The sequence below is a fragment of the Glaciecola sp. HTCC2999 genome (genome assembly GCF_000155775.1).
Classification (GTDB): domain Bacteria; phylum Pseudomonadota; class Gammaproteobacteria; order Enterobacterales; family Alteromonadaceae; genus Opacimonas.
Window position 1 is genome coordinate 450,437 of record NZ_DS989811.1, and the last position, 57,671, is coordinate 508,107.

At 40.4% G+C, this 57,671-nt stretch carries 47 protein-coding genes and 3 pseudogenes (1 of these 50 cut by a window edge); 29 read left to right on the forward strand and 21 right to left on the reverse strand.

Going from position 1 to position 57,671, the window contains the following annotated elements; translation table 11 throughout:
* A pseudogene (locus G2999_RS12000) lies at window positions 1-2,376 on the reverse strand (PAS-domain containing protein); the annotation flags it as partial.
* 439 nt (window positions 2,377-2,815) lie between these two features.
* On the opposite strand from G2999_RS12000, the gene G2999_RS06035 reads away from it, so the two are divergent.
* The 5 genes from G2999_RS06035 (at window position 2,816) to G2999_RS06055 (ending at window position 8,005) form a co-directional block, all read left to right on the forward strand.
* Complete coding sequence (locus tag G2999_RS06035; protein WP_010179770.1) at window positions 2,816-3,061, forward strand: DUF4212 domain-containing protein; 246 nt, start codon at window positions 2,816-2,818, stop codon at window positions 3,059-3,061.
* Between the two features lie 5 nt (window positions 3,062-3,066).
* Window positions 3,067-4,806, forward strand: coding sequence for a sodium:solute symporter family protein (locus G2999_RS06040; protein ID WP_010179772.1), 1,740 nt, complete (start codon window positions 3,067-3,069; stop codon window positions 4,804-4,806).
* A 131-nt stretch (window positions 4,807-4,937) separates the two neighbouring features.
* On the forward strand, window positions 4,938-5,405 hold the full coding sequence (locus G2999_RS06045) for a hypothetical protein (protein ID WP_010179774.1): 468 nt from the start codon (window positions 4,938-4,940) through the stop codon (window positions 5,403-5,405).
* Between the two features lie 57 nt (window positions 5,406-5,462).
* Window positions 5,463-7,295 (forward strand): DUF294 nucleotidyltransferase-like domain-containing protein, encoded by a 1,833-nt coding sequence (locus G2999_RS06050; protein WP_010179777.1) that lies wholly within the window; start codon window positions 5,463-5,465, stop codon window positions 7,293-7,295.
* Between the two features lie 41 nt (window positions 7,296-7,336).
* Window positions 7,337-8,005, forward strand: coding sequence for a 3'-5' exonuclease (locus tag G2999_RS06055; RefSeq protein ID WP_034955493.1), 669 nt, complete (start codon window positions 7,337-7,339; stop codon window positions 8,003-8,005).
* Here the strand turns inward: G2999_RS06055 and G2999_RS06060 are convergent.
* Both G2999_RS06060 and G2999_RS06065 read right to left on the reverse strand, forming a co-directional pair.
* Complete coding sequence (locus tag G2999_RS06060; RefSeq protein WP_010179780.1) at window positions 7,997-9,964, reverse strand: tetratricopeptide repeat-containing sulfotransferase family protein; 1,968 nt, start codon at window positions 9,962-9,964, stop codon at window positions 7,997-7,999. The two genes, G2999_RS06055 and G2999_RS06060, sit on opposite strands and share 9 nt — an antisense overlap.
* A gap of 140 nt (window positions 9,965-10,104) precedes the next feature.
* Window positions 10,105-12,585, reverse strand: a complete 2,481-nt coding sequence (locus G2999_RS06065; RefSeq protein WP_010179781.1) for a TonB-dependent receptor — start codon at window positions 12,583-12,585, stop codon at window positions 10,105-10,107.
* 274 nt (window positions 12,586-12,859) lie between these two features.
* Here G2999_RS06065 and G2999_RS06070 point away from each other — a divergent pair, with 274 nt between their 5' ends.
* A complete protein-coding gene (locus G2999_RS06070) occupies window positions 12,860-14,830 on the forward strand; it encodes a BCCT family transporter (RefSeq protein WP_010179782.1) in 1,971 nt (656 codons plus the stop codon).
* Between the two features lie 14 nt (window positions 14,831-14,844).
* Window positions 14,845-15,330 (forward strand): MarR family winged helix-turn-helix transcriptional regulator, encoded by a 486-nt coding sequence (locus tag G2999_RS06075; protein WP_010179783.1) that lies wholly within the window; start codon window positions 14,845-14,847, stop codon window positions 15,328-15,330.
* Window positions 15,331-15,361: 31 nt separating this feature from the next.
* On the opposite strand, the gene G2999_RS06080 is transcribed toward G2999_RS06075, so the two are convergent.
* The 3 genes from G2999_RS06080 to udk are packed head-to-tail and all read right to left on the reverse strand — an operon-like array spanning window position 15,362 to window position 18,145.
* Entirely contained in the window at window positions 15,362-16,216 is an 855-nt protein-coding gene (locus G2999_RS06080) for a 2OG-Fe(II) oxygenase family protein (protein WP_010179784.1), read from the reverse strand.
* Between the two features lie 15 nt (window positions 16,217-16,231).
* Complete coding sequence (locus G2999_RS06085) at window positions 16,232-17,440, reverse strand: NupC/NupG family nucleoside CNT transporter (protein WP_010179785.1); 1,209 nt, start codon at window positions 17,438-17,440, stop codon at window positions 16,232-16,234.
* Between the two features lie 15 nt (window positions 17,441-17,455).
* Complete coding sequence (gene udk / locus G2999_RS06090) at window positions 17,456-18,145, reverse strand: uridine kinase (protein WP_010179786.1); 690 nt, start codon at window positions 18,143-18,145, stop codon at window positions 17,456-17,458.
* A gap of 280 nt (window positions 18,146-18,425) precedes the next feature.
* On the opposite strand from udk, the pseudogene G2999_RS12005 reads away from it, so the two are divergent.
* Window positions 18,426-21,566, forward strand: a pseudogene (locus tag G2999_RS12005) (TonB-dependent receptor domain-containing protein).
* A gap of 111 nt (window positions 21,567-21,677) precedes the next feature.
* Here G2999_RS12005 and argR read toward each other — a convergent pair.
* Entirely contained in the window at window positions 21,678-22,142 is a 465-nt protein-coding gene (gene argR, locus G2999_RS06100; RefSeq protein WP_010179787.1) for a transcriptional regulator ArgR, read from the reverse strand.
* 172 nt (window positions 22,143-22,314) lie between these two features.
* On the opposite strand from argR, the gene mdh reads away from it, so the two are divergent.
* On the forward strand, window positions 22,315-23,253 hold the full coding sequence (gene mdh, locus G2999_RS06105) for a malate dehydrogenase (RefSeq protein ID WP_010179788.1): 939 nt from the start codon (window positions 22,315-22,317) through the stop codon (window positions 23,251-23,253).
* Window positions 23,254-23,348: 95 nt separating this feature from the next.
* Here the strand turns inward: mdh and ppc are convergent, their stop codons facing one another.
* The gene (gene ppc / locus G2999_RS06110) at window positions 23,349-25,985 is read right to left on the reverse strand and encodes a phosphoenolpyruvate carboxylase (RefSeq protein WP_010179791.1); all 2,637 of its coding nucleotides are present in this window, start codon (window positions 25,983-25,985) and stop codon (window positions 23,349-23,351) included.
* 182 nt (window positions 25,986-26,167) lie between these two features.
* On the opposite strand from ppc, the gene G2999_RS06115 reads away from it, so the two are divergent.
* The 14 genes from G2999_RS06115 to G2999_RS06185 all read left to right on the forward strand — a co-directional run bounded on the left by G2999_RS06115 (window position 26,168) and on the right by G2999_RS06185 (window position 41,109).
* Window positions 26,168-26,785: an FKBP-type peptidyl-prolyl cis-trans isomerase gene (locus tag G2999_RS06115; protein ID WP_010179792.1), complete on the forward strand. Its 618-nt coding sequence runs from the start codon at window positions 26,168-26,170 to the stop codon at window positions 26,783-26,785.
* A 300-nt stretch (window positions 26,786-27,085) separates the two neighbouring features.
* The gene (fabV, locus tag G2999_RS06120) at window positions 27,086-28,273 is read left to right on the forward strand and encodes an enoyl-ACP reductase FabV (RefSeq protein ID WP_010179794.1); all 1,188 of its coding nucleotides are present in this window, start codon (window positions 27,086-27,088) and stop codon (window positions 28,271-28,273) included.
* Window positions 28,274-28,827: 554 nt separating this feature from the next.
* Window positions 28,828-30,171, forward strand: coding sequence for a Na(+)-translocating NADH-quinone reductase subunit A (locus G2999_RS06130; protein ID WP_010179798.1), 1,344 nt, complete (start codon window positions 28,828-28,830; stop codon window positions 30,169-30,171).
* A gap of 3 nt (window positions 30,172-30,174) precedes the next feature.
* Window positions 30,175-31,383, forward strand: a complete 1,209-nt coding sequence (locus G2999_RS06135) for an NADH:ubiquinone reductase (Na(+)-transporting) subunit B (RefSeq protein ID WP_010179800.1) — start codon at window positions 30,175-30,177, stop codon at window positions 31,381-31,383.
* A complete protein-coding gene (locus G2999_RS06140; protein ID WP_010179802.1) occupies window positions 31,373-32,143 on the forward strand; it encodes a Na(+)-translocating NADH-quinone reductase subunit C in 771 nt (256 codons plus the stop codon). The genes G2999_RS06135 and G2999_RS06140 overlap by 11 nt, the downstream gene beginning before the upstream one ends.
* A gap of 9 nt (window positions 32,144-32,152) precedes the next feature.
* Window positions 32,153-32,785 carry an NADH:ubiquinone reductase (Na(+)-transporting) subunit D gene (locus G2999_RS06145; RefSeq protein WP_010179804.1) on the forward strand — a complete coding sequence of 211 codons (633 nt, stop codon included), beginning with the start codon at window positions 32,153-32,155 and terminating at the stop codon, window positions 32,783-32,785.
* 2 nt (window positions 32,786-32,787) lie between these two features.
* Entirely contained in the window at window positions 32,788-33,396 is a 609-nt protein-coding gene (nqrE, locus tag G2999_RS06150; protein WP_010179805.1) for an NADH:ubiquinone reductase (Na(+)-transporting) subunit E, read from the forward strand.
* 19 nt (window positions 33,397-33,415) lie between these two features.
* Window positions 33,416-34,648, forward strand: a complete 1,233-nt coding sequence (gene nqrF, locus G2999_RS06155) for an NADH:ubiquinone reductase (Na(+)-transporting) subunit F (RefSeq protein WP_010179807.1) — start codon at window positions 33,416-33,418, stop codon at window positions 34,646-34,648.
* A gap of 172 nt (window positions 34,649-34,820) precedes the next feature.
* On the forward strand, window positions 34,821-35,834 hold the full coding sequence (locus G2999_RS06160) for an FAD:protein FMN transferase (RefSeq protein ID WP_010179808.1): 1,014 nt from the start codon (window positions 34,821-34,823) through the stop codon (window positions 35,832-35,834).
* Between the two features lie 7 nt (window positions 35,835-35,841).
* Window positions 35,842-36,075: a (Na+)-NQR maturation NqrM gene (nqrM, locus tag G2999_RS06165; RefSeq protein ID WP_010179809.1), complete on the forward strand. Its 234-nt coding sequence runs from the start codon at window positions 35,842-35,844 to the stop codon at window positions 36,073-36,075.
* A gap of 69 nt (window positions 36,076-36,144) precedes the next feature.
* The gene (gene dinB / locus G2999_RS06170) at window positions 36,145-37,230 is read left to right on the forward strand and encodes a DNA polymerase IV (protein WP_010179810.1); all 1,086 of its coding nucleotides are present in this window, start codon (window positions 36,145-36,147) and stop codon (window positions 37,228-37,230) included.
* 40 nt (window positions 37,231-37,270) lie between these two features.
* Complete coding sequence (locus tag G2999_RS06175) at window positions 37,271-38,242, forward strand: aldo/keto reductase family oxidoreductase (RefSeq protein ID WP_010179811.1); 972 nt, start codon at window positions 37,271-37,273, stop codon at window positions 38,240-38,242.
* Between the two features lie 234 nt (window positions 38,243-38,476).
* Window positions 38,477-40,081: a phosphoenolpyruvate carboxykinase (ATP) gene (gene pckA / locus G2999_RS06180; RefSeq protein WP_010179812.1), complete on the forward strand. Its 1,605-nt coding sequence runs from the start codon at window positions 38,477-38,479 to the stop codon at window positions 40,079-40,081.
* 125 nt (window positions 40,082-40,206) lie between these two features.
* Complete coding sequence (locus tag G2999_RS06185; protein ID WP_010179813.1) at window positions 40,207-41,109, forward strand: MBL fold metallo-hydrolase; 903 nt, start codon at window positions 40,207-40,209, stop codon at window positions 41,107-41,109.
* A 3-nt stretch (window positions 41,110-41,112) separates the two neighbouring features.
* On the opposite strand, the gene G2999_RS06190 is transcribed toward G2999_RS06185, so the two are convergent.
* On the reverse strand, window positions 41,113-42,111 hold the full coding sequence (locus tag G2999_RS06190; protein ID WP_010179814.1) for a serine/threonine dehydratase: 999 nt from the start codon (window positions 42,109-42,111) through the stop codon (window positions 41,113-41,115).
* 115 nt (window positions 42,112-42,226) lie between these two features.
* Window positions 42,227-44,440 carry a S9 family peptidase gene (locus G2999_RS06195; protein ID WP_029257421.1) on the reverse strand — a complete coding sequence of 738 codons (2,214 nt, stop codon included), beginning with the start codon at window positions 44,438-44,440 and terminating at the stop codon, window positions 42,227-42,229.
* A gap of 82 nt (window positions 44,441-44,522) precedes the next feature.
* Here G2999_RS06195 and G2999_RS06200 point away from each other — a divergent pair, with 82 nt between their 5' ends.
* Genes G2999_RS06200 through G2999_RS06215 form a run of 4 tightly spaced genes read left to right on the forward strand, consistent with a single transcriptional unit; the run spans window position 44,523 to window position 46,861 of the window.
* Window positions 44,523-45,155 carry an NAD(P)H-binding protein gene (locus G2999_RS06200; RefSeq protein ID WP_010179816.1) on the forward strand — a complete coding sequence of 211 codons (633 nt, stop codon included), beginning with the start codon at window positions 44,523-44,525 and terminating at the stop codon, window positions 45,153-45,155.
* Window positions 45,156-45,162: 7 nt separating this feature from the next.
* Window positions 45,163-45,906 carry a tRNA1(Val) (adenine(37)-N6)-methyltransferase gene (locus G2999_RS06205; RefSeq protein WP_010179817.1) on the forward strand — a complete coding sequence of 248 codons (744 nt, stop codon included), beginning with the start codon at window positions 45,163-45,165 and terminating at the stop codon, window positions 45,904-45,906.
* The gene (locus tag G2999_RS06210; protein ID WP_010179818.1) at window positions 45,906-46,289 is read left to right on the forward strand and encodes a hypothetical protein; all 384 of its coding nucleotides are present in this window, start codon (window positions 45,906-45,908) and stop codon (window positions 46,287-46,289) included. Before G2999_RS06205 ends, G2999_RS06210 begins: the two co-directional genes overlap by 1 nt.
* A 56-nt stretch (window positions 46,290-46,345) precedes the next feature.
* Window positions 46,346-46,861 carry a YgjV family protein gene (locus tag G2999_RS06215; protein WP_010179819.1) on the forward strand — a complete coding sequence of 172 codons (516 nt, stop codon included), beginning with the start codon at window positions 46,346-46,348 and terminating at the stop codon, window positions 46,859-46,861.
* Window positions 46,862-46,886: 25 nt separating this feature from the next.
* Here G2999_RS06215 and G2999_RS06220 read toward each other — a convergent pair whose 3' ends face one another.
* The 4 genes and pseudogenes from G2999_RS06220 to G2999_RS06235 form a co-directional block, all read right to left on the reverse strand.
* Window positions 46,887-47,288: a biopolymer transporter ExbD gene (locus G2999_RS06220; RefSeq protein WP_010179820.1), complete on the reverse strand. Its 402-nt coding sequence runs from the start codon at window positions 47,286-47,288 to the stop codon at window positions 46,887-46,889.
* Between the two features lie 127 nt (window positions 47,289-47,415).
* On the reverse strand, window positions 47,416-48,210 hold the full coding sequence (locus G2999_RS06225) for a CLCA_X family protein (protein ID WP_156780222.1): 795 nt from the start codon (window positions 48,208-48,210) through the stop codon (window positions 47,416-47,418).
* 14 nt (window positions 48,211-48,224) lie between these two features.
* Window positions 48,225-48,702, reverse strand: a pseudogene (locus G2999_RS12010) (flavodoxin).
* A gap of 134 nt (window positions 48,703-48,836) precedes the next feature.
* Window positions 48,837-50,762 carry an alkaline phosphatase family protein gene (locus tag G2999_RS06235; protein ID WP_156780223.1) on the reverse strand — a complete coding sequence of 642 codons (1,926 nt, stop codon included), beginning with the start codon at window positions 50,760-50,762 and terminating at the stop codon, window positions 48,837-48,839.
* Between the two features lie 81 nt (window positions 50,763-50,843).
* On the opposite strand from G2999_RS06235, the gene G2999_RS12015 reads away from it, so the two are divergent.
* The gene (locus G2999_RS12015; RefSeq protein ID WP_010179827.1) at window positions 50,844-52,010 is read left to right on the forward strand and encodes a hypothetical protein; all 1,167 of its coding nucleotides are present in this window, start codon (window positions 50,844-50,846) and stop codon (window positions 52,008-52,010) included.
* Here the strand turns inward: G2999_RS12015 and murA are convergent.
* From murA to mlaF, 7 genes are read right to left on the reverse strand one after another with little or no spacing between them, the layout of a single operon-like run.
* Entirely contained in the window at window positions 51,975-53,237 is a 1,263-nt protein-coding gene (gene murA / locus G2999_RS06245; protein ID WP_010179829.1) for a UDP-N-acetylglucosamine 1-carboxyvinyltransferase, read from the reverse strand. The two genes, G2999_RS12015 and murA, sit on opposite strands and share 36 nt — an antisense overlap.
* Before the next feature lie 12 nt (window positions 53,238-53,249).
* Entirely contained in the window at window positions 53,250-53,507 is a 258-nt protein-coding gene (locus G2999_RS06250) for a BolA family protein (protein ID WP_010179831.1), read from the reverse strand.
* A gap of 42 nt (window positions 53,508-53,549) precedes the next feature.
* Window positions 53,550-53,852, reverse strand: coding sequence for a lipid asymmetry maintenance protein MlaB (locus tag G2999_RS06255; RefSeq protein ID WP_010179832.1), 303 nt, complete (start codon window positions 53,850-53,852; stop codon window positions 53,550-53,552).
* 3 nt (window positions 53,853-53,855) lie between these two features.
* On the reverse strand, window positions 53,856-54,530 hold the full coding sequence (locus G2999_RS06260) for a phospholipid-binding protein MlaC (RefSeq protein ID WP_010179834.1): 675 nt from the start codon (window positions 54,528-54,530) through the stop codon (window positions 53,856-53,858).
* 18 nt (window positions 54,531-54,548) lie between these two features.
* Window positions 54,549-55,016, reverse strand: coding sequence for an outer membrane lipid asymmetry maintenance protein MlaD (gene mlaD / locus G2999_RS06265; protein ID WP_010179836.1), 468 nt, complete (start codon window positions 55,014-55,016; stop codon window positions 54,549-54,551).
* 8 nt (window positions 55,017-55,024) lie between these two features.
* Window positions 55,025-55,801, reverse strand: coding sequence for a lipid asymmetry maintenance ABC transporter permease subunit MlaE (gene mlaE / locus G2999_RS06270; protein WP_010179838.1), 777 nt, complete (start codon window positions 55,799-55,801; stop codon window positions 55,025-55,027).
* Window positions 55,798-56,601, reverse strand: a complete 804-nt coding sequence (gene mlaF / locus G2999_RS06275) for a phospholipid ABC transporter ATP-binding protein MlaF (protein WP_010179840.1) — start codon at window positions 56,599-56,601, stop codon at window positions 55,798-55,800. The genes mlaE and mlaF overlap by 4 nt, the downstream gene beginning before the upstream one ends.
* A gap of 355 nt (window positions 56,602-56,956) precedes the next feature.
* On the opposite strand from mlaF, the gene G2999_RS06280 reads away from it, so the two are divergent.
* On the forward strand, window positions 56,957-57,671 hold the 5' portion of the coding sequence (locus tag G2999_RS06280; RefSeq protein WP_010179842.1) for a calcium/sodium antiporter. Its footprint extends 242 nt past the window's final position; only the first 715 of its 957 coding nucleotides appear in the window; it begins with the start codon at window positions 56,957-56,959; the stop codon falls past the right edge of the window.

Consider the following 57,671-nt stretch of genomic DNA (forward strand, 5'->3'; position numbering starts at 1 on the left):
TGGCTAGTGCTAGAAACGTGTCTTACTAGCGTTCGCTTCTTCTGCTGCACGTCGAGCTCGAATCAATTCTTTTTCTGCGTCATTACGACGTTCAATCTCCAAGCGTAAATCTGCATTGATCGAGTGAACTTCCTCAGTACGCTTTTTCATACGGTATTCTAGGTCAATATTTGACTCTTCTAATGCCTTTTGAATTTCTACATGATTAGTAATGTCATTAAAACTGGTCACAAAGCCACCGCCAGGGAGGGGATTCCCTGTCATTTCTACTACATGGCCATCACTGCGTTGGCGTGTAAAGCGATGAGGGGTTGCATTTTTAAGATGCTCTAAGCGTCGTTGGATCATGTCTTCAATATCACCCATACCCAGTTCACCACGTTTAGCATTAAAGCGCATCAACTTTTCAATGGGTGTACCTACAATCAAATAGTCATCTGGGTAGTTAAATAACTCGACGTATTTTTTATTCCACGCGACTAAATTTAAGTGTTTATCTATGACACTGATCCCCTGATCCATACTTTCTAAAGAAGTAAGTAGGGCGGTCATATTAAATTGCATAGCTTGAGTGGTATCGTCAAAGAAGTTAATAACCTCCGTAAAATCAAGTTTTTTACCTTCTAATACGCTATTGATAAGTGCTTGAGAACTAGATGAACCGATAACACCACCTAATGCTTTTTCACAAAACGAAATAAACTCATCGTCAGGTACTTGATGTTGAAGTAATGAAATATTGTGAAGTTGCTCGAACTCAGAAACGAGTTGATTGCATCGACTTGGTCCCATAAAAGTCGACAATAAGGTGACTAAATCAGAGGAGTGCACATTAATAATGGTACGTTTCGTATTATCTTGATTTAATTGTGCCGGACGTACAAACGCTTCGGCTTGAATTTTGTCAATGAGCCTTGCTGGTGCGATTTTTGAAAAAACAATATAGGCTATTGCATTAGCAAATAAGCTAACTAAGGCGCCTTGACTCAAAATTTCTGATTGAGAATAGACACTCATATCTTCATTAAGTAAAGGAATAATGAGCCATAATGTCCAACTCACCAGTCCCATTAATAGTCCCGCATAAACACCGTGAGCATGGCCTTTTTTCCAATATAAACCACCTACAATTGCCGGTAATAATTGAACGACTAATGAAAAGGCAATTAATCCAATAGAGCTTAATGAACGTGAACCGGTAAGTTGTTGTTGGTATACATAGGACAATAATAAAACCAAGGCAATAATTAAGCGGCGTACTAAACGAATAGTCCGGCCATAGTCTTCTTTGTGACCGGCTTGATTCGGGTTATCGAGTAATTTTGGTAACACAACATCATTGGCAAGCATGGTCGATAATGTCAAAGTCGCTACAATAATCATGGCAGTAGCTGCAGATAAAGCACCGACAAACACGATGATTTTAATTAGTAGCATATCTGAAAAGATAGCTAATTGAAGCACATAACTATCCGAAGCTATGTTTTGTTCGGCAAACAATACTTTACCAGACATGGCAATAACAGGAATCACTAATGCGGTTAATGCCAAGTATAGAGGAAAGACCCAGCGTGCAGTCTTGATGTGTTCAATATTCAAATTATCGATGATCGCCACATGGAACTGTCGAGGTAAGCAAATCACTGCTGCACCGGCAATTAGGGTTTGTGCCCAAAAACTATAAGAAGTAAATACAGCCAATGCGTCTGCGGAGCGATATTCATGTAAGAAAGCATCTGTCGATAACCCCCTCCATGCGGAATAACCTATATAAGCAATTAAAATCAGCGCAAATAATTTGATGATAGATTCGAATGATATGGCGAGCATGAGACCTCGTCGATACTCAGTTACATCCGTTTGTTTTGTCCCGAAATAAATAGCAAAAATAGCGATAAAGACAGTTGCGATGACGACAATAAGCTGTTGGTCTTGTTGTTGTGACATGATCGCAAAAGCAGAACCTATCGCTTTTAGTTGGAGAGCGATATAAGGAATAGTGGCCATTAGCGCAATAAAGGTTACTAATAAAGCGACGGCTTGACGTTTACCATATCTGGATGCAATAAAATCCGCTACGGTATTGATGCGTTGTTTTTTACTTACCAGTGTTAACTTGGTAATAAAACTATAACCAAATATATAAACAAACATCGGACCAAGTAATATGGGTAAATACATCCAATATTCACGAGTAGATTGACCCACCGCACCTAAAAAGGTCCATGCTGTACAATAAATAGCCAGCGCAAGAGAGTAAACATATGCGTTAGATGTTATTTTACGTGCCAAAGGAGTATTACGATCTCCCCATTTGGCAATCCAAAACAAACTTGCTAGATAAAGCAACGCTAACAACAGCCAACCAAAAACCATAACAACCCTTTATTTCTCTTATTTAACTCTTTCAATTTAGCATGAGGCTAGTAAAGAAACTTACCGATAATACCAACGTCGAATGATGAAACGAAAGCCTCATAATTGGTCAATAATGTGTCTAGTACATCCATGCTATCCATCTCGAAAAGATCAGAAGTGTCGAAATCAAAGGCAACTTCCTACTAAAAAGGCTGTTAATTTTAGCATAAATTATAGAACTTTATGTTAATAGCTTGAGTCGAGACTAAAGTTTTATATCAAAAAATTAACATTTATATAAACTTTTTGATCGGGGATGGATAAGTTTAGCTATTTTCAATGATATTCAAGTGAATGACATTAGGAAATAGTTAGTCAAGTTATTTCATCGTACTTTTATTAAACATCGTAATCCAAGTAGTCATAAACGACACGTGGATTATTTTAGGAGACGCTTGTGGAGAATAACAACACATACTGGCAAGAAAACCTCCGTCTGATATTAATCTGCTTAGTCATTTGGTTTATAGTATCATTTGGGTTTGGCATTTTATTAGTAGACGAGCTAAACACAATCCGCCTTGGCGGTTATAAACTCGGATTCTGGTTTGCACAACAGGGTTCTATATATGCATTTTTAGGCTTGATTTTCTGGTACTCCAAGAAAATGAATGACCTTGATAAAAAATATGACGTGGAGTAAGAATAATGGATGAGTTAAAGCTTTATACTTATATTGCCGTGTTTGGTACGTTTGGTCTTTATTTTGCGATAGCAATATGGGCTCGTGCTGGATCAACAAGTGAGTTTTATGCAGCTGGTGGTGGGATTACTCCACTGCAAAATGGTATGGCAATTGGTGCTGACTGGATGTCTGCTGCATCGTTCATTTCGATGGCTGGTTTAATTGCCTTCTTAGGTTATGGTGGTTCAGTATTCCTTATGGGATGGACCGGTGGTTATGTATTACTTGCTATGTGTTTAGCGCCTTATATGCGTAAACATGGTAAGTTTACTGTCCCTGAATTCGTTGGTGATCGTTTCTATTCGAAAACTGCTAGAATTGTGACTATTGTTTGTCTTATTATTGCTTCGGTAACATATATCATTGGACAAATGAAAGGTGTAGGTGTTGCATTCTCTCGTTTCTTAGAAGTTGAATATGATACAGGCTTGTACATTGGTATGGGTGTTGTTTTCTTCTATGCTGTATTAGGCGGTATGAAAGGTATTACATATACACAGATTGCCCAATATATAGTGTTGATTACTGCATATACCATTCCAGGTATATTTATCTCATTCCAGTTAACAGGTAACCCAATTCCACAATTAGGTCTTGGTTCAACCTTAGCCGATGGCAGCGGAGTGTATCTGTTAGACAAACTCGACTTAGTAGTGACTGATTTAGGTTTTAAAGAATATACCACCGCTAAAATGGGTGGCACGTTAAATATGTTCGCATATACCTTGTCACTAATGATTGGTACTGCAGGTCTACCACACGTAATCATGCGCTTCTTTACTGTACCATCAGTTAAAGCTGCACGTGCTTCAGCTGGTTATGCACTTATATTTATCGCTTTATTATATACTGTTGCTCCAGCGGTAGGTGCAATGGCTCGCTATAACTTAATGAATACCATTGAGCCAAGCGCAGGTCAAAACTTAGAGTATGAACAACGTCCACAGTGGTTCAAAGATTGGGAAAAAACTGGTCTTTTAGAGTTCTCTGATAAAAATGGCGATGGCAAAATCCAATACTCTGCTGATGCAACTAAAAATGAAATGGTTAAAGTAGACCGTGACATTATGGTTCTTGCTAACCCTTCTATTGCGAATCTTCCTAACTGGGTAATTGCATTAGTAGCAGCAGGTGGTTTAGCCGCGGCTCTATCAACAGCAGCTGGCTTATTATTGGCTATATCTTCTTCAATATCTCACGATTTACTTAAAGGGATATTAACACCAGATATGACCGAGAAAACCGAATTGTTAACAGGACGTGTAGTCATGTCTGTGTCGATTCTATTTGCAGGTTATCTAGGACTCAATCCTCCAGGGTTTGCCGCAGGTACAGTAGCATTAGCATTTGGCTTAGCAGCTTCGTCAATATTCCCAGCCTTAATGATGGGTATATTCTCTCGTTCAATGAACGATAAAGGTGCGATAGCCGGTATGTGTGCTGGTCTAGGTGTGACAATGCTTTATGTATTCCAGCATAAAGGCATCATGTTTATCCCTGGTACTAGTTTCTTAGGCGATATGCAAGCAGATTGGTTCTTTGGTATATCACCTAACGCCTTTGGTGCTGTTGGTGCCATAGTCAACTTTGCAGTTGCTTTCATTGTACTTAAAATGACGCAACCTGCTCCTCAAGAAATTAGAGATTTAGTTGACAACTTCCGTTCACCACACGGTGAAGTGGCGGCGGCGCAAGATCACTAAACATAATTGATCGTTGATCAAAAGACCTCCAACAGCTGGAGGTCTTTTTTTTATTTTTGAGAAAGTGGTAGTTTTATAATACAGTCTTACATCAATTTTTAATGTTGTAATAATTTTAGTAGGTTTACCGTATGATTTTTAAGTTTCTAAACAAACTCAATCGGCACACAAAGATAGCCATATTTGTTGCCCCAATTTTAGTGATTTTAGGTTTTGCTGCTTCTGATTTATGGCTGGAAAATAAAGCCTCTGAAGCCCGTTTTTTTCAAATGACACCAGATTCAGGTGTGTGTGATATTATGGCTAGTAAGTGCGTGTTAGTATCAGGTGAATTTAAAATAAGTGTTTATCAAGAAAATGGCTTAACGACCATTAATTCAACTTTTCCTTTAGATACCGCGACCTTGTTTTTAGTTGATGAGAATGACATTCCGAGTGTGTTTCAGATGGGTATGAAGGACAGCCCTTACTATTGGTATCAAAGTACACCACTAGAGTCCTTAGCAAAATCGCCTGGTAGCCGTCAAAAAGTGCGTTTAATAGCTACGGTTAAGGGTGGGCAATATATATCTGAATTTTATTCCGTAACAGGTAGCTAACCGAGCAAAACTGTGTGTGCCATAAGAGCATAGTTTTTTGTTATAAGGACATAATCTATGAGCGAGATCCCTCACCAAGTCACTGACTTTATCTCTAAATCAGCACCCTTTGATGTATTAGATGAAGATACACTCAGCAGTATTGCCGGTAAAACCAAAGTCATTTATCTTACACCTGATAACCAAAACTCGTTGTTAAAAGAATATCAAACTTCGTTGTTTTTGATTCAAACAGGGCAATTCACTATTACTGACGAGAACGGCAACGAGCGATTTTTAAGTGAAGGAGATTACTTTGGTTTTATCGCATTGATGGAACCTGGCAAAGGTCAAATAGAAGTCGAAATTGATAGTCCAGGGGTCGTGTATTGTATTCCTAAAACGATGTTCGATGTGGCACTTGACAATCGTCGGGTGAAACGATTTTTTACCGCTGCTAAAGATGATGTGTTGCTGAATCAGGCCGTAGAGGGTTCAAATTCCATGTGGCTGTATAAACCGTTGCATGAACAGCTAGATAAAGCCCCTATCCAAATAGAGCAGCATGTAAGTATTCAAGAGGCTGCTCAAATGATGTCTCAGCATGGGGTGAGTTCATTAATTGTGACCGAAGACGAGCATCTCATTGGTATCGTGACAGACCGAGATCTTCGTAATCGAGTGGTAGCCCAAGGCATGGATATTCAATTAGCGGTCAGTGAAATTATGACTCAACGACCTGCTTATATCCTGCATAATCAAAATATGTTTGCAGCGATTGCGTTGATGAGTGAAAAGAACATTCACCATTTACCGGTACTGCATGCGAATGATCGAACTCCAGTGGGGATGGTGACTTCTTCCGATGTCATTCGTAAACAGCGCAGCAATGTGTTATTTATGATTGGAGAGCTATCTAAAGCGACAAATTTATACGAATTAACACGCACGGCATGGCAGATGCCGCAATACTTTGCTGCGAATGCTAAACGTGCTGGAGATTTTGATATTGCCGGTAAGGTACTCTCTCAAGCCACTGATATTATGACTCGCCAACTGATCGCCTTTTATATTGAACAACATGGACAGCCGCCACTAGGGTATTGCTGGGTAGTATATGGCTCCCAAGCACGAGAAGATCAAACTATGGGCTCCGACCAAGATAATGCTCTGTTATTAGCGGCGACCCCAGATGCATCACAGGCGCAATATTTTGAATCAATGGCTGAATATGTGTGTAAGGGACTCGGTAAATGTGGGATAAAATTATGTGACGGTAATATTATGGCATCTAACCCTGCACTGCGTTTAAGTGTCGATGCCGCAGTCCTACAAGCTAAAAAGTGGATTGCACAACCCACACCAGAAGCAATTTTAGAGTTTAATATCTTTTTGGATGCACGTGCGGTAGAAGGGGACAGAGCGTTATTTAAAAATTTACAACAACGCCGTAAGCCCTTGTTCAAAAATGATTTTTTCTTGGCTGCACTGGCGCGTGCGGCAAATAGTGATGCTGTGCCATTATCGGTGTTTAATAAATTTGTGTGTAGCAAACATAATGGCAAAAAAGACGGCATTAACCTTAAAGTGAATGCGATAGCATTAATTAATAACTTAGCACGTTTGTATTCGTTATCAGCAGGTATCACTGTACCAAATACTGTTGAACGTTTAAATATTTTGGGACAAATTGGGATTATTTCGACAGAAGATGCAACAAATTTACGAGATATTTGGCTATTCTTAAATCGCTTGCGCTGGCGTCATCAGTTACGCAATAACGTCACTGATAATATTATTAGTGTGTCAGAGCTATCGTCGTTAGAACAGCACCAACTCAAAGCCTCGTTTAAAGCTATCCATCGGGCTCAACAGGCTGTGGTAATGAAGTTATCCGGTGGTATTGCATAATGGCGTTTTGGTCTCATCTACGAGATAAGATTACATCCTTAATGACTGAACATAAGGGGTTACCCGATACGTTTAAACATACCTCTTTAAGTGCTTGTAATTGGCTTGCTGTCGATTTTGAGTACAGCAGTTTAGATGTATCGACAGCGAAATTTATGTCAGCAGGTTGGATAGAAGGCAATCATACCGGGATTGATATACAAAGTAGTTATTATCGGTTGATTAGAGCACAAGGAGATTTAGCCCAAACACCTATTATTCATGGTCTAACACCGAGTGATATCGCTCGGGGTGTACATGTGCGAGATATGTATGAGCATATATGTCAGTTTGCAACCTCGCATATATGGGTGTTACATAATGCCCAATTAGATATGGGGATGCTCAAAGAGTTGAGTAAGCGACTTCAACAGCCCTTACCAGCAATAGTGTGTATTGATACGATGCAACTGGCACTCTATCAATTATATAAGAAAGTGGACGTCATCCCTAAGGGAGGAGTCATATTAAGTAAGTGTCGAGAGCGTTACGAATTAGCTAATGCGCCAGCACACAATGCTTTATCTGATGCGATGGCCACCTTGGAGTTATGGATGGCCCAAATGCACTCACTCGACCCAAGTGGATGCATGACGTTAAATGAATTAAAAAATACAGGGGCGATAAAAGTATTCGCTCGCCACAATGAATCAGAACATGAGTTAGTCTGACTGGAAATGCTCAGTTAATGAAGTTAAATAAGGCGCAAAATGTTGCCATTGATGCTGAGCATTTGGATTAATGGGTTGGCGTACTTGTTCTGCACTTGGGGTCTTAACGTTGCGTTTTGTTTTATGAAAATCCAAGCAAGCATTTTCAAAAGGCACATTCAAAAATGCTAAGATTCGTCGTACTTGGCCTTCCAAATCATCCACAAGTTCTTCATGTTGTACCCGGAGAATGTTCTCCCCGAAACAACTTTCCCAATGCGCCATCAGTGCAACATAGTCATCATAGTATTGACGTATATCGGTAAGACGATAGCTAAACTCCTGACCTTCGGCAAAGAGTTGTTTAAACCCACTAAAACAGCAAGCTACAGGTTCCCGTCGTGCATCAATAATTTTTGCATTAGGAAGAATTTTTTTGATAAGTCCTAGATGGCGGAAATTATTAGGCATCTTATCAATGAACATAGGGGTGTTTTCGCTACGATGAATTTGCGTATCCTTGATAAAAGCTTCACCCCACTGGGTGAATTGTTCAGTTTTGATACTAGCTAAATTCTCTGGGTACAGATTATCGGTTTTATAACGTCCTCCTAGCTGACGAGCGAGAGAGAGAATATTGGGTAACTCGCTTGTACCTTCAATCATCGAATGAGATGCCAGAATTTGTTCAATTAAGGTGGACCCTGCTCGCGGTAAACCCACAATAAAGATAGGCGCAGTTGAGTCACAACCTGTAGGGGGATCAGCAAACAATTGAGGTGGACAATATTGAATTTGTGCTTGCAGTTGTTGTGTGGTTTCATCAGGGTTATAACGTAATTGCTGATGTTTAAGCGTGTTACCTTGTTCATAATAGCTAAACGCTTGAGCATAATCTTGATGATCTTCAAACGCTTTTCCCAATGCAAAGCAAATATGATATTTATCAGTAGGTTGAATACCCGGGCGAGCTAACATTGTCTTCATAGTATTGATTTGTGCATCACTAAACACAAATGTTTTAAGATTCGCAAGTGACCAATATGCATCCCCAAAATCAGGTTTGAGTTCACTCGCTTGCACATAATCAGCAATAGCTTTGTCCGGTTCGCCAATAGTTTTATAAGCATGTCCTCGCTGCACATAAACTGCCGCATGGCTGGTTAATTCTGAAAGTACATTCGTGAAGTGGTTAATAGCGATAGCAGTATTACCAATTGCAACACATTGATTAGCGTAAGCAAGTTCACTTAATGCATGCTTAGGATTTTCTAGATAAGTTTGCAAGGCGAGTTCATGAGCCTTAGAAAATAACTGTCTTTGTTGTAATACCTGAATCAACTCAAGTTTCAAATCAGTACTGTGGGGAGCGATGACCGTAGCATTTTCTAAAAGAATCTGAGCATCATCAAGTATGTTGAGCTTGACTGCAATTTTCGCTAATAATCGCATACCAGGTACGTGACTCGGATTTTTTTGTAAAAACTCACGAGTAAGCGTCTCTGCTTTAGCTAACCGACCTTCATAAAATGCACTTTGCGCTGCTAATAGGTATTTGGGTAGTGATTGGATTTCTTGGATCTTATCTTGTGCTTCTTGGACTAATTTAGGTTCATTGATTTGACCAAACAATAACGCAAGTTGTTGCCAACTGGCGAGCAAACCAGGATGCAGTTGAACCGCCTGCTGATAGGCACTGATAGCTTCTGCAAACTTAGCTTGCGCACGATAACAATGCCCTAATTCTTGGTAGGTACGGCCATAATCTGGGTAATAAGCTTGTAGTGTATTTAAGGTATCTATCCCCTGCGAGAGATCTTGTAAATAACGATGACAGACTGCCTTTAAGTATAATGCGCCTTGATGATCAGGAATTGCTTTAACAAGCTTATTTAAGATCTGTAAAGCGGCAGGAAATTGCTGTGCCTTAACAAGTGCCTCAGCATCGTTGAACTGAGTGTTAACGGTGTTATTTGTCATGGGGGGGCCGTTGTTCCTAAATGCCGCAATGCGATGCAAAATATGATTATACAAAATATTGACCGGAAAAAAAAATCCCTGCACGTTAAATGCAGGGATATTGTTCATTGACATGCAAAACATGTCTACACAGAGTGTGCTTAGTAATACGTGTAATTAACACTCATACCAATCGTACGCGGACGGTTAGTACTAATACGTTTAATATCATCTTGGTCATTAATGAACAATGTGGCACGCTCATCAGTGATGTTGTCGATATAAAACTTCACACGCCACGCATCTTTAGTCACACCAATGTTAGCGTTAAGGATCTGATAGCTGTCTTGTTCTTCACGCTCTGCAGCAACGATTGAGCTGTAGCTCTTTGCAGCATGTTGAAGGGCAAGCTGCCAATCCATGTCCATATCATTGTATTCCCAATCATAACGCACACGGACATTACCTTGAACTTTTGGCGTCACTGGTAACGTAGAACCAATTGGGGCAAGTTCGATAACTTGCGCTTTCGTTGCCGTTAACTCAGTATCATTAAATGAGAAAGCACCGTAAATGGTTAAATTATCCGTCGCAATATATTCAAAATCAGTTTCTAAGCCCATGATTTTAGAATCAGCTGCATTTTCGATAAAGGTTAAGATAGAAACGTTTTCAGGATCAAAACGAGACGTCTGCATATTCGTCCAATCGATATAGTACATATTACCGTTGAAACGTAAGCTTTGGTCAAGTAGCAATGATTTCCAACCAAACTCATAGTTTGTCACTTCATCAGTTTGGTAGGTAACACTTACGGTTGGGAAATCAGGGTTGGTAGATGCAACACCACCACCACGGTTAAAACCACCTGGACGGAAACCTTCTGAATATGTGGCGTAATATAAAATTTCACGTGTTGCTTGGTAAGCAAGACTGAACTTAGGGATCACATCACTTTCGCTTAATGGCTCAGTAGAGTGACCACCCGAAAGGTCATAATCACGCCCGCCATCGGTATCTAATGAACCTTGGAAAATACCAGCTGCAAAATTAGAAGAACCCGTATAATCTGTTTCTAAATCATACCAGCGCAGACCTAATGTCGCTGATAGTTTATCGGTTAGCGCATAGGTTGCTTCACCAAATACTGCGATTTGCTCTTCACTGCGAGTGATGTCGTTAAAGAACGCAACACCAGGATTACGTGTATTTGGATTGATGCTATTCGCTGTGCTGATAGGTGCATTTTGTGCAAAACCTAATTCAACTACCGCAGGGTAAATATAGTCATCTAACGTTTTAATTTCTACGTCATCATAATAAATACCCGCTGTCACACTTAAACGGTCAGATAAATCGGTTGAGAAACGGAGTTCTTGCGTTAAACGTGTATGATCTTGTTTGCCCTGGAAACCTTTGGTCGGGTCTTTACATTCACGATTTTCTGTGATGAATTCAGGAGAAATGTTGTAGTTCACGACATAGTTAGGGTTCGTGTAGGTACACGTATAATAAGCTATATAACCACCAGAGTTATTATAACCAGTATAGTCAATTGACTGTTCTACTTCACGATCTAGGAAGGCGCCGGCATACACTATATCTAGGTCGCCAATTTTACCTTCTAAAACTAATGAGGTTAAATCAACATCATCTTCTAATGAGTCTGGGAAATAACGCTCAACCTGTAAATCACCCACTTCAGGATCATAATCGAATACACCGTCTGCGCCTAATGACTGTGTGGTGTGCTGCAATAATAATGACCATGAATCATTGATAAAATATTTCAGACCAAAACGACCACCTTGGTAAAAGCTATCGTTAAAATCGTCTTCTACTAAGGCTTGGTTAGACACACTTTCATAAGTGGCATCTGGACCCAAATCAATCGCTGAAGCTGCGTTAATTGCTGGGTCAGTGGTAAATGAACCGGCGACATTATCAATATAACCACCACGGTTTACACTGTACATCGCTGCACGGAAAGCCAAATCATCTGATAATGGAATATTGATGAAACCTTCTGCAGAAGTACTCATTTCTCCGTGTTTAGTTGACTCTAAACGGCTACTAAAGCCAGCTTCAAAATCACTAGTTGGTTTATTTGTAATATAACGGATCGTACCGGCTTGTGAACTGGCACCAAATAATGTGCCTTGTGGCCCTGGTAATACTTCAATACGCTCTAAATCAGTTGCGTATAAGTCTAAGTTACGACCTGGAGCGGTAACGGGTTGCTCATCAACATATAAAGCAACGTTGGGCATAGTACCTTGAGCACCAGATAACATGACAGTGATAGGTTGGATCGCCATACCACGGATAAAAATATCAGATTGACCCGGCCCACGACCACCTAAAGTGATATTTGGCACATAACGAGCGAAATCGTCAAAATTACTGATGTTTTGTTCTTTTAAAGCTTCACCGTTTAGCGCTTGAACAGCGACAGGAGTGCTTTGAATATTTTGCGAACGTTTAGTTGCGGTGACTTCAATCGTTTCTATTTTTTGTTGTTCGGCTGCATTGGCAAACGCAGTTGAAGTAATGATAGGTTGTGTTAAAGCTAATGCCGAACATACTGCAAAGGCTAATTTTGAAGGGTTTGGTAGGCTGTGATTGCCTATATTCTGTTTCATTTAAGTACCAAATAGTTTGAGTTGAAGTTATATTTTCGATATCTAGGATACGGATTTGTTTAGAAAATGCAAATTTAGATAGTGTACGAATTATCTGTATTGTAATTATACGGGTGAGTTTGTCTTGTAGTAGCGATTAGTCTTATATAATTAATAGTTTGTTTTTTAAACATTAAAAGATGTTTTCAAGGATTATACGAGTATTAGTTGCTAAAAAAACGTCATAGCGTCAAAATAGAGATTGTTTATTAATATAATGTATAGAAAGTAGTTAATGATAAAAATTCCAACAATTAGTTTTAATGCTAATAAACTGAATAGAGGCGTATTTGCTAGTGCTAGTTTAGTGATATTTTTACTAGTCGGGATCACGGTACTATTTCCAGAATACATGGAAGCGTTATTTAGTGAGCTGCAGAAAACGTTGATTAATACTGCAGGATGGTTTTATGTGCTATCTGTAGCAGGAATTCTGGTTGCTGTTGTGTATTTATGCGTGTCACGACATGGACATATTAAGTTAGGTCCCGATCATGCTGAAGCTGACTACAGTCAATTAAGCTGGCTGGCGATGTTATTTTCAGCTGGAATGGGGATCGGACTTATGTTCTTTGGTGTAGCAGAGCCGGTCATGCATTATGTCGCTCCGCCAACAGCGGATCCTTATTCCGTAGAAGCAACACGTGAAGCTTTGAAAATGACATTTTTCCATTGGGGCTTACATGGTTGGGCCATTTATGCTGTTGTTGCGCTGATCCTTGCTTATTTTTCGTTTCGTCATAATTTACCATTAACATTGCGCTCTGCATTCCATCCTTTAATTGGTGATAAAATTCACACATGGCGTGGTGATATTATCGATACATTTGCTGTAATAAGTACCATATTTGGGGTCACAACGAGCCTGGGTTTTGGTGTCATGCAAATCAATTCAGGTCTTAATTATTTGTTTGACATTGAGGTGGCTCAAAGTGTTCAGTTAATGATTATTGTTTTCATCATAGCGTTGGCACTTATTTCTGTTTGTAGTGGGCTGGATAAAGGCATTAAACGTTTATCACAATTAAATATGTTAATGGCAGTAGGGTTATTACTGTTTGTGTTAATTGCCGGACCGAGTATCTTTTTACTTCAAGCATTAGTCCAGAATACCGGCGCTTATTTATCCGATATTGTGCATAATACGTTTAACTTATTTGCTTATCAAAAAACGGATTGGCTAGGTGGTTGGACTATTTTCTATTGGGCTTGGTGGCTAGCCTGGTCACCATTTGTAGGAATGTTTATTGCGCGAATTTCACGAGGTCGAACGATACGTGAGTTTTTGATTGGTGTGTTATTTATACCATCAGGCTTCACATTTGCTTGGATGACCTTTTTTGGCAATAGTGCGATTGATTTAATTCATGTTCAAGGGGTGACTCAATTAGCCGATACGGTTGCGGCAGATTCATCATTGGCATTATTTGCCTTTTTAGAAAGTTTACCTTTTTCTCAAATTGTCTCCTTCATTGGATTAATCATGGTCATCATATTTTTTGTGACATCATGTGATTCTGGGGCAATGGTTGTTGATATGCTATCGAGTTATGGCGAGAACAATACACCACTATGGCAGCGCTTTTACTGGACCTTAGGCATAGGTGTGGTGGCGACTATATTATTATTAAATGGTGGATTATCTGCGTTACAAACGATGTCGATTGTCAGCGCGTTACCGTTTACGGTGGTACTAATTGTTGCTATTTATGGGATGTTTACAGCATTGCGTATTGAATCAACCAAACAACAATCGATGAATGTCGCTATGCAGTCTCCCACTACGAGTTCCGGCGATTGGCGTCAACGTTTAGCAACGATTGTGAATTTCCCATCTAAAAGTAAAGTGTTATTATTTTTAAATAAGAAAGTAGAGCCTGCATTGCAACAGGTCTCGAGTGAACTCAATAATAACCACATTGCGACGGCTATTACCACAGAGACAGATCGTGTTATATTGACAGTCAGTCATGTGGAACAGCCTGATTTTATTTATGCTGTGCGTGCTCGAACTCATTTGCAACCTGATTTGTTAGAAGAAAACGGCGAGCAACAGGATGAAGAGCAGAGTTATTACCGCGCCGAGGTGCATTTAGCCGAAGGCGGGCAGGGCTATGATATTATGAGCTGGTCCGAAGATTGTATTATTAATGATGTTGTTGAGCAGTATCAAAAGCACGTCCATTTCCTTCACTTATTAAAATAAGAGTATTTCCTGACATGCAAAAAGATGAAGAATTATTAGTTGCCTTGCGCAAAGTGATACGCGCGATCGATATGCGCTCTAAAGAGTTGAGTCGAGATGTTGGATTAACCGGGCCCCAGTTAATTGTATTGCAACAAGTTGGTAAGCACCCTGGTATTATGGTGAAACAGATTGCGGAAAGTATTACGTTGTCTCCAGCGACCGTGACGAGTATTTTGGACCGAATGGAATCACGCGGTCATGTGAATCGTGTGCGCAGCACGAAAGATAAGCGCAAGGTGGGTGTATTTTTGACGGATGCAGGACAATTATTATTAGATAAGGCGCCTTTACCTTTACAAGAACATTTTTTAAATCGCTTCAACAGTTTAGAAGAATGGGAGCAATCGCAAATGGTGGCTACCATGCAACGTATTGCGACGATGATGGATGCGCAAAAATTAGATGCTGCACCTGTATTAGAAGTAGGAAGTTTAGTCAGTAGTACAGCAGAGCACTAATGCTCTGCTAGTTAATTGACGCAATCTTAATTTAGATAACACCTAATTCAGTTAAGCGTTCATGCAGGTAACTTTTTGCCGTATGGCGTCCAGATAAGACGACGTCAGGGCGAGGATGTAAGAATAAAGGTAAGGAAATCCGAGATTTACTCATATCAGCTCCCTTAGGGTTAATGACTCGATGAGACGTCGACGGAAAATAGCCGCCGGATGCTTCTTGTAACATATCCCCAATATTTATGATCAAATAGCCAAAATCACTCGGAACATCGGCCCATTGTCCATCTTTTAGCTGGACTTGCAGACCCGGTTCATTCGCCGCTGGTAAGATAGTAATCAGGTTAATATCTTCATGAGCCGCGGCGCGAATGGCACCAGCCTCTTCATCACCTGCTAGTGGCGGGTAATGCAACACACGTAATAATGTTTGATCTGAGCCGTTGATCATATTGGATAAAGGCTCTTGATATCTCGCTGCGACATCTGGCGGTGATAAGGCTTCTATCCATCCCAATAATTCTGAAGCAAAGGCTGTGGTTTGTTGATAATAATTATCTAATTGTGGCTGATGTGTTGCAGGGCACTGTCCCCATGGATAATAGTGGAAATACTCTTTGATGTCTTTTTGAGTAAAGCCTTTGGCAGTTTCAGAGATGCGCGCAGGGAAAAAACCATCTTGAGTGCCTTTATTGTATAAGTGATGCTCTTTAGTGGCCGAGTCTTGGTTAAACCACCCTTGCCATGTGTCATAAATAGCTTGCACTGATGCTTGATCAATGGGGTGATTTTTTAATACACCAAACCCCGTCTCACGAAGTGATTGTACAAATTTTTCTTTTGCATCATCTGCTTGATAATCAACAGCTTCTAAGGTGACTTGACTCATCAACATAGTCCTTCATTAAAATGACAAAAATAAACCGGCTAGGGCGGCAGACATTAAGTTTGCTAAAGTGGCAGCACATACCGCTTTGAGTCCTAAACGCGCGATATCTTTGCGGCGACTTGGTGCCATTGCTCCTAATCCTCCCATCAAAATCGCGATGGAGGAGAAGTTAGCAAATCCGCACAGTGCAAATGTAATGATTGCTTGAGACTTTACTGAAAGCTGATCAGACATTTCCACAAAGTTTAAATACGCGACGAATTCATTGACCACTATTTTTTGTCCAATAAAACTTCCGGCAATTTGTGCCTCTGACCAGTCTACGCCAATAGCCCATGCAATAGGTGCCATAAGATAACCAAGAATTTGTTCAAACGTGAGGTTTTCAAGGCCAAATAAATTGCCAGTCCAACCAATAATCCCATTAATGAGTGCGATTAAAGCCACAAATGCTAAGAGCATCGCGCCGACATTGAGTGCCAGTTGTAAACCGGATGAAGCACCTGAAGCCGCGGCGTCAAAGATATTGGCATAAGAAGTATCTTCGCCATCAACTTGTGTTAAATCGTTATTCGGCGTGTCCACTTCAGGTACCATGATTTTGGCCATCAATAAGCCGGCAGGCGCTGCCATAAAACTCGCGGCGAGTAGATATTTAAGCTCGACTCCAATACCCGCATAACCGGCCATAATAGAACCCGCAATTGATGCTAATCCACCGACCATGACAGCAAATAGCTCAGATTGAGTCATTTTGGGAATAAAGGGTCGCACGATGAGTGGTGCTTCAGTTTGGCCTACAAATATATTTGCTGCCGCGGACATGGATTCAGGGCGACTGGTACCTAAGACTTTTTGTAATCCGCCACCAATGATGTTGATGATGAACTTCATGATGCCTAAATGGTATAGCACGGTAATCAACGCTGAGAAAAAGATAATGACGGGCAGGACGTTAAAGGCAAAGATAAATCCCAAGGACTTATTACCAACAGACCCAAATACAAAATTGATACCTTCATCAGCATAAGCAATAACGCCAGCTACAAAGTCAGTTATTGCTAACAACGCTGCGATACCTGGTTCAAAATAAAGAACAAATAATGCGATCAGCACTTGGATTACGAATGCGCCTCCAACGGTACGCCAATTGATGGCTTGTTTGTTATTGCTAAGCGCAAATGCAATTGCTAGAAGAGCAATGACACCGAAGATTCCAGTCATATTAACAGCCTTTAATTATTGTTGGTTGGCTAAATTAAGTTGTGATTGTACGTGATGAGAGACCACATTCAAAGCGGCTTGATTCTCTCCACCTTGAGTAATGATCATATCTGCACGGGTGCGATTAGGTTCGATAAACTCATGATACATTGGTTTCACTGTGGCCAGATATTGAGTAGCGACAGATTCTACGGTACGTTCACGCTCCTGCGTATCACGTAGCATTCTGCGTAGTAAACATACATCTAGCGGTGTATCGACAAATAAGGTGAGGTCATAGATATCTTGAAGCTCAGGTGCGGCAAGTAACATGATGCCTTCAATCACAATGATTGGCGCAGGAGATATAGTTTGAGTATTAGGTTTACGTGTATGAGTAGCATAACAGTATTCTGGATACTCAATACTCTCTCCGGCCAGTAATTTTTCTAGATGGGTTTTGAGTAAATCATGTTCAAAGGCATTGGGATGGTCGTAATTAGTGACAATGCGTTGCGCCATCGGTTTACCATCTTGGGCGTGGTAGTAGCGGTCTTCTTGTAAGACTAATAAATCAGTGGCATGTGTTTGAAAGCGTTGCACTAAATTATGTGTAAACAAAGATTTACCAGAACCGGAAGCACCGCATATCGCAATCACATAAGGTCGTGTTGTGATCGAAGTGGGTGAATGTTGCGTTAAAGTCTGTGTATCTTGCTTAGTCATAAGTATTTGCCATTGTATGGTGTAGATTAGAAATATGATAATTATGGAATTTTGAGATAATTATACTCAACAGGCAGTTAAAAATATCAAGTTATAATTATTTACACTTTTTTTATGTCATCTTTTTGTCATTTAGCGCATTTAAGATACAATTTAACTAGAAAACGATTAATAGATAATAATGGTATTCATGGAATGATATTAAAGCCAAATCGGGTTTTCGTTAAGTCAAGAATTTACATACTACAAAATTTTTAAACTTGAATAGGAAACACATACCATGTTTACACCTTCAAAGCTAAATCGTATTGCATTAGCTGTAGCCGTTTCTATTGGCTTCGCTACTCCAGTATTTGCTCAAGAAACATCTTCAGGATTGTCTGGTAAAGTCGTGACTCCGGCTGGCGCGCCAGCTGCAGGTACTGCGGTTAAAATCATTCACGTACCATCTGGTACTGTTCGTAATACAGTTGTAAATGCTTCTGGTTCTTTTAACTTAAAAGGTCTACGAGTTGGTGGTCCTTACCAAATCATTGTGGATTCTGATACGTTCCAAGATACTACGGTTGACGGTGTATTTTTAGAACTAGGTGAAACATTCGATGTGAATGTGGCGTTAGAAGCCAATCAAGACATCGAAGTTATCAATGTAACTGCATCACAAGTCAGCACTTCGGTGTTTGGTAGCAACTCTCCAGGTAGTGTGTTTAATTTATCTGATTTAGAAAATGCCCCTGCGATTAACCGAGACATCAAAGATGTTATCCGCACAGACCCACGTATTTATATCGATGAGAGTCGTTCTGATTCAGTTCAGTGTGCCGGGCGCCAGCCCTCGTTTTAATAGTTTACGCTTGATGGTGTTCGCTTAAACGATAACTTCGGTTTGAATTCAAATGGTTACCCAACTGAAAGAATGCCTTTTTCTTTTGACGCAATTGAGCAAGTTGCTGTTGAATTAGCTCCATTTGACGTTCAGTACGGTGGTTTTACTGCGTGTAATATCAACGCCGTGACTAAATCTGGTACCAATAAAGTGACGGGCGGTGTGTTCTTCGATTACACCAGCGATTCATTACGTGGTGATGAGATTCTTGGTAACAAACAAGATAATGGTGATTACACAGAAGAGCGCTATGGCTTTAATGTGGGTTTCCCAATTTTAAAAGACACATTATTTGCTTTCGCTGCTTATGAAAAAGTCGAAGGTGTACAATTATTTGGCTACGCGGCTCGTGATAACGGTCGTGTGACTGCTGATGAGATTGCTGAAATCACGCAAATTGCAGCGGACGTTTATAACTATGATGTCGGTGGCTTCCCATCAAGTGCTCCGGTTGAAGATGAAAAACTATTAGTTAAATTAGATTGGAACATTTCTGATCAGCACCGTGCATCATTAGTGTATAACTACAATGACGGTTTCTCTGTTAGCCAGTCTGATACAGGTTCTAGTCGTTTGTCTTTCTCAAACCACTTCTATGAGCGTGGCGCAGAGTTAGATTCCTTAGTCGCATCAGTTTATTCTGATTGGTCTGATAAATTATCGACTGAAGTACGCTTAGGCCAAACAAAACTAGATAATCGTCAACTCTCTTTAGATGCTGCGTCTGGTTTTGCTGAAGCGCAAATTCGTTCTGGTAGTGGTGCAACTGTATATATCGGTCCAGATGATTCTCGTCAATCAAATGACTTAAACTGGGAAAACTTCACAGCGAAGTTTGCCGGTACGTATTACACCGACAATGATCACAAAATCACGTTTGGTATCGAATACGAAGACTTAGACGTGTTTAACTTATTTATGCAGCACAGTGTGGGTGAGTATCGCTTTGATAATATCGAAGACTTTGCCGCCGGTACGCCAGCTCGTATTTACTACAATAACTCTGCTGGTACGAATAACCCAGATGATGCGGCTGCGAGTTTCTCGTACGCCACTACTACGCTATATATCCAAGATGATTTCTATATCACTGATGATATTCAGTTAATGGCGGGTTTACGTTATGACATGTGGTCTTCTGACGACCGTCCAACGCAAAATGCGAACTTCACTGAGCGTTATGGTTTCTCTAATACTGCCAATGTTGATGGAATTAAGTTATTACAACCACGTATTGGTGTTAACTGGGCCGTTCAAGATAACTTAGAAGTACGCGGTGGTGTTGGTCTATATGCCGGTGGTAATCCAAATGTATGGATTTCTAATGCGTATTCTAATGACGGTGTGACTAACATTGGTTTACAAGACCGTTCACGTAACAGCTTGTTAGAAGCTGCTGCAAACGGCCTGTTAACTGGTCAAGGTCGTCCTATCTATGATATCCCTCAAGCATTGTTTGATGAAGTAGCTGCCACTTCTATTGCTGATGGTAATGGAAATGTGAATGCGACTGACCCTGATTTTGACATTCCTTCTGAGTGGAAATATTCAATTGGTGCAACGTACATCACTGAAGATGATTACATCATTACTGCTGATTACTTATATACGGATAAACAAGATTCTGCGACTATCGTTGATCTAGGTCTAACGCCTGCAGGGACACTTGCAGCAGATGGACGTCCAGTATATGAGACTGCTACAACAGGTCGTCGTGCCGGTAGTGATTTCTTATTAACAAACGTCGCTTCAGCAAATGATGGTGATTCACAAACGTTGTCTGTATCTGTTAAGAAAGATTGGGATAATGGCTTTAATGCAAATTTAGCCTACGCTTACACACAATCTGAAGATGCAAATCCAATGACTTCATCAGTTGCATACTCTAACTATATCAATGTTGCTGTAGCAGATGTGAATGCACCGATTGCAGCGACCTCTGATTATGAGATCCCGCATCGCTTTACCTTAAACTTAGGCTACACTGCTGAAATCTTTGATGGATATGACACTCGCTTTAGCTTATATGCGACAGCAAGTGACGGTAAGCCTTATTCATTGACGTTTAGTGAATCTGGTGGCGACTTATTTGGGTACGATGCATCTAGCTCACGTGGTTTAGTGTATATTCCAACAGTGGGTGATGCGAATGTCGTTTATGGAGAGGGATTTGACTTAGCTGCATTTAATGCTTATGTCGATGCTAATGGCTTAGAGCGTGGCGCAATTGCTTCACGTAACTCATTGAATGCTGAGTGGTGGTCTAAAGTAGATATTCGTATCTCACAAGAATTACCAGGATTTGTCGATGGTCATAAAGCGAGTGCGTTCTTCGTCATTAAGAACTTCACAAACATGTTAAATGATGATTGGGGTGTGTTGCGTCAAGGTTCATTTGTTGGTGAAAATATTGTCAACGCTAATATCAACGATGCAGGTCAGTATGTGTTTGAACGTTTTAACGAGCCAAGCACTAGCTTCCAACGCGGTCCATCATTATGGGAAATCCGTATGGGTGTGAAATATTCTTTCTAATGTAGTTCGCTACGTTTAAAGACTAAACACAATAAAAACCGAGTAGAGAGAAATCTTTACTCGGTTTTTTTATTGTGAGGAAAACAATGTCTATTAAATAATAGTATTTAGCTAAACATTCTCAAATAAATCTTCAACATATTGGCGTAGTTTCTCGATTTGAGTCACATCTGCAGGTGCAATAAAAATAGTGTCATCACCTGCAATCGTCCCAAGTACGCCGTCTTTTTTACTTAACGAGTCTAATAACCGTGCAATCAGTTGAGCAGCACCTGGACTGGTGCGAATAACAACCATGACATTATTATGTACAACGTCTAATACAAGTTGTTTTAATGGACTTTTAGCTGTGGGGATCCCTAGCTCTGCTGGCAAGGAATAGACCATTTCACCTAAGCCATTACGCATTCTAACGGCACCGAACTTGGTCAGCATGCGTGACACTTTTGATTGGCTAATATTATCAAATCCTTGTGATTTTAGGATATTAACAATGTCGCCTTGTGAAGCACAGCTCTCAGCAGTCAAAATCGCGCGAAATGCTTTGATTAAATCGCCTTGTTTTTGTGTTGTCATGTAGGGATCTCTTATTTTGGTATTATTTTTATAGTGATATTTTGCAATACCCCTTGAAATTTAGCAAACAATACACACATTGGTTATACAACTAATGTGTCATTGCTATTTTTATAGTTATTTCATAAGGTACGTTACACTAATTTTTGCTCAATCCATTTAGGAGAATAACATGAAAGTAGCAGTCTTAGGCGCTGCTGGCGGTATCGGCCAAGCACTATCTTTATTATTAAAAACACAATTACCAGCAGGTAGTGAGTTAGCATTATATGATGTTGCTCCAGTTGTTCCTGGTGTTGCTGTAGATTTAAGCCATATCCCGACTGCGGTTGCAGTAACTGGCCATGGTAAAGATGACCTAGCTGATGCACTAACCGGATGCGATATCGTGTTGATTCCTGCAGGTGTTCCACGTAAGCCAGGTATGGATCGTTCTGATTTGTTTAACATCAATGCTGGCATCGTTAAGAACTTAATCGAAGGTGTTGCTGACAATTGTCCAAATGCATGTGTGGGTATTATTACTAACCCAGTTAACACAACTGTTGCGATTGCCGCTGAAACATTAAAAGCGAAAGGCGTCTACGATAAGAACAAATTGTTCGGTGTCACGACGTTAGATGTCATCCGTGCCGAAGCATTTGTTGCTGAACTGAAAGGCTTAAACGTAGCAGAGACTCATGTACCTGTTATTGGCGGTCACTCTGGTACTACTATCTTACCTCTATTATCTCAAGTTGAAGGCGTAAGCTTTACTGACGAAGAGATTGCAAGCTTGACGACACGTATCCAAAATGCGGGTACTGAAGTGGTTGAAGCTAAAGCCGGTGGTGGTTCTGCAACCTTATCTATGGGTCAAGCGGCTGCACGTTTCTGCTTATCATTGGTTGAAGCAATGCAAGGTGGTGATGTTGTTGAGTATACTTATGTACAAGTAGAAGGCTCTGATGATGCTGCTTTCTTCTCTCACCCTGTCCGTTTAGGTAAGAATGGTGTTGAAGAAATCCTTTCTTATGGTGAACTAAGTGCATTTGAAGAAAAAGCGAAAGCTGACATGCTAGATGGTTTACGTGGTGATATTCAATTAGGCGTAGATTTCGTTAACGCATAATTGTAAATTCAATCTATATAAAAATGCCGCTATTATTGGTTTATCAATATTAGCGGCATTTTTTTGTGTTAAATTAATTCCTTAATCGTGATTAACTAACCAGTATTACGCATCCCTATCGCGATCCCTGTAATTGTGACCATCATGGCCTTTTCAATAGCACTCAGATCCGTGTCTTCGCCATGCTGACGTGTCCGTTTCAATAGCTCAATCTGCAAATAGTGGAGTGGCTGTAAATAATCCGCACGAATATGCATTGAGTTCAAGCCCTGAGGGTCATCTTGCATTAGATTATTCTTATGCGTGATATCCAATAAATCAGCTCGGCTTTGTTGTAATTCGTGACGTAATGATTCGCCAAAATGTTTCAATTCATCCTCGACTAAGGCATCGTCATATGCTTTAGCGATATTAATATCTGCTTTGGCAAATACCATATCAAGCATGGATAAACGTGATTGAAAGAATGGCCATTGGGCAATCATTTCATCAATAGTATTAGGATCCTTTTTATACGTTTTCATGATGGCACGCATCACACCTAACCATGCTGGTAATACTAATCGTGTTTGAGCCCAAGCAAAGATCCATGGAATAGCACGTAAGCTTTCTACACCACCTTGTGGATTTCGTTTTGCTGGACGAGAGCCTAAAGGTAACTTTCCTAATTCCTGTTCTGGTGTAGCTTGTCTAAAATACGGCACAAAATCAGGATCAACACGGACAACATGACGATAATTATCACGCCCTTGTGCCGCCATTTCATCCAAAACATCGCGCCATGTTGATTTAGGAGCCGGTGGTGGAAATAGTTTGGCTTCGATAATAGCGCTAGCGTATATGCCTAAGCTACGTTTAGCCAGTGTTGGCATACCAAATTTATACCGAATTGTTTCACCTTGTTCTGTGACTCTAAAACCACCATCCAATGAGCCTGGCGGTTGTGATAAAATTGCAGAATGTGCAGGTAATCCGCCTCGGCCAATCGTACCTCCGCGACCATGGAACAAGGTCAATGACGTATCATATTGATTGCAAATTGATACTAGCGCTTCTTGAGCTGTGTACTGAGCCCAGCCGGCAGCTAATGCGCCAGCATCTTTGGCGGAATCGGAATAACCGATCATGATATGTTGCCCATCGGCAAGGCCATTGCGATAACTGTCTATAGCTAATAGCTGCTTAATTACGACGGGTGAATGGTTTAAATCATCTAAGGTTTCAAATAATGGCGCGACCGACATGGGCCAAGTCACTTTACATTGTTGAAGCAGTAGTTGCACGGCAAGAACATCTGATGCATAACTTGCCATTGAGATAATATATATACCAAACGCATCACGATCATTGGCTGCGACAGTGCGACAGGTATCTAATACTTCCTGAACATCCTCGCTAGGCTGCCAATCGGCTTGCCAGTCGTTGGGTAATAAGGGGCGTTTAGAACCGAGCTCTTTGGTTAAAAATGCAATTTTTTCTGCTTCGTTCCAACTGTGATAATCACCGATAGATAAATAGTCACAGATTTCAGCAATAGCGTCAGCATGGCGACCCGAATCTTGACGAATATCGAGTTTTAATAAATAAATCCCGAAACAATGAGCACGACGGATCGTATTTAATAATCCGCCTTTGGCGGTTTGTTCCAGGCCAGAGTGTAATAGCGAACGATAACACTGCATTAAGGGTGTCAGTAGTTCTTCTTGCGAGTTGACCCACTTACTTTGATCATACAAGCGCCCATTGAGTAAATCATCAATACCGTCTTTAGTGGCTCGTAAGCGTTTTACTAACGGTTTTAACAAGGCTCGATAAGGTTCAGCAGCATCACCCACTAACTGGCGAACGTTGTCATCACATTTACCCATGGATAATTCCACCTGTAACGCACTGATATCTTTAGCAAACAGTTTAGCTGCGCGACGTCGAGCAAGGTGAAGGACGGTTTGTGTAACTTTAGATGTAACAAATGGATTACCATCACGATCACCACCCATCCAAGAGCTTATTTGGACGGGTTGGGCATCAATCGGAAGTTTAATGTCATATTCTTGTTGCAGTTTTAGATCTAAATCACGCATAAAGTCTGGGATCGCGTCCCATAATGAATTCTCAATCACAGAGAATCCCCATGTTGCTTCATCTACAGGGGTAGGGCGACGATCTCTAATTTCCTCGGTGTGCCAGGATTGTTCAACAAGGTCGGCGATACGCTCTGCTAGTTGTAATTTTTGAGCTGGGTGCAAGGAATCGTTGTGCTGTTGGCGCAGACATTCTGCCAACGCTGTGTGCTTATGGATCATCGTGCGACGCGTGACTTCTGTCGGATGTGCGGTTAACACTAAATCGATGTTCAGACTATTAACTGCTTCATAGATCGCTTCTGGCGATTGGCCTGCTTTCCGCAGGTGACTAAATAATACTTCGACAGAATCATCGAGTTGTTTACTGCTGTTAAATTCTTGTTCGGCGATATTGGCTAAGTTTAAAAATTGCGCAAATGCACGAGCAACAACCAGTAAACTATCGGTATTCATATCATTGAATATGGACTGAAGTGCCATATTGGCTTGGCTATCGCCGGTATGTCCAGCTCTGCCTTGTAGGCGTATAGCTTCGATTTTATCCAACCACTCTTGGCCGAGTTCATGTTTGATCGTCTTTCCTAATAATTCACCGAGATCCCTCACAGTGTGTTTAAGCTGTGCATCGATATACGAACTGTCTGGCATAAGTCATGGTTCCTATTATTTTTAAAAAATATAACTTATATAACCATACGAAATTTTGCTGTCAGTGTCTAAAGCAAAGTGTCATAAGATATAAAATTACCCTATATTTATGCTATCATCACGTTTTTAAGGTTCTGCAAGTGTTATCTCGTAGGACGAATATTCAACCTGCAGGAGTAAACATGGCAGATTTAACGACTATTGAAAGTCAAGCAAGTTACGGAATTGGTTTCCAAATGGGCCAACAATTAGCATCGAACCCATTTGAAGGTCTAGCGCTTGACGCAGTAATCAGTGGTTTACAGGACGCATTTGGTGGTCAAGCCAGTGCGGTTGATAATGACACATTAGGTGCGGCATTCAGTGAAATTCATAAGCGTATGGAAGCTGAAAAAGCGAAAGAATTTGAAGCTGTAATTGCGGAAGCACAAGCGTACTTAGCAAAAAATGCTGAACGTGAAGAAGTCACAGTGACGGAGTCTGGTTTACAATATGAAGTCATCAACTCTGGTGATGGTGAAACACCTACTGCAGCTTCAACTGTCCGCGTTGATTATCATGGTACGTTAATAAATGGTGATGTATTCGATTCATCTTATGACCGTGGTCAACCAGCTGAATTCCCAGTAGGTGGTGTTATCAAAGGCTGGACAGAAGCATTACAGCTTATGTCAGTCGGCGATAAGTGGCGTTTAACTGTACCTTACGACTTAGCTTATGGTGAGCAAGGTGCGGGTGGTGCGATTAAGCCTTACAGCACATTAGTATTTGATGTTGAGCTACACGCAATCATTGGCTAAGAATAATCATATTTGCTAGAACGTTACTTATGTATCGGGATAGTTATGGTGGTCGCAAGCTTTACTGCTTGTGGCCATTGATTCTTAATAAATAGGGAGATTAGTATCTCCGTAAAGCGACAAAAAGCGACAAATCTCTTTGTCTAACTTTCCCCCCACACTAGCAACTCAACACATTTAAATAATGGATCTGTAACATTCCAAATTGGAATAAACGGAGATTTCTAAACTGATTTGACCAGTTGAATTGCCGCTCAGGTTTACAATACGCCCAATTAAATCGGTTAAGGAAAGAATGGAATGGTTATTTCACCCAAAGTACGTGGTTTTATTTGTACAAATGCTCACCCAGTTGGTTGTGCTAAAAGTGTTGAAAATCAAATTGCGTATGTTAAAGCTCAAGGTTTATCGGCGGAAGCTGCGGATGCTCCTAAAAACGTCTTAGTCTTAGGGTGTTCAACCGGTTATGGTTTGGCGTCACGCATTACCGCTAGTTTTGGATATGGTGCAAATACTGTTGGTGTATGTTTTGAAAAAGCGCCGACTGAGCGTAAAACTGGTACAGCAGGTTGGTATAATACTGCTGCATTTCATTCCGAAGCAAAAGCAGCCGGAGTACAAGCGCATACATTAAATGGGGATGCGTTCAGTAATGAACTTAAAGCTCAAACGATTGAAACATTAAAAAATACCATTGGTAAAGTCGATTTAGTGGTGTATTCGTTAGCTTCTCCACGTCGTACTGATCCTGAAACAGGTGAAGTGTATAAGTCTACTCTCAAGCCAGTGGGTCAGGCATATGAGACGAAAACTTATGATACGGATAAAGACCTGATTCATACAGTTGCGCTTGAACCAGCGTCACAAGACGAAATTGACAATACCATCAAAGTCATGGGTGGTGAAGATTGGGAACTATGGATTAAAGCATTAGCAGAAGCAGATCTCTTAGCCGAAGGTGCTAAAACGACAGCTTATACCTATATTGGTAAAAAATTAACGTGGCCAATCTATGGCTCTGCAACGATTGGTAAAGCGAAGGAAGATTTAGATCGTGCTGCGACTGCTATCAATACCACTTATGCTAATTTGAATGTCGATGCACACGTTTCTTCACTTAAAGCCTTAGTGACACAGGCTAGTTCAGCAATTCCAGTCATGCCTCTGTACATTTCATTGATTTATAAAGTCATGAAAGAAGAAGGTACGCATGAAGGCTGTATAGAGCAAATTGTTGGATTATTTACGCAATGTCTACTTAATGATGGTGCGACACTGGATGAAGTGAATCGTTATCGAATGGATGGAAAAGAAACTAATGATGCAACTCAAGCAAAGATTGAAGAATTATGGCATCAAGTCACCCAAGATAATTTCCACGAACTGAGTGATTATGCCGGTTATAATGCAGACTTCTTAAATCTATTTGGCTTTGGTATCGAAGGTGTCGATTATGAAGCTGATGTTGATCCACAAGTTAGCTGGTAGTAAAAATATTTACTCAAGACTAAAGTGTCATTCCGACATATATTGCTAAAATAAACCGCCTAAATGGCGGTTTATTTCTTTATAAATCAAGCTTGTAGGGTATTTAGGAAAACGCACTGGCATCAAAATTGAACATGTTAATCTTAGATATATTAAAAACTAATCAACAATCTGCAGATTGATAATAGATTAACGACGTAATTTCCTTTATAATTTGTGCGCTTAAATGACGTCTGTCTTAGGTGAGATTCGCCTTTGTATGGGTAAGATAGATGCCATTATTTAGAAATCTGCTACATAAAAGTAAGTCAAAGACTTTCTATAACAACAATAATATTCAAGCAGCAATGTGCGATGCGCCACTTTTGATAACGGTAGCATTCGTTAAAATGATGGGATTGACGCAGAATATTACTAGTCAATTAAGTGTTAATTCGCTTAACCGCGTGAACAATTTAAAAACCAGTGAGACTGATTAGCCAAATCACTCGATGCCACTTAGGGTGTCGAAAGCTTTGGCTAATCAGTATCTAAACAGAGTAGTGTAATTGCTTATGTTAAATAAAATAAAGAAAGGGCTAGACCTGCCTATATCAGGAGCGCCGGAGCAGCAAATCCAATCTGGAAATGCCGTTACCCAAGTTGCTGTTCTAGGTGAGGAATATATTGGCATGCGTCCTACGATGCATGTCCAAGTCGGTGACGCAGTAAAACAAGGCCAATTACTTTTTGAAGACAAAAAGAACCCTGGCGTTAAGTTTACCGCACCTGTTTCAGGTAAAATTGCCGCGGTTAATCGTGGTGCCAAACGTGTTTTACAATCAGTGGTTATTGATGTTGCCGGTGATGAGAAAGAGACGTTTGAGAAATTTGCTGCTGATAAACTATCAGGTGTGGCGCGTGAACAGGTACAATCTCAGTTAGTAGACTCAGGTCTATGGACTGCATTACGTACTCGTCCATTCAGTAAAATTCCTGAATTGGGTAGCGTTCCTAATTCAATTTTCGTTTCAGCAATGGATACTAACCCATTGGCAGCAGATCCTACAGTCATTATTGCTGCTCGTAACGATGATTTCGTCAACGGTTTAAATGTATTATCTAACTTAACTGACGGTAAACTGTTTGTCACCAAAGCGCCTGGCACAACAGTGAACACAGGTAATGCTAAAGTGGATACGCATGAATTTTCAGGCCCACACCCAGCCGGTTTAGTTGGTACTCATATTCATATGCTTGACCCAGTCGGACCAAGTAAAAAAGTATGGCATATCAACTACCAAGACGTCATTGCTATTGGTGCATTGTTCACTACCGGTGAGATCGATAACACGCGTGTCGTTGCTCTTGGTGGTCCTGTAGTGAAAAAGCCTCGTTTGGTACAAACCATTCTAGGAGCATCTTTAGAACAGTTAGTCGCTAATGAAACCACTGAAGATTCAGTTCGAGTGATTTCTGGCTCTGTGCTCAACGGAACTCGTGCTAGCGGTCCACACGCTTTCTTGGGACGTTATCATGTTCAAGTCTCTTTAATTAAAGAAGACAAAGAAAAGAAACTATTTGGTTGGATTATGCCAGGTAGTAACCAACATTCAATTACTCGTGCTTATTTAGGTCACCTAAATACTAAACGTTTATTTGATATGACTTCTACAACTAATGGTTCAGACCGTTCTATGGTACCAATCGGTAACTACGAGCGCATCATGCCGTTAGATGTGCTTCCAACTTTATTATTACGTGACATTATTTCTGGTGATACCGACGGCGCGCAAGCGCTAGGTGCATTAGAATTAGATGAAGAAGATTTGGCTTTATGTTCATACGTTTGCCCTGGCAAATATAACTACGGTCCGATTTTACGTGATTGTTTAACTAAAATTGAACAAGAGGGTTAAGACATGGGTTTAAAAGCATTTTTAGAAAAAATCGAACCGGATTTCGAGCCGGGCGGTAAGCATGAAAAATTTTACGCGCTGTATGAAGCTGCTGCGACAATTTTTTATACCCCTGGTAAAGTTAACCCGTCTTCTACTCACGTTAAAGACAGTATCGATCTGAAACGTATTATGATCATGGTGTGGATGGCGACATTCCCAGCGATGTTTTATGGTATGTACAACATTGGCGCACAAGCACACGAAGCGATTTTAGCCGGTGCAGGTACGTTACCTGATATGTGGCAAGCAGCGTTATTTACTGCGCTAGGCGGTTCTTTAGGTACAGCTGATGTAGGTGGTTTATCGTTGTTCTTCTACGGTGCGTGTTTCTTCTTACCTATCTATGCGACAACGTTTGTTGTAGGTGGTTTCTGGGAAGTATTATTCGCCTCTGTACGTAAGCACGAAGTCAACGAAGGTTTCTTCGTTACTTCAGTACTGTTCGCATTAACATTGCCAGCGACAATTCCGCTATGGCAAGTAGCACTGGGTATCACATTTGGTGTTGTTATCGCAAAAGAAGTTTTCGGTGGTACCGGAAGAAACTTTTTAAATCCAGCATTATCAGGACGTGCGTTCTTATACTTTGCTTACCCTGCAAATATGTCAGGCGACCAAGTATGGGTAGCCGCTGATGGTTATTCTGGTGCGACCTGGTTATCACAAGCTGCAAATGGCAACATGGATTATAGCAACATGTCACTGTGGATGGATTCATTCTTCGGTAATATCCCAGGTTCTGCAGGTGAAGTATCTACCTTAGCAATTATGTTAGGTGGCTTATTCATCATCTATTTGAGAATAGCAAGTTGGCGTATCGTTTTAGGTGGCATTTTAGGTGTGGTCTTCTTATCAAGCTTACTTAATTTTATTGGTAGTGATAGTAACTCTATGATGGCAATGCCATGGTATTGGCATATGGTTATTGGTGGCATGGCGTTTGGCCTATTCTTTATGGCTACTGACCCAGTATCAGCATCATTTACTAACACTGGTAAATGGGCGTATGGTTTCTTCATCGGATTCATGACTGTTGTAGTACGTGTACTAAATCCAGCATTCCCAGAAGGCATTATGCTTGCAATTTTATTTGCTAACTTATGGGCGCCGTTATTCGATTATTTCGTCGCACAAAGTAATATTAAGCGGAGGGTCGCTCGTGTCGGCTAAAAAAGAAACTTTAGGAAAAACAGTCGGTGTTGTACTGGCTGTTTGTTTAGTCTGTTCAATCATTGTATCGGGTGCATCTGTTGGCTTACGAGCTTTACAAAATACCAATGCAGCATTGGATAAAAAATCAAACATTTTAACTGCGGCAGGTCTACTAGACCAGGCTGGCGGTGATATTTCAGGTACATATTCAAAATTCGTTGAAGAGCGTTTTGTCGATTTAAGTACCGGTGAATATGTCGCTAACCCTGCCAAGGGCACAGGTAAAGATTATAATATGTATGGTAAAGTTGCTAAGGCAGCTGAAACAAGTACTGCAGTTGAAGGTAATGTCGGTTTTTCTCGTCGTGCTAATATTGCTAACATTTACCATATTAAGGATGAAGCAGGTAATGTTTCACGTGTTATTTTACCCATCCATGGTAGTGGTTTATGGGATTTAATGTATGGCTTCTTAGCACTTGATGCTGATGGTAATACTATCCGTGAATTAGTGTATTACCAACACAAAGAAACACCAGGACTAGGTGGTGAGATTCAAAACCCAGCATGGCAAGCACTTTGGAATGGTAAGCAGTTATTTAATGATGGTGAAGTTGCTATTCAAGTTAAAAAGCAGGCTGGTAAAGATGATCCGTATGCGGTTGATGCGTTATCAGGTGCGACACTAACAAGTAATGGTGTACAAAATACGTTGTCTTATTGGGCAGGTGAGAATGGCTTCGGTCTATACTTACAACGCCAATCATGGAAATCATAGGGGGCTATCATGGCTGATATCAAAGAAATGAAAAAAGCCCTCACGGGTCCAATCATTGATTCAAACCCAATTGCATTACACGTACTAGGTATTTGTTCTGCATTGGCAATCACAACTAAGTTAGAAACTGCGTTAGTAATGTCATTAGCATTAACTACGGTAACGGCTTTTTCTAACTTATTTATCTCACTTATTCGTAATCAGATCCCGTCAAGTGTTCGTATCATCATTCAAATGACGATCATCGCTTCATTGGTAATCGTGGTTGACCAAGTGTTAAAAGCATACTCTTATGAGATATCTAAACAACTTTCGGTATTTGTTGGATTAATTATCACTAACTGTATCGTAATGGGTCGTGCAGAAGCATATGCGATGAAGTCACCTCCCATGATGAGTTTCTTAGATGGTATTGGTAATGGCTTAGGTTATTCATTTATTCTAATCGTTATTGGTACAATTAAAGAGTTATTCGGTTTCGGCACAATACTTGGTTTTGAAATCTTACCACTAGTCACCAATGGTGGTTGGTATCAGGGTAACGGTCTATTGATTTTACCATTCAGTTCATTCTTCTTGATTGGCGGTATGATTTGGTTTATCCGTACCATCCGTCCAGAACAAGTTGAGCCTAAGGATTAATCATGGAACATTATTTAGGATTATTAGTACGTTCAATTTTCGTTGAAAATATGGCGTTATCATTATTTTTAGGTATGTGTACCTTCTTAGCGGTTTCGAAGAAAGTATCTACCTCTATGGGTTTAGGTGTTGCGGTAATCGTTGTATTAGGTATTTCTGTACCTGTTAACCAAATCATCTACACGAATATCTTAGCGCCGGGTGCATTGACGTGGGCAGGTTTCCCTGATGCAGATTTAAGCTTCTTGAGTTTTTTGACGTTTATCGGTGTTATTGCCGCATTGGTTCAAATCTTAGAAATGAGTTTGGATAAGTTCTTCCCAGCGTTATATAACGCTTTAGGTATCTTCTTACCATTAATCACCGTTAACTGTGCGATATTTGGTGGTGTTGCATTTGCGGTACAGCGTGAATATAACATTACAGAAAGTATTGTGTATGGTGTTGGTAGTGGTATAGGTTGGGCTATCGCTATTGTATTATTAGCAGCGGTTCGTGAGAAGTTAAAGTATGCGGATATGCCAGATGGTATTCGTGGCTTAGGTTCTGTATTCATGATTGCTGGTTTAATGGCACTAGGTTTCCAGTCATTTACCGGTATCGCGATTTAAGCCCTAAAGGAGCAATGATATGAATCAAATTGAAATTTATTTAGGCGTAGGTATGTTCATTGCGATCGTACTCGCGTTAGTCTTCATCATCATGTTTGCCAAATCTAAATTGGTACCTGAAGGTGATGTACAAATCCTAGTTAACGGCGACCCTGAAAAAGCAATCACTGCTTCTCCAGGTGGAAAACTGTTAGGTGCGTTGGCAGATTCTGGTATTTTTGTATCGTCAGCATGTGGTGGTGGTGGTTCTTGTGGCCAATGTCACGTCCATATTAAATCTGGTGGTGGTGAAATTTTACCAACAGAGCTAGACCACATTTCTAAGCGTGATGCAAAAGACGGTTTGCGCTTATCATGTCAGGTTGCTATTAAGCAAGACATGGAAATTGAATTGCCTGAAGAAATCTTTGGTGTGAAAAAATGGGATTGTGAAGTTATTTCTAATAATAACGAAGCGACCTTCATTAAAGAACTTAAGCTAGCTATTCCTGATGGCGAAAGTGTGCCATTCCGCGCTGGTGGTTATATCCAAATTGAGGCGCCACCTCATCACATCAAATATTCTGATTTTGATGTACCTGATGAGTACCGTCCAGATTGGAACCACTTCGGCTTCTTTGATGTAGAATCAAAAGTAGACGAAGAAACGATCCGTGCATACTCGATGGCTAACTACCCAGAAGAAGAAGGCATTATTATGTTGAACGTGCGTATTGCAACGCCGCCGCCTAATAACTTAAGCCTACCTGCCGGTAAAATGTCATCGTTCATCTGGTCTTTAAAAGCAGGCGATAAAGTGACTATTTCGGGTCCATTTGGTGAGTTTTTCGCTAAAGATACTGATGCTGAAATGGTGTTTGTTGGTGGTGGTGCTGGTATGGCGCCAATGCGTTCACATATCTTTGACCAACTTCGTCGAATCAAAACTGACCGTAAAATGTCTTTCTGGTATGGTGCCCGTAGTAAGCGTGAAATGTTCTATGTAGAAGATTTCGATATGCTGGCGGCAGAAAATGATAACTTTGATTGGCATGTCGCATTATCTGACCCACAACCAGAAGATAATTGGGAAGGTGATACTGGATTTATCCACAATGTCTTATTAGAGAATTATCTGAAGGATCATCCAGCTCCAGAAGATTGTGAGTTCTATATGTGTGGTCCTCCGATGATGAATGCTGCAGTTATTAACATGCTTAAAGATTTAGGTGTGGAAGACGAAAACATCATGCTTGATGACTTCGGTGGCTAGTAAGCAGGCCAATATTTAAAAAAGGAACTTTAGAGTTCCTTTTTTTATGCCTAAGGAAAGATAAGAGACTATTAATTATGCATAAGATGAATTCTATTAGTATGAATCTTTCTGATCTCAAGACAAATTGTCGGGTATAATTAGAGTATAAATTGTAAAAGTGAGTGGCAAAATGTTACGAATAGGTTTGGTTATTTTTAGTGTATTGGTGTTATTTGGCTGCAGCAATGCAGCGACTGACCAAGAGCATTATTTTTCGGGTCAAACAATGGGGACGACATATAATGTGAAATATGTCACTAATGATCAGCTAGATCATGAACAACTAAAGCAGTCAGTAGAACAGCGTCTGATAGAAATTAATCAATTGATGTCGACGTATATCGATGATTCTGAATTATCTTTATTTAACATATCTGCTCCCAATAGCCCGTATCTATTATCACAAGAAACCGCTTTTGTCGTTGCAGAAGCCTTACGCATCGGTGCATTAAGTGAAGGTGCTCTAGATGTGACTGTTGGACCATTAGTCAATCTATGGGGTTTTGGGCCAACTAAGCGACCGGAAACTATTCCAACAGCGTCGCAAATTACCCAGGCAAAACGATTCAGTGGTTTAGATAAGCTACAGCTCAATGGACTAGAGCTAACAAAAACTGTGGATGGCTTGTACCTTGATTTATCGACAATTGCTAAAGGATATGGGGTTGATGCAATCTCACAACTATTGGCGGATGCTAAATTAGATAATTTCCTGGTAGAAATTGGTGGGGAAATGCGAGTCTCTGGTACCAAAGCTAATGGTGAAGCATGGCGGATTGCTATCGAAAAACCCGTCACGACAGAGCGTGCAGTTCAGCGCATCATTAGTGTTGGTAATCATGCTGTTGCTACATCAGGTGATTATCGTAACTATTTTGAAGAAGCTGGCGTGCGTTACTCCCATTTGATTGACCCGAACACAGGTTACCCAATCCAACATAAAACAGTGTCTGCTACTATAGTTCATCCTTCCTCGATGACCGCTGATGGATTGGCTACGGCAATGATGGTATTATCGCCAGAGCAAGCCAAAGCATTGGCAGAAAAAGAAAATTTAGCATTATTGTTGGTATTCAAAGAGGGTGATGGGTTTATTGAATATCAGTCACCGGCATTCCAACAAATAGTGACCATTATTAATTAAGGTGTCTATGAGTACATTTATTTTAGCATTTGTGTTTTTTGTAATTACGGTCACAGCAATGGCAATAGGTTATATTATTCAACGTAAAACGATCGCCGGTAGTTGTGGAGGTTTAGGTGCATTGGGTATATCTAAAGCATGTGATTGCCCGGAGCCATGTGATCGCAAAAAAGCCCGAATGGAGCGTGAGGAGAAACGCGCAGCCAAAATCAAAGAATGGGAAAAAGATAAGATCATTTAATCGGATACTTGAATAAATTACTAAAACCGTCATACTACTGGATTAATAAACAGTGTTGACGGTTTTTTTATGCGTGAACAGACCCATCGCAAAATTATTCATGTAGATATGGATTGTTTCTATGCGGCAGTGGAAATGCGAGACAATCCAGCGCTAAGAGATATACCTATTGCTATTGGTGGAAGTTCTGACCGTCGGGGAGTCATCTCAACCTGTAATTACCCTGCTAGACGCTTTGGTGTTCGTTCAGCGATGTCTACGGCACATGCTTTACGCTTATGTCCTGATTTGGTGTTATTGCCAGGTCGAATGTCTGAATATAAAGCCGTTTCTGATCACATTCGTGAAATTTTCAATCGTTACACCACGTTGATTGAACCTTTATCATGGGATGAAGCGTATTTAGATGTCACTGATTCTCCTTATTTTAATGGCTCAGCTACACGCATAGCGCAAGATATTCGTCGTGTTATTGAAGCTGAGACTGGTTTGACAGCATCTGCAGGTGTTGCACCGATAAAGTTTGTTGCTAAAGTGGCTTCTGATGAAAATAAACCGAATGGTCTATGTGTCATCACACCTCAAAAACTGGATGAGTTTGTCAGTACTATGTCGCTTCATAAAATTCCCGGTGTTGGCAAAGTCACGGTAGAGAAACTTAATCATTTAGGTTTATTTACATGCAAAGATGTCCGAGCATTTCCATTCGCACGGCTCAGTAAGCAGTTTGGTAAGTTTGGTGCATTATTGTGGAATCGATGCCATGGAATAGATGAACGCGAGGTACAAGTTCATAGAGTCAGAAAGTCTGTGGGTGTAGAGCGCACTTTGAGTGATGATATTTATGCGCGAGATGAAGTGGAAGAAGTGATTAGTTACTTATTACCAAAGCTCCAAGCACGCATAGAAACAGCTAATGTTGGTAAGCGAATTAAATCACAGGGTATTAAGTTAAAGTTTAATGATTTTCAACAAACAACGATATCGCACACTCGCCGACAATATGATGAGCATTATTTCCAAGCATTGCTAACAGAAGTGTTAACCCGCCGCAAAGAACGAGGTATTCGTTTGGTTGGGTTACATATTGGGTTATATGATCCAGAAGATATTGAGCAGTTACTTTTACCCTTACCAGAACCTGATGTATCATAACTCTATAATTTTAATAATGCTTTATTAAAGAGTCTATCTCATGAATCAAGATACTCAATCAATATACCCTTATCCTATTGCCCAACACTTACGATCACATTCTCAGCTAATCTATGGGTGCATGGGATTAGGAGGGGGATGGAATGAAAATCCGATTGCTAAGGCCGATATTAAACAGGCACAGGCTGTTATTGAAACGTGTCTTGAGCATAACATCAATATATTTGATCATGCTGATATTTATACCTTTGGTAAAGCTGAACAGGTCTTTGGTGAGGTACTCAAACAAATGCCATCTTTACGTGAGCAGATGAGTATACAAAGCAAATGTGGTATCCGTTTTGCTGATGAGTGTGGTGTAAAGCGTTATGATTTTAGTGCCACATGGATTAATCATTCAGTTGATCAGATATTAAGTCGTCTTCATATCGAACAATTAGATGTATTAATGTTACATCGACCTGACCCATTGGCTGATATGGAGGAGTTAGTAAAGACCTTATCCGCACTCCATCAATCTGGTAAAGTAAAATATATTGGTATGTCTAATATGCATGTTAGCCAGCTGAAATATTTCCAAAGCTTACTGCCATTGCCTATTATATGTAATCAAATCGAATTAAGTTTAGGTTCCCTAGGTGCCATTAATGACAGTATTGAGCCTAGTCATCACTATGATGGACTGTTCGAATACTCACAGACACAGAATATACAAATTCAAGCGTGGGGTGCATTATTTCAAGGACAATTCACTAAAGAAATAACCGATGACACTCCTATGAATGTTCGTCATACAGCTAGCTTAATAAATGACTTGGCGCAAAAATATTCGGTCAGTAAAGAAGCCATTGTATTAGCGTTTTTAACGCGACTTCCTGTTGCTATCCAACCAATAATTGGGACGACTAATTTAGAGCGGATTACTCATTGTGCGCAGGTAAATAAGTGTTTGTTAAGTCATACAGATTGGTATGCGTTATTGGAATCGGCACGCAATCACGACGTTCCATAAGTCAGTTAACGTTTCTTAATATAAATACACCTGTTAACTACCATTCATCGCGTGAATGTTTTAGCTCATTTTTATCCGATTATCGTATTATCCTCCTAATGCCCCATTGTTATTGCAGATTTTACCTTTTATTATGATTTTGTGACAAAAATAATAATAACCACATACATCATTTTAATAAACAGGAAGTCACGCAATCTAAATGTGTGATGGACAAATCCAGGAGTACCCTACATGACAATCTCCCAAGATTTGCATGCATATGGCATAACAGATGCAACAGAAGTACTACATAACCCAAGTTATGAAGTGCTCTTTAATGAAACTACGTTAAATAGCTTAACGGGTTTTGAAAAAGGAGTAGTGACTGAGAGTGGTGCAGTTGCCGTTAACACGGGTGAGTTTACTGGTCGCTCGCCAAAAGATAAATATATTGTCAAAGATGCGGTGACTGAAAATACGGTATGGTGGTCTGATCAAGGTAAAAATGATAATAAGCCCATCTCTCAAGATACCTGGATGGCTTTAAAGGACTTAGTCACTCAGCAATTATCTCAAAAACGACTGTTTGTCGTAGATACTTTTTGTGGTGCAAATGAAGATACACGTTTAAAAGTACGTTTTGTAACTGAGGTGGCATGGCAAGCACATTTTGTGACAAATATGTTTATCCGTCCAACGTCGGCAGAGCTTGAACATTACGAGCCTGATTTTGTGGTCATGAATGGTGCTAAAACAACTAATCCTAATTGGCAATCTCAAGGACTGAATTCTGAGAATTTTGTGGCATTTAATTTAACCGAAAAAATTCAATTAATTGGCGGTACCTGGTACGGCGGTGAAATGAAAAAAGGCATGTTCTCGATGATGAATTACTTGTTGCCTTTACAAGATATTGCTTCGATGCACTGTAGTGCAAATGTGGGTGAAAAAGGTGATGTAGCAATTTTCTTTGGATTATCGGGGACAGGAAAAACGACCCTATCCACGGATCCTAAGCGTGAATTAATCGGTGATGATGAGCATGGTTGGGATGATAATGGTGTCTTTAACTTTGAAGGTGGTTGTTATGCTAAAACCATCAAGCTGAGCAAAGAAAACGAACCTGATATTTATCACGCTATTCGTCGTGATGCTTTGCTAGAAAATGTGACTGTATTACCCGATGGTAAGATTGACTATGACGATGGGTCAGTCACTGAAAATACGCGTGTTTCTTACCCCATTCACCATATCGATAATATTGTTAAACCTATTTCTCGTGCAGGACATGCGAACAAAGTCATTTTCTTGACTGCTGATGCGTTTGGCGTATTGCCTGCAGTATCTAAGTTGAGTGCTGCGCAAGCACAATACTATTTCTTATCTGGTTTTACCGCGAAGCTAGCCGGAACAGAACGTGGTATTACGGAGCCTACACCGACGTTTTCGAGTTGTTTTGGTGCAGCTTTCTTAAGTTTGCATCCGACCAAGTATGCCGAAGTGCTAGAAAAACGCATGCAAGATGCTGGCGCGCAAGCTTATCTTGTTAATACAGGGTGGAACGGTACGGGAGAGCGCATTTCAATTAAAGCGACTCGCGCCATTATCGATGCTATTTTAGATGGCAGTATTGATGAAGCACCGACGGCTGACATTCCTATTTTTAACCTCACAGTGCCAACACAACTAGCAGGTGTTGAACCGCAGATCCTAGATCCACGTGGCACTTATGTTGATATGAATGAATGGACGAAAAAAGCGACGAATTTAGCGGGGTTATTTGTCGATAACTTTGCGAAGTTCACTGACACCGATAATGGTGCAGCATTGGTTGCCGCAGGTCCTACTAAATTATAATAGTTACATCGACTTATGAGCTTAACAAAGACGGATATTGTGATGATATCCGTTTTTTTTGGGTAAAAATTGGTTATTCGATCTACACTCAATATAAACCCGAAGTAAAATAAGGATTGATTCTGATGTTTAGTCATTTTTCTAATCTCCCGTCTATGTCGGTATGGGGAATATTTATCGCTTCCATATTCTCGACAAATACAGCTTTTGCCCAAGACCGGTTTGCCAAAGTGCAAATCACGACGCAAGCGATCGCGAATAATGTTTATATGTTAGTCGGCTCTGGGGGAAATATTGGGGTGAGTGCAGGGCATGATGGCATCTTAATTATTGATGATCAGTACGCACCGTTGGCACCTAAAATTCAAGCTGCATTAGGTGAGTTATCCTCAACCCAAAATACAGATGAAATAGTGCCTGTCAAATATGTAATCAATACTCATTTTCACGGCGATCATGTGGGCGGCAATGCGCATTTTCATGATAACAATGGTGCAACGATTTTTGCCCATCATAATGTTCGAGTTCGTTTGTTGGATAATGCCGCATTGTCTCAATCCTCATTACCTGTTGTGACTTATGATAATGGGATCAGCATTCATATGAATGAAGATAAGTTAAATGTCATGCATTTTGCTGGTCATACGGACGGTGATTCGGTGGTTTTATTTGAAGAAGCGAATGTCTTGCATACTGGCGATTTATTTTTTAATGGATTATTCCCATATGTGGATTTAGACAATGGCGGGAATGTACAGGCGTATATTGATAGCGTGAATGCATTAATCACCCAAATAGATGAGCAGACTAAAATCATCCCAGGCCATGGGCCTTTAGCCACCAAAGCTGATTACCAAGCTTTTGTGTCTATGATGGAAGCTACTTATAATGCTGTTAAATCTCAAAAAGCCCAAGGGATGACGTTAGCTGAGGTACTCGAGATCGGCGTAGCGGAACAATACGCTTCCTATGACTGGCGCTTTATTACCGAAGCACGCTGGTTAGCGACACTATACCATTCACAATAGCAGTTATAACATCGGTGGTTGGTTGAGGTAATCTTGGGCATAAATAGCTTGCATGCTCTGGGTGCTAATGTTGCCACCAGATAACACGACGACTACAGTTTGAGGTTGAGTTTGTTCCGATAGCCATGCGACGACGCCTGCCATGGTCATACAGCAGGTAGGTTCAATATGTAGTTTTAACAAATGATGTAACCATTGTGTCCAATAGGCTATTTGTGTTTCATTAACTTCGTAAAACCCATCTAATTGCTGTAAGAAAGTGAATGTTAAATCTCCTACTGCTGGTGTTGCAGCTCCATCTGCAAGTGTATTGGGCGTGTTTGGTAGGGTATATATGCTACCTTGTTGCAAAGAAATGGAGGCATCATTAGCATTTTCTGGTTCGACACCGATCATCAAAGCATCAGGCAGTAATGCGCGGGTTGCAAGTAATCCACCACTCGTCAAACCACCACCGCCACAAGGCGTAAAAATAGCGTTAACATCATGTTCTCGGGTTTGAGTAATCGCTTCTAATATCGCCGTACCTTGACCAGCAATGATATCAGGATGATTAAAGGGTGGGATCCATACTGTGCCGTTTGTTTGCGCCGCTAATTGAACCGCCTTATCGGCTTCAAGTCTAGTCGGATACAAATGGAGAACAGCACCATAGTCTTGTGTAGCAGCCGCTTTGACTGCTGAGATGGATTCAGTAGAGTAAATATCGACAGGGATCCCTAAAGCATTACCCGCATAAGATACCGCTTGAGCATGATTACCCGATGAATTCGCAACAATTCGCTGGGGGGTACCATGGGCGGCGACATAGTGATGAATAAAATTAGTAGCTCCTCGCAGTTTAAACGAGCCGGTGCGCTGTAAACATTCAGCCTTGAATAATATTGTATGCCCTAGCCACGCATTAAGTAATGACGAGGTGACTATAGGTGTGGCAGTGACATGATCTTTTATTCGCTGATAGGCTGCTTGTACATCGGTAAATGTAGGTAAAGTCGTCATGAAATTTCCGCATCTTTGATTTTAAGCATAAGCTACACTCATTTATAAACGATAACAATGAGTTAAAATAGAAAGCCGACAGCTCCAGTGAATAGCGAGGTCGGCTTTTGAGTGTCTATTTTAGGTAAGTATCAAAATGATGGGTAATCGTCTTGAACATATGAATTTGTGTGTTCTTACCACGAATACTGTGTTTCTTACCTGGATAGTCCATCACATGAAATAGTTTTGCATTGTCTTGCAGGTGCTTATACAGTTTTGTTGCATGCGTAAACAGTACATTATCATCGGCCATCCCATGATAAATTAACAAGTCACCTTGTAAGTTATTAGCATAGGGAAATACGGATGATGCATCGTATGCCGCTTTATCAACATTAGGGTTACCCATATAACGCTCAGTATAGTGTGTATCATATAAACGCCAGTCTGTGACCGGGGCACCAGATACGCCGACAGAAAAATATTCAGGTGCCTTAAACATCGCCATTAAGCTCATGTAACCCCCATAGCTATGGCCATATACACCAATTTTATTTGGATCGACAAACTCTAAAGTGCGTAAGAAATCAACACCTAGCTTTTGGTCCTGAACTTCAATTTCACCCATGTTTTTATAAATAGGATCTTCAAATGCTTTGCCTCGATAATTTGAACCTCGGTTATCGATACTAAATACTACGTAGCCTTGTTGCGCCCAATATTGGAACATTAATCCGCGATTTCCTCCCCAACGATTGGTAACAACTTGCGCAATAGGACCGCCATAGTGATAGACAATAACGGGGTGTTTACCAGTAATTTTTGCTGGTTTATACAAACGATAATATAAGCTTGTATCATCTTCTGTGGTTATTGTACCAAAATCAGGCGTAACCCAATTTCCATAAAATGGCTGTAGAGGGTGAGATGTATCGACGGCATTTTCATCTAACCAAGTGATAAAGCTCCCATCAGCCCGATATAAACCGGTTTGTGGTGGAGTATTAATATCTGAAAAGGTGTTAGCATAAATTGATGCGTCACGTGAAAACTGCACTGTATGGAATTTACCTGGTTGCGTAATCCGAGTCATAGACGTGGTGTTTATATCGAGTGCATATAAGTGCGCTTCTAGTGGAGTGTCTTTCCGGGCACTGATATATAACATGCCGTTAGCTTCATCGTGCGCTGCGATATCTGTGACAACATAGTCACCTTTAGTGAGCTGTTTGATCAGCTTTCCATCATTGGCGTACAGGTATAAATGAGAAAAACCATCGCGCTCAGAGCGCCAAATAAAAGCGTTTTGTTCTTTTAAAAACGTCAGGTCGTTATGTAAATTAACCCAAGTATTACTGCGCTCAGTCAAAAGCGTTTTTGTTGCTTGCTTCGATAGAGAAAAAGTATTTAATGTTAGGGTTTGTTGATCACGTGATTGCACTTGATAAGATAAGACATCAGGATTGTTAGTCCATTTCACTCTAGGTAAATAGATATCCTCTTGTTTCCCCAAATCTACTTCCACGCGCTTAGCTTGATTAATATCTTGTACAAATAGATCCACCAGTACATTAGGCGTTCCTGCTTTCGGGTATTTTTGCTCAATCATAGCAATACGTTCAGCATAAATTTCCGAACGCTTAATGATATCAACAGGGGTTTCATCGATCCGCGTAAAGGCAATATGGGCTTCATTGGGTGACCACCAGTAACCGGTTAGACGACTCATTTCTTCCTGAGCAACAAACTCAGCCATACCAAATTTTATGTTTCCACCACCGGATGTTGTAATCGCTGTTTCTGTGCCGGTAGCGATATGCATGATGACTATATTTTGGTCGCGAATAAAGGAAATGTAATTCCCTTTAGGCGAAAATTTAATATCGGTTTCAAACTCTGGTGTTGCTAGTAATCGCTGCGCTTTTTTATCGCCTAAACGATAGTAAAATGCGTCACCTGCTAACGGAAAAAGCAATGCTTTACCATCGGCAGACCATTTATAAGAGACGATCCCGGAGCCTGATAAACGCATACGCTCACGGCGTGCTTTTTCTTCATCAGAAAGATTTTCATCGCCCTGGTGTAAATCATCAGCATCAAATAACAAGCGAGAACGTTGCTCTTTGATATTATATTCCCATAGATCAAAACGATTGGTGTCAGTCTGTTTGGCACGAATAAAGGTGACACGTTGACCGTCTGGAGAGAGTTGTACCAGTCTTGGTGTTGTTCCATATAATGCTGGGGCACTGAAAATACGCTCGATGGAAAGATTTTCAGCACTGTGTACAAGGCTAGTCAACAAACTACCCAGAGTGATTATTGTTATTATTAAACTCTTTTTCATTAAATTACCATATAGTGACATGACATAGTGTAGGTAATAATTTAACATGAATGTCTTATATTTCGAAAAATAATCAAATCATATGACAGATATTCGTAAAACTGCTTGTGTCATTGGTGCGAGTGGATTAGTAGGTAAAGCGTTAGTCCAGCAGTTGTTAGTGCATCCTGGCTATAAACAAGTTACCTGTCTAGTGCGTAGACCACTCAATGCCGCTGATTATCCAGATCCTGAAGGTAAGTTACAGCCAGTGGTCATCGATTTTGATGTGCTGCAAGATTACCAAGGCTATTTTACAGTCGATCATGTGTTCTGTGCGTTGGGTACGACGATCAAAAAAGCAGGTAGTCGTGCCGCATTCCGCCGCGTCGATTTTGAATTTATTCATGTTTGCGCACAACTTGCTAGAGCTCAGCGTGCTAAAGGGTTTGTATGGGTATCGAGTGTTGGTGCCAATAAACACAGTAAAAACTTTTATTTAAAAGTAAAAGGTGAATTAGAGTCATCTATTATTTCAATGCCACAATTGCAGCATGCTGCTGCTGTGAGACCATCGCTGTTGTTAGGCCAGCGAAATGAGTATCGACGCGCCGAACAATGGGGCATTAACATTGCGAATGCATTATCGTTTTGCTTTAGAGGTCCTTTGGCCAAATATAAGCCTGTGCATGCTAGTACTGTAGCTGCTCAGATGATTACCCTTCAACCTAAATAGACATCATATGCCAGTATTGAATAGTAAGTTTTCAGGGGTGCGATTTAAGCAATTTTTGGTAGCACATGATATGTGTGCGATGAAAATAAATACGGATAGTATTATTCTGGGCAGCTGGACTAAACCTTTAGACAGTGATTTTGAAATTTTAGATATTGGTTCAGGTAGTGGTGTGCTTAGTTTAATGATGGCGCAACAATCAGCGGAGCATGCTCATATAACCGGTGTGGAAACGGATAAAAAATCGTTTGAGCAATCGATAAAAAATAGCCTCAGTACGAGGTTTAATGCAAAGATTAAGTTTGTGCAATCACGTATTCAACATTTTTATTCTTCACAACGTTATCATCTCATTATTTCAAATCCACCTCATTTTCAAAACAAATCTTCACAACACGCAATCGCGGATAAGCATTTGCATCGAATGGAAGCGCGAAGCCAAGAAACGTTATCGCCTGACGAATTATTGAAGAATGTTGATCGTTTACTCGACGCTTCTGGGCGATTTTGTTGTGTACTTCCGACCCAGATGATTATTCAGTTTGAAGGTTTAGCATTACTATATGGTCTGTATTTAAATAAACGATTAGATGTACATAGTTGTGCAAATAATATCTCTATTAGAAGTTTGTTAGAGTTCAGCTATAAAAAACACAGCCCCGCTGTTTCTAGCTTAGTTATTTATGATACACACGGCAGCTATTCAGAAGAATATAGAGCACTGTGTCACGACTTTTATGTAGGTTTCTGATGAACTCAGGACTCCTTAGTCATTGTGTGGAAAGGTGGGTTAAGTCGATTGAACTTACTTCATTTACATGGGATGGTGTGCCGGTACGAGTACCTGTTTTTTCCGTTTACGCTATCATCCAATCGCCAGTGATTACTCGTTCTGAGTATCAAAATAATAAACTTATCCCCATTATTGAACTGGATAAATATACGATCCCAATTGTTGAACCCTTTGGAGGAGTAGTGGAGCATGTTCCTAATTTTGCCGTGGTAATTTCGCAACTTGTCGACAATCAATTCGGATTATTCGCTTACCCTGCTGATCATATTGAAGATAATATCGTATTGTCTTATGCACAATGGTTAGAAACCAAGCCTAATATTCATTTTTATCAAGCATAGTATCAGTTGTACTCACTCATATTTGATGGATGAATTTAACGATATCGGAGTTGTAATTGGACATTAACTGGATTGCCGAAGCATTTGGCTTTGGTGCGATTATATTTAATATATTTGGGTATCGTAGTAACGATATGCGTCGCTACCTCATTTTATCCGGTGGCGCAATGCTGTGTTTGAGTACACATTTTTTCTTACTTGATGCGATGGCCGCTGGTATTGGCTGTGGTTTAGCAGCCATTAGAAATGCTGTTGCATTAAAAGTTAGGGGGATGAAGATATTAATTCTTTTTCTGAGTATTAATATCGGATTCTTTGTATTTGAGTGGGTTGTATTACAGCACGGTTATTTGATCATATTGGCCTATACGTCATCGATTATATTTACTGCCGGATCTATTATCTTTACTGATACTGCAGTCATGCGCCGCTGGTTTTTGTTTGCAGAAAGTATTGGGCTAGTTTATGCATTGTTGGTAGGCAGTATTTTTGGTTCGATATTTAATACTGTCAATCTCATTAGTATTGTTATAAAAATGCGTCACATAAAAAAACCACCAAACCATTGCTAGTTTGGTGGTTTATATCGATATGAAATTAGTCTTTAACTAGGACTGATACCTTGTTAATACCTGCTACTTTCGCTTGGTTCATCACCTCAACGACAATGCCATGCTCAGTATCTTCATGTGCTTGAATAGCGGCCGAGTCAGTGTTGTTTTCTGCTAAAAACGTTTGAATATTAGCGACTACTCGACGAATATCAACTTCACGTCCGTTCATTTTAATGACACCGACTTCGTCAATTTGAATTGATAAAGATTTACTGGGTTGTTGAGACTCAGTGTTATCTTTGGGACGATTCGCATCTAGTCCTTTTTCTTTTACAAATGATGTTGTCACGATAAAGAAGATTAACATGATAAAAACGATGTCTAACATCGGAGTCATATCAATCTGAGCGTCATCATCACTTGAGGTATGCTTTTTTCTTTTCATAAGTGTTTTTCATATCCTTAAAACATTTCAGACCATAGTATAAAGAATTTCTAAAAAATTGGGTAGGGCTTTTGTAAATAGAATGTGCATTTTTTTGTTTTATGGCGTGCTAAACCAAATTTTGTGATTATTTTTGTATAAAATGACCCATCGCATGGCCCAGTTGAGAAAAATATGCGGCGAATTGTTCATTTACACACTTGCGATGTGATGCCATTGGGTAGATACCTTTTGAGGCATCGTTAGATGTTTTTGTACCTTGTACAAGGAATGCATTTTTGATTGGATGGTCTTGCACAAACGATTCAAATGCTCGTGCGCATAGTTCTTCAGGTTTGGCGTAATAAAAAATTTGATGTTGTGCATCTAATGCTTTACTCCGGTGGAAATAATCGCTTGGTTGGTTGCCTGATGGGGCGAGCATAATGTGTTTGAAACAGTTAGATAACTGCAGATTTAATGGGTGAGGATAGCTGATTTGATGGTGTAAATAAGCTGCAGATGCGAATGCTGATGGTGGAACACCATTGAACATTTTGGCACCGATGTAATGGTCAAATGCATGAAACCACTCGTGAGCTAAACTGCCGGCTCCTGCATTTTTTGCCAAACTAATTTCATGTTTGATAGGCGTATAATGCGCACAGACACCTTGACGTCCTCCTTTACCAAACGCTAAACCTAAACGACCACGTAATGAAATAACCTGTTCAGGGACTTGGAGTATATCGCACAAATCATATAACGCATCAAAGAAGAGATTAGCAGCGATTTGTTGTTCAGCTGACGTGACCCATCGCCCAATTTCGATGGTACGAAAGCCAAATAATTTTAATATATCTTGGAAGCTAACATCTGCGCCGCTGCGGTGAGATTCTCCGTTACGGTAAAATTCACGGTGGATCCGAGAGGATGTCACAATAGTAATCTGCGTAGCTACAATTCAAGTTCAGCTGAGATTTGTTCACACCATTTTGCAATGCGTTCATCGGTTTCAGTGAATTGATTTTCATCATCTAATGAGAGTCCTACAAAAAATTCGCCGTCTTCAGTTAAGGCTTTTGAAGCTAAGAAATCATATCCTTCATTCGGCCAATAACCTACCATTTCAGCGCCATTAGGTACGATGACATCGTGAAGCATACCACTGCGTCTTGGACCAGTCAGCATAACCTAGTTGGTCTCCCAAACCAAAGATTGCAGCGTGTTTACCAGTGAAATCAATTGCTCCAATATCACTCCAATGTGATTCCCAGTCCTCTTGCAACTCGCCAAAATCCCAAGTAGAAATACCGAGTAATACAATATCATAGTTAGCAATATTACTGAGAGGCGTGTCTTTGATGTCAAACATAGGGATGTTTATATGAGGAGATAGTCTTTCTAGTTGTGCTTTGATTTTTTCAGCAGCCATCTCGGTATAACACGTGGTAGAGCCATAAAAAAGACCAATTGATACTTCAGACACTGCAAACACCTTTTTTAGCAAGATTTTGAATACATTAATGGTACGTATAATAACAAAAAACAGGACAAAAGCGGTAAAGCTTAATCCGCTTTAAATGTGATTTTCTTACCATGGTTGGTAACAATGCTACATGTTGTCGCATCATTTGAGGCAGTTTTGTTAGGATCTAGCGCTAGCCAACCTAATGCGGGAATATTAATTAACTCTTTTCCTTTAAAGCCTTCGGGAACTCGAGCGATAATTTTCATATCACGTCGTTTTGTGAATATATTTAAGGGGGATTTACTCGAATAGCACCACTGATTTATCTTATCTAATTTTTCTATCAGTGCAGTGGGAAAAGCATTCTTAAGTCCACTGCAGGTGAATTGGAGTATTTGCGGGGAGTTCTTTTGAAATCGTAAACGCACATCATAAACAAATGAGTAATGTACATCCCCACTAAGAATAATAAATCGGGGAGGTGTCCGTTCATGTTTAAATATATTCAATATGACATTAGCAGTGCCTTTATGGGCCATCCAATTTTCGGCATCAACAGTTAAGGCTTTCCCTATCCAAGTGAAAAAGCGCTGTATTGTTTCAATAAATTTAACGCCGTAAATGGGCGCTGCAGATACGACAATCACATCATCTTCCCCGACGAGTGATTGTTGGAACTCTACCAATGATTCCCAATCCATTAAACCAGACGGTTTATGTTTGCTTGTTTCAGAACGCCAGCGTTGTGTGCGGGTATCTAAGACTCTTACTGGAGGGCTCGTTGCTAATTGGTAATCCCAACAGGACCAATTTAATAACTTTTCACCTAACTGTGTGTGTTCAATAATTGTTGAATCGGAAAAATGCGCTACTGTCTTATTTAATAATGACTGTGTCCGCATAGGCTGATTACCCATTCCTTGACATAGCCAATAACCAATTAATGCATTAGCAATGATTCGTCTTGAGAATCCATGACCGTAAATCCCTTCTTCCCAGGCGCGAGTAAGATTCCAATCATCGGTCACATCATGATCATCAAAAATATAGTAATTAGGGATATGTGCTAAAGCACGACGAACGTTTGGTAATGTCTCGATGAAACCCTCTATTGCATCTTGCTCATGAAGATAACGCTTAAGTGAGTTTTCCGATAATTCAGGAGGCGATAAATCGATGAGTTGCCATAGTGTGTCTGACCATGTTAGTAAGTACATTCCTAAAATTTCAGCTAGACTCATTAAATGATTTTGAGCATGGACAGAAGTAAATAAAGGTTTTCGTTTGCCCGAAAAAATATTATCCAATACATCTTCGTTGGGTTGAGTATCCGGTAAAATGGATTCACGCTGATAATATAATGTCGATTGACTCAGTTTCTCATATGCTGAATCAATATCGGTGTCAGGAAAACTTTCATCCCATAATCCTAGAAGGGCGATGACTTGGTGGATGGCAAACAGCATGGGACCTGAAACATCATCAGCATATATTTGATCGCCAGTAAAGAATACGACATCAGGCGCATCTTCGGGCTGGTTAATTCCTACTTCAATGAGTCTATCTAATTGTGCCAAAGCATCTTGTTCAGGGTGATGGGGTTTACGACAAGAGCCATGCATGACATTTTTGAGCACACCGGGCACCCTAAAATGAAAATAGGCTTGCTGTTCATAACGAAGTGTAGAATGGGATTTGGCGATACTGATAAGACCATTGCTATTGGGTAGCATAATGTCATAAGCGTAATGTGCTTCGGGATCCAAAAACACACTACGGGTGTTAATTTGTAACAAATGAATATAGGCGTGTTGGCCTATTTTGATGACTTGATGAGCTAATATCTCACTATTTTGTTCCGGGAGAGTAAGTCGGTGATATTGTCCGTTTTGAACGCGATATAACAATAATTCAGGATGACAATGTTCACTCGTCACCAGCCATAATGTGAACTCAGTCGGGCTCACATGACGAAGCATTGGACCCGCTATTAGGCTAGGGAGTGTTGATGAATCATTATGCACGAGAATGTTCAATATCCATGTAAGTTGTTTATAATAATGAGTACATGTTTTACTATAACTAAAATCTAAAGAGCACAGAACATGAAAATACTTAAAACGCCGTTAATTTTGTTGCTAATTGTGTCCGTTATGTTTCTTTCTAGCTGTGTCAGCGTATCTCAACAAAAATCAGCACTGGAATTAACCGGCCAATGGCTAGTTGATGAACACAACCAATTACTGCTTGATCCTCAACCATCTGGGTTAACATTCTGGCAAAATCGTTTAATTATGATTTCAGATGCAAGTGCGGCTGATGAACAAGTGAAGCAATTGCATTTTTTTGACCCCGCTACAGGCAAACGAGAATTTGCTACACCTCAATATACAATTGCAAACGAACAAGCGACTCACTGTTTTACTCAGTATTTACATACAAAACCTGATCTCGAAGCATTAGTCAAAGATCCTTATAACCCTAATGGGTTTATTACAGTGACTGAAGATGCTTCGGTATTGGGCGAATTAACCACAGAGTGTCAAAGACAATTTAACGAGACGCATTCCACAACCTATCCCACAGTGCTTGTTCGTTTAAATTGGGATGGTAAAAATCTCAAGGTAACGGGTACGCGCGCTGTCCAATTTCCAAAATTAGCCGACGTTGGTAATTTCCCAAATGATGGGATCGAGGGGCTTGCTATCTCAAACAATACGTTATATTTATCATTGGAAAAAAATAGCCAGTTTAGAGCCCAAATTTTTACCACCGAGTTAGATAATAACTTTTGGGAGCAACCCGGTTTTGTATCAGTAAATCTTTGGGATGCGTCGTTACCAAACTTACACCAATTTGATCGTAAGCCACGCCCACATCCGATAAATGGCTCTGATATTGTCACGTATAATGGTGTTAATTGGTTAATCGCAGCTGCTCGCAATGATAATCAACTATGGCTTATAGATATTGATAATAAGTTGCCAACTAAGATAGTTAAGTTGCGTTATTTAGCACCTAATCGATTACCCAATATGCCTTTTGACCCAGATTGCAGTGAATATGCATTTATGGATAATGCATCGCTAGAAGGTGTTGCTGTTAACGGCGAAGATGTTTATTTAGTCAATGATCCATGGAAGAAAAATTATTGGAAAAATACGCAATGCAGCACCACTCAGCCAGCTTATGATAAGCTGATGAGTGGACTTTTATTCAAAACCGACATGAAGAGCTTATTCAGGCATGCGCTTGATATTGGCACCCAGTAAGTTTAATTTGGTTTCAATCGATTCATAACCCCGGTCAAGGTGATAAATGCGATTAACATGGGTTTCACCTTCGGCCAGCAGTCCAGCAATCACTAATGATGCTGATGCTCTCAAGTCTGTCGCCATAACCGGCGCTCCCTTAAGCGCAGCGCTTCCCTGACACATAGCACTGTTACCTTGCAGCGTTATTTTAGCACCCATGCGCTGCAATTCAGGTACGTGCATAAAACGATTTTCAAAAATGGTTTCAGTAACAACTCCGCTTCCCTGGGCTAAACAATTCATTGCTACGAATTGAGCTTGCATATCAGTAGGAAAACCTGGGTGTGGAGCCGTTTTAAGATCGACAGCGGTTGGTTGCTTACCATGCATATTCAGTTCAATGGTATCCGCTGTTGTAGTGATTTCTGCGCCCGCTTGGCGAAGTTTACTTAACACAGCATCCAACGTCTCAGGGGCTGCATTGAGACAACGAACATGACCTCGTGTTGCGGCGGCTGCGACTAGAAATGTACCTGTTTCAATACGATCAGGTAAGACTGAATAGGTACATCCGTGCAAGGATTCTACCCCTTCAATGATGATTTGATCGGTACCTGCACCTGTGACATTACCACCCATGGCGTTAATGCAATTGGCTAAATCAACAATTTCAGGCTCACGAGCTGCATTTTCAAGCACTGTAGTGCCTTCTGCTAATGCTGCAGCCATCATTAAGTTCTCTGTGGCGCCGACACTGACAATATCCATAAAAATGTTTGCGCCTTGAAGCTTGCCTTGAACGCTCGCTTTAATGTAACCATCTTCAACATCAATTTTAGCTCCCATCGCCTCTAAACCCGTTAAATGAAGGTTTACTGGCCGGGCGCCAATAGCACATCCACCTGGCAAAGAGACATCTGCATGACCATGACGAGCGAGCAATGGACCTAACACTAAGATTGATGCACGCATGGTTCTTACTAATTCATACGATGCAATAGTACTTGATAGTTTACTGGCATCTAAGGTCAGAGAGTTCTTGTTGTTATAGGTGATGTGTGTACCCATTCCCTCAAGTAGCTTCACACTGGTTGTGATATCACGCAGTGCCGGCACATTATTAAAAGTGATGGGGGAATCACATAGCAAAGAAGCCATTAGCAAAGGAAGGGCAGCGTTTTTTGCCCCTGAAATAACAACATCCCCACGTAATGCTGAGGACTGGGTAATTACAAGTTTATCCACGATAATGCGACCTTATTGAGGAATGTTAAAGAGTTTCTCTTTAGACCATTGCGCTTCGGTAAACGTTTTAATCGAAATAGCGTGCATAGAGCCATCGGCAATTTTATCAGTTAAAGGTGCATAGACAAACTGTTGTCGTTTTACTCGAGACATATCGCCAAATGCATCACTCACAGCAATGATATTAAAGTGAGAACCATCGCTTTTCACGTGAACTTCAGTGAGGGAAAGCTGTTCTTTTAGAAATGTTTCTATTTCTTCAGTCGTCATAGCGTATAAACCGTTGGTTATGCTTCACTTAAGTATCAGATGTTAAGCAGAAGGCGTTGTGAAAAAAGATTCAGCGCTACTAAGGCGCGCGAGTTGTAGTAATTTATCAGGAATATGTTGCCATGCAAGTGAGATATTTGCGGCTTTAGCATCCCTAATGGCATTAAGTAACCATGCCAAGCCTGCACTATCAAGATGAGTAATGGCTTCTAAATTAATTGTTAATGTTTGTATTGATGCTATTTTTTTACGCTGCGACACAAACAAATCTTGTTGAATCGTTTGATTATTCAACACTCCCTTAAGGATTAACGTATTGTCTTGGAATATTAAGTCCAGTGTCATAAGTTATCCTTCACCATCTGCATTCGAGGTTGGAGTCGGTGTATTCTGTAAAACAATAGGGTTATCGATTTTTTTCTGCATCAACGCAATGACTGTTTCAATGCCTTCTTGACGCAAGATTGATTCAAACTCACTGCGCTTACTCGATAACAAACTAATTCCCTCTGCAACCATATCATAGGCACCCCATTGATTAGTTTTGCGATCTTTACGCACTTTAAAGGCGACTTTAATATCGGGCTTACCTTCGTCTTGGATTAACGCTCTAACGGTGACAATTTTTTTATCTGAATAATCGCCAGCAGGCTCAAAAGACACTGTTTGGTCGTCATAGTAACCCATAGCATTTGCATAGGTCGTGACTAAGTATTCACGGAACACATTGACAAATTCACCGAGCTTTTGTTTTGGTACTTTTCGAGCTTGATTACCAAGCACCATAAATGCGGAGTATTTATAATCGACATGCGGTAATAAATTTTCACGCATAATGGTACGCAAATGTTCAGGGTTTTGTGCAATTAAACTCTTTTCATTTTTCATGCGATTAAATGTTGTCGTGGCCGCCTCTTGAATCATTAAGTGAGGATTATTTTCTTCCTGCTGTAATTGGGCTATGGCCGAGTTAGCTAATATTAAACTACAAATAGCAAAAAAAGTGCTAATAAATTTTTTCACAATGTTTCCTTAAATAAATTATTCACTATCTCGGCTAAACAAAAATTGACCGATTAAATCTTCAAGAACGAGGGCTGATTTAGTATCCTGAATATAATCACCATCAGCGAGAGTGACAAAATCATCAAATGCAAAACCAGGCTGAAATCCGATATATTGCTCACCAAGTAATCCTGAAGTCAATATCGCGACAGAGCTAGTGTCCGGGAAATTATTATACTGCTGAGATAGGCTTAGCACGACCACAGGATTAAAATCTTCAGGATCTAGATAAATCGACTCAACTCTACCGACAGTGACACCACCAACTTTTACTGCAGAACGAGCTTTTAATCCGCCAATGTTGTCAAACTTTGCATATAAAGTATAGCTTGACTCATTGTCAGAAAAGCCCTGATTAACAACTTTCATCGCTAATAATAAGGTTGCTGATATAGTTAAAATGACAAAGAAACCTACCATAAGTTCAGTTTTACGCGTGGTCATATTGACTCCTAATTAATGCCAAACATGAGTGCGGTGAGCACAAAATCTAATCCTAAGACTGCCAGTGAAGAATACACTACAGTCTGTGTCGTGGCTTGTGATATACCTTCGGATGTTGGTACCGCATCATAGCCTTTAAATATCGCAATCCATGTCACCACAATCGCAAATACAATACTTTTTATAATGCCGTTGACGACATCTTTATTCCAATCCACGGTCGCTTGCATGATGGACCAATATGAACCTGAATCAACGCCAAGCCAGTCGACTCCTACCAAATGACCGCCTAATATACCGATTGCAGAAAAGATGATCGCCAACATCGGCATCGAAATGATACCAGCCCATACACGCGGGGCCACAACACGGCGTAGCGGGTCAACCGCCATCATTTCCAAGGAACTTAACTGCTCAGTTGCTTTCATTAAACCTATCTCTGCAGTGAGGGCAGAGCCCGCTCGACCAGCAAATAATAACGCAGTGACCACCGGACCTAATTCTCGCAATAACGACAACGCGACCATTGGGCCTAACGAACCTTCCGCGCCGTAACCAACTAAAATAGTGTAGCCTTGTAATGCCATGACCATACCGATGAAAAGACCGGAGACCAGAATGATGAGTAATGACTGAACGCCAACAACATATATTTGTTGGAGTGTTAAACGGATATTTTTTAGTTGTGGGACAGCGATTAACGCACCTGTTAGCATTAAGAATGCTCGACCAAAAGAACGAATAGTATCCAAAGTATTCGCACCAACTTGAACTACCCAGTTCATAACGAATCTCCCAAGAGCTGTGTAGATAAATCAGTTGCAGGATAATGAAAAGGAACTGGCCCATCGGCTTGTCCTTGAAGAAATTGCTGCACTAGTTTTGAATCTGATGCTTTTATTTGTTCAGCAGTGCCATGTCCGATCACTTTTTTATTCGCTAATATGTAGACATAATCAGCGATATCTAGCACTTCAGAAACATCGTGTGTCACGACAATACTTGTTACGGATAACGCTTCACTTAATGCTTTGATTAATTTCACTAATACGCCCATAGAAATGGGATCTTGTCCGGCAAAGGGTTCATCGTACATAATTAATTCAGGATCTAATGCAATCGCTCGGGCTAAAGCTGCGCGTCGAGCCATTCCTCCAGAAAGTTCGCTGGGCATGAGGTTTGCCGCGCCGCGAAGACCGACAGCTTCTAATTTTAACAACACTAATGTTTTGATAACGGATTCAGATAGGGGTGTATGCTCGCGCAGGGCAAAGGCAACGTTATCAAATACACTCATATCGGTAAACAAAGCGCCTGACTGGAATAACATACTCATGGCTTTTCGTGTCTGATAGAGGTGTTTTCGACTCATCTTCGGTATTGATTCACCAGCAAATTTAATGTCGCCTTGATCGGGGATAAGTTGACCACCAATCAAGCGTAACATGGTGGTTTTACCGATACCACTAGGACCCATAATCGCCGTGATTTTGCCTTTGGGAATTTGGATGCTGATATCATCATAAATGATTCGATTAGCACGCGAGAAGGTGATATTTTGAATGTCTACCAAATTTTCAGTCATAAATAGTGTTGTTGCCTGTCCTGTGCCTAAGATGAATCTTTGATGTTAAGGTGTGTATATTGGTATTAATTATGAGGTTTCAAGATGGATAATGCAAAAGTAAAACCTTCATATATACAATAAAACAATTATTCTGAATCAAATCTGAATAGCTTATTTATGTATCTGAAGTAAACAACATATAAAATGATAGTAAAAACAAATACAAAAAACTGATTTTTTTTGCAATAATTGCGACATTATAATGCATTTTAGTCAATATACTCACTATACTTTTCTATATGCTAACTATTAACCATAATAATAGATGTCATACTTCTTATAAAAGTTATAACCCCATAGGGATCACGCTACAGTGCTAATACAAATAGTTATATTTTTAGTTGGACTCGCTATTTTGAGTTGGAGTGCTGACCGCTTTGTTTACGGCGCTTCTGCGTTAGCTAAAAACATTGGTGTATCTCCGATGATGATAGGTTTGACGATTGTTGCGATGGGTTCATCTGCACCGGAAATCGTGGTGTCAGCTACAGCATCATTATCAGGTTCACCAGATACGGCGGTGGGTAATGCGATCGGCTCAAATATTACCAATATTGCGTTAGTACTAGGGATTACAGCACTAGTGAAACCGCTATTAGTTTCTTCAGGGACCCTAAAACGTGAATTTCCATTACTATTCGCTATGTGTTTAGTCGCTGTTTATTTTTTGCATGATCAAATTTTAAGCTTTAATGAAGGTGTTATTCTCATTAGTTTATTTGTCATAGTGCTTGGAGGAATGGCTTGGCTGTCTTTTAATGTTGAAAAAGGCGACCCACTAGTCGATGAAAATGAGCTTGAAATTCCTAACGGTGTATCCACTTCAGTGGCAATATTATGGGTCATTCTCGGATTAGTGATGTTACCACTCTCAGCTCATTTTTTAGTCGAGTCAGCGGTATTTATTGCTAAATACTTTGGTATTAGTGATTTGGTGATTGGCTTAACAATTATTGCCTTAGGGACGAGCTTACCTGAACTGGCAGCATGCATTGCCGGAGTGTTGAAGGGTGAAGATGATCTGGCAA

Excerpts from the sequence above, each read along its gene's own strand:
- G2999_RS06040 (WP_010179772.1), top strand. The coding sequence starts at position 3,067 with ATGGATGAGTTAAAGCTTTATACTTATATTGCCGTGTTTGGTACGTTT.
- G2999_RS06045 (WP_010179774.1), top strand. The coding sequence starts at position 4,938 with ATGATTTTTAAGTTTCTAAACAAACTCAATCGGCACACAAAGATAGCC.
- G2999_RS06050 (WP_010179777.1), top strand. The coding sequence starts at position 5,463 with ATGAGCGAGATCCCTCACCAAGTCACTGACTTTATCTCTAAATCAGCA.
- G2999_RS06055 (WP_034955493.1), top strand. The coding sequence starts at position 7,337 with ATGACTGAACATAAGGGGTTACCCGATACGTTTAAACATACCTCTTTA.
- G2999_RS06060 (WP_010179780.1), bottom strand. The coding sequence starts at position 9,964 with ATGACAAATAACACCGTTAACACTCAGTTCAACGATGCTGAGGCACTT.
- G2999_RS06065 (WP_010179781.1), bottom strand. The coding sequence starts at position 12,585 with ATGAAACAGAATATAGGCAATCACAGCCTACCAAACCCTTCAAAATTA.
- G2999_RS06070 (WP_010179782.1), top strand. The coding sequence starts at position 12,860 with ATGATAAAAATTCCAACAATTAGTTTTAATGCTAATAAACTGAATAGA.
- G2999_RS06075 (WP_010179783.1), top strand. The coding sequence starts at position 14,845 with ATGCAAAAAGATGAAGAATTATTAGTTGCCTTGCGCAAAGTGATACGC.
- G2999_RS06080 (WP_010179784.1), bottom strand. The coding sequence starts at position 16,216 with ATGAGTCAAGTCACCTTAGAAGCTGTTGATTATCAAGCAGATGATGCA.
- G2999_RS06085 (WP_010179785.1), bottom strand. The coding sequence starts at position 17,440 with ATGACTGGAATCTTCGGTGTCATTGCTCTTCTAGCAATTGCATTTGCG.
- udk (WP_010179786.1), bottom strand. The coding sequence starts at position 18,145 with ATGACTAAGCAAGATACACAGACTTTAACGCAACATTCACCCACTTCG.
- argR (WP_010179787.1), bottom strand. The coding sequence starts at position 22,142 with ATGACAACACAAAAACAAGGCGATTTAATCAAAGCATTTCGCGCGATT.
- mdh (WP_010179788.1), top strand. The coding sequence starts at position 22,315 with ATGAAAGTAGCAGTCTTAGGCGCTGCTGGCGGTATCGGCCAAGCACTA.
- ppc (WP_010179791.1), bottom strand. The coding sequence starts at position 25,985 with ATGCCAGACAGTTCGTATATCGATGCACAGCTTAAACACACTGTGAGG.
- G2999_RS06115 (WP_010179792.1), top strand. The coding sequence starts at position 26,168 with ATGGCAGATTTAACGACTATTGAAAGTCAAGCAAGTTACGGAATTGGT.
- fabV (WP_010179794.1), top strand. The coding sequence starts at position 27,086 with ATGGTTATTTCACCCAAAGTACGTGGTTTTATTTGTACAAATGCTCAC.
- G2999_RS06130 (WP_010179798.1), top strand. The coding sequence starts at position 28,828 with ATGTTAAATAAAATAAAGAAAGGGCTAGACCTGCCTATATCAGGAGCG.
- G2999_RS06135 (WP_010179800.1), top strand. The coding sequence starts at position 30,175 with ATGGGTTTAAAAGCATTTTTAGAAAAAATCGAACCGGATTTCGAGCCG.
- G2999_RS06145 (WP_010179804.1), top strand. The coding sequence starts at position 32,153 with ATGGCTGATATCAAAGAAATGAAAAAAGCCCTCACGGGTCCAATCATT.
- nqrE (WP_010179805.1), top strand. The coding sequence starts at position 32,788 with ATGGAACATTATTTAGGATTATTAGTACGTTCAATTTTCGTTGAAAAT.
- nqrF (WP_010179807.1), top strand. The coding sequence starts at position 33,416 with ATGAATCAAATTGAAATTTATTTAGGCGTAGGTATGTTCATTGCGATC.
- G2999_RS06160 (WP_010179808.1), top strand. The coding sequence starts at position 34,821 with ATGTTACGAATAGGTTTGGTTATTTTTAGTGTATTGGTGTTATTTGGC.
- nqrM (WP_010179809.1), top strand. The coding sequence starts at position 35,842 with ATGAGTACATTTATTTTAGCATTTGTGTTTTTTGTAATTACGGTCACA.
- dinB (WP_010179810.1), top strand. The coding sequence starts at position 36,145 with ATGCGTGAACAGACCCATCGCAAAATTATTCATGTAGATATGGATTGT.
- G2999_RS06175 (WP_010179811.1), top strand. The coding sequence starts at position 37,271 with ATGAATCAAGATACTCAATCAATATACCCTTATCCTATTGCCCAACAC.
- pckA (WP_010179812.1), top strand. The coding sequence starts at position 38,477 with ATGACAATCTCCCAAGATTTGCATGCATATGGCATAACAGATGCAACA.
- G2999_RS06185 (WP_010179813.1), top strand. The coding sequence starts at position 40,207 with ATGTTTAGTCATTTTTCTAATCTCCCGTCTATGTCGGTATGGGGAATA.
- G2999_RS06190 (WP_010179814.1), bottom strand. The coding sequence starts at position 42,111 with ATGACGACTTTACCTACATTTACCGATGTACAAGCAGCCTATCAGCGA.
- G2999_RS06195 (WP_029257421.1), bottom strand. The coding sequence starts at position 44,440 with ATGAAAAAGAGTTTAATAATAACAATAATCACTCTGGGTAGTTTGTTG.
- G2999_RS06200 (WP_010179816.1), top strand. The coding sequence starts at position 44,523 with ATGACAGATATTCGTAAAACTGCTTGTGTCATTGGTGCGAGTGGATTA.
- G2999_RS06205 (WP_010179817.1), top strand. The coding sequence starts at position 45,163 with ATGCCAGTATTGAATAGTAAGTTTTCAGGGGTGCGATTTAAGCAATTT.
- G2999_RS06210 (WP_010179818.1), top strand. The coding sequence starts at position 45,906 with ATGAACTCAGGACTCCTTAGTCATTGTGTGGAAAGGTGGGTTAAGTCG.
- G2999_RS06220 (WP_010179820.1), bottom strand. The coding sequence starts at position 47,288 with ATGAAAAGAAAAAAGCATACCTCAAGTGATGATGACGCTCAGATTGAT.
- G2999_RS12015 (WP_010179827.1), top strand. The coding sequence starts at position 50,844 with ATGAAAATACTTAAAACGCCGTTAATTTTGTTGCTAATTGTGTCCGTT.
- G2999_RS06250 (WP_010179831.1), bottom strand. The coding sequence starts at position 53,507 with ATGACGACTGAAGAAATAGAAACATTTCTAAAAGAACAGCTTTCCCTC.
- G2999_RS06255 (WP_010179832.1), bottom strand. The coding sequence starts at position 53,852 with ATGACACTGGACTTAATATTCCAAGACAATACGTTAATCCTTAAGGGA.
- mlaD (WP_010179836.1), bottom strand. The coding sequence starts at position 55,016 with ATGACCACGCGTAAAACTGAACTTATGGTAGGTTTCTTTGTCATTTTA.
- mlaE (WP_010179838.1), bottom strand. The coding sequence starts at position 55,801 with ATGAACTGGGTAGTTCAAGTTGGTGCGAATACTTTGGATACTATTCGT.
- mlaF (WP_010179840.1), bottom strand. The coding sequence starts at position 56,601 with ATGACTGAAAATTTGGTAGACATTCAAAATATCACCTTCTCGCGTGCT.